Source organism: Pseudomonas sp. FW300-N2A2, from assembly GCF_017351735.1.
GTDB lineage: Bacteria > Pseudomonadota > Gammaproteobacteria > Pseudomonadales > Pseudomonadaceae > Aquipseudomonas > Aquipseudomonas migulae.
The window spans coordinates 1-55431 of the sequence record NZ_JACNDU010000021.1; the positions used below are offsets into that span (position 1 = coordinate 1).

A 55431-nucleotide genomic window follows, 5' to 3' on the forward strand; every position below is an offset into this window, starting at 1 on the left:
CCCTCGAAAACCGCATTGCAACTTCAGACCGCCATCGCTGGCAAGCCAGCTCCTACAAGACCGCGGCGTGCAGGCAGTAATGATCGCTCCCAAAACACGCACAACCCTGTAGGAGCCGGCTTGCTGGCGATGGGGCCCTCGAAATCGGCATTGCAATCTCAGACCGCTATCACTGGTAAACGGAACGCTGTCCGGTCGCTCATACAAGGGATCTGGTCCTGAATCAGGCGTTGAACGGGTTGTATGAGCGGATTGAGGAGGAGATATTGCACAGCCTATCTTCCGACGTTCGAGGTAATCAGATTGCTAACCGGCCTCAACCACCTGACCCTCGCCGTCACCGACCTGAACCGCAGCGTGGCGTTCTATCACGACCTCTTGCAACTTCAGCTAAGCGCCACATGGGACTCCGGCGCCTATCTCTCGCTACCCGGCCTGTGGTTGTGCCTTTCCCTCGATCCCCTGCGCAACACTGAACCCGCCACCGACTACACCCATTACGCCTTCAGCATCAGCGCATCCGGCTTCCTGCCATTCGTTGAGCGCCTTCGTGCCGCCAACGTCCGCGAATGGCGCGATAACCGCAGCGAAGGTGCGTCCTTCTACTTCCTAGACCCCGACAGCCACAAGCTCGAAGCCCATGTCGGCGACCTGGCGTCGCGATTGGCAGCCTGTCGTCAGCGGCCGTACGCAGGAATGAAGTTCTTCGACGATCAGTCAGTCGATTCCTCGGGACCTGATATAGACTTGCGCCCATTCACCGGATAGTACAAAAGGATTTCCCGATGACCCCATCGCTGTTAATGGCCGTTCTCGCCTCGGGCTTTATCTACGGCATCACGCCCGGGCCCGGCGTTTTGGCGGTGTTCGGTATTGGTGCAGCGCGTGGGCGAAGGGCAGGGGCAGGGTTTTTGTGCGGGCATTTGCTCGGGGACGTGGTTTGGTGCAGCACCGCGCTGATCGCGATTGTCGGTGCGCGGGAAATCGGCAGCACCGCGTTTGACGTGTTGGGCGTGCTCAGCGGGCTCTATCTGTTCTGGCTCGGTTTGCGCGCGGTGCGGGCCAAACGCAGCAGCGCCGAAGCGCCGCAAGGCCCGGCGCGGCAGCCGTTCTGGCACGGCATTCTGTTCGGTCTGACCAATCCCAAAGCCTATCCGGTCGCGGTGGCGACTTTTACGGCGTTGCTGTCCAGCCGTGCGGAACTGCTGCATTGGTCGATGTTGCCCTGGCTGATCGTTCTGAGCTTCGTTGGCGGTTTGATCGCCTACGCTATCCTCATTGGCATCGTCGGTGCACGGCAGGTGCGCAGCCTGTATCAACGGCATGAACTGGCGATCACCCGGTTGTGCGGGGTGATGTTTATCGGTTTCGCCATCAACGCCCTGGTGCATGCCTTGCCGGGGCTGATGCCGAACAAGGCTTGAAACTGATCGCAGGGACGCGTCAGCGGCATCATCACTGGTCAGGGATGGTTCTTTATTGCTGCATTGTTCGGACATGCTCTCTGCACCATGGCAACCAGAAATTCCGCGCCGTCGGCGAGTTACATCGATCTACTGCTGGACGCCGTTTGCGCGGTCGATAAACAGGGTCGCTTTGTTTTTGTCAGCGCGGCCTGCGAGCGCATTTTCGGCTACACGCCTGACGAGTTGGTCGGCCAGCCGATGATCGAACTGGTGCATCCCGCCGACCGCCAGCGCACCCTCGACGCCGCGCGGGAGATCATGGGCGGCGACCCCAAACTCAACTTCGAAAACCGCTACGTGCGCAAGGATGGCCGGGTGGTGCATATCCTGTGGTCCGCACGCTGGTCGGAAGTCGATCAACTGCGCATCGCCGTGGCCCGTGACATCACCGAACGCAAGCAGGCCGAGTCCCGACAAGCGGCGCTGTACGCGATCTCCGAAGCGGCCCACGCGGCGGAGGATTTGTTGGCGTTGTTCAAACGCATCCACCTGATCATCGGTGAATGGCTGCCGGCGCTGAACTTCTCCGTGGCGCTGTATGACGAGCATTGCGCGCAGCTCAATTTCCCTTACCACGTCGACGACAACGAGCAGCAACCCGAACAGCCTGGAACGGTGACCGGACGCTTGTGTGCCGAAGTTATCCGCAGCGGTCAACCGATCCTGCTGACCCCGAATCAGGAAAACACCCCCGCAGGATTCGAGGCGCTGGTCACGGGCCAGCATTCGCCATGCTGGCTGGGCGTGCCGTTGAACTCCCAGAAAGGCACCATCGGCGCGCTGATCGTCAAAAGTGTGGCGGGCGGCGAGCGCTACACCGAGCAAGACAAGGAACTGTTGCAGTACGTGTGTGCCCAGGTCGCCACCGCCATCGAGCGCAAGCAGTTGCACGCCCGGCTGCAGCGCATGGCCCAATACGATCAACTGACCCAACTGCCCAATCGCGAGTTGCTCCGGGACCGGCTGAAAGCCTCACTGGCACTGGCCAAGTCGGAAAGCGGGCGCATGGCGCTGTTGTACGTCGACCTCGACCGCTTCAAGGAAGTCAACGACACCCACGGCCATGCAGTCGGCGACATGCTGCTGCAAGCGGTCGCCAATCGTCTGAAAGGCTGCGTGCGGGAAACCGACACCGTGGCGCGCATCGGCGGCGATGAGTTCGTGGTGCTGCTGCACACCATTCAGGCCTCGGAAGATGCCGACAGCGTGGCGGGCAAAATCCGTCATATCCTGGCGCAACCGCTGCGGCTGGATGGGCACAGCCTGAACATTCAATTGAGCATCGGCGTCGCGCATTTTCCCGAGCATGGCACGGAAGAAAAGCAATTGTTCCGCCATGCCGACGAGGCGATGTACACAGCCAAACGCCAGCATCACCTGCGACTCGGGGCCTGAAAACCACGGCACCGTTCGTCGCGTCGATCCCGTTTTTTTTTAAACCTTTGCGGTGATGGAAATTCAGATCCTATGCGGGCTCCTGCTCGCTGCGATCATCACCAAGAGGTAGAGAATCATGCCTAACTCAAGAAACTCGAACTCGGGAAGTTTCGCCAACGATCGAACGAAGGCGTCTGAAGCCGGTCGCAAAGGTGGGAAAACGACCACCACGACTGTCGATAAAGAACCTTTGAAACCTGACATGGGCCGCAAAGGTGGCCAGAAATCCAAGTAGTGGTGAAAGTGGTTTTGATTGAGAGGCGGGAGCGAAAGCTCCCGTTTGAATTTATAGAGAGGAGGGCGCGACCATGAGCCAGATGGCCACCCGATTATGCAGCACCGGATTTGCCACGTTACTGGGCCTGTGTGCCAGCAGTGCCTTTGCCCAGTCACCCACCGAATTCATCAACGATGCCTCGGCCAAAGGCATGGCCGACATCGAAGCCAGTCGCCTGGCGCACCAGAAATCCGAATCCAAAGAGATCAAGGACTTCACCATCATCGTCATCAACGACCGCACCACTGCGAACCAGCACCTGGCGAAAATCGCCAGGCAACTGGATCTGCCGGTAGCGCCACGGGAAGAGGTGGTCGACAAGGCCAAAGCCTTGATGCCGCAAGTGCAGGAGCGCGATTCTTTTGATCAGGCATACGCCGCGAGCCAGGTGAAAACCACGCAGGAAGCCATCGAACAACTGGAGCAGGAGGCGCAGACCACCGACGTACCGGAAATCAAAGCCTTCGCTGAAGAAACCCTGCCCAAACTGCAGAACCACCTGCAAATGGCCAGGGCGCTGCAAGCAGATTGCTGACGCGCTTTCTGTAGGAGCCGGCTTGCTGGCGATCCGGACAACGCGGTGTGGCTGATTAACCGCGGTGATGCCATCGCCAGCAAGCCGGCTCCTACAGATCAGGGCACCCTTATTTCAACCGCCCAACTGAAATACCCCAATGCCTCGCAGTTTTTATCAACCAGCATGAAATGCAGCTCACACGCCTCAACTCCGGCGGCGAGTCGGGTGCATGCCCAATAATGATCATCGGCTTGGTGAGTACCCGGTTCAGTCGGGTTTTCAGTGTCGGGTGCCGGCACTGTCAGGTCGCCCCGCACCACCAGTTCCGGCGTCGATAATACGCCGGCATCACCCACAGACATCTCGTAAAACACTACGCTGTGCTCAGCGAGCAAGCTGACGGTTCTTCCACGGATATGGAAAGTCGCATCGCTGCCAGCGGTCAACGTGATCAGGCTGTCATTTGTTGTACTTTGTGATGCTGGTGATCCGTTGATGCTGAAGACGAATCCATCGGAAATGGGTGTCGGATTTTCCGCCTCAAGACTCGGGTTCGGGTAGCGCAAAAGCAGTGATTCGGCATCGACGATCAGCAACACATTGTTGGCAGTCGCGACGCTTGAGGAAGGAGATTTGATCGGTTCGGAAGTCATCATGGATTCCTTTCATGATGGTGACACTTGACGGCAGCCGCTTCGGTTTATGCAAGGCATTCCGTTCCTGTCGAGGCGGCAACGCAGTCAGCAAAAGCCCCTCGTTGCCAAGGGGCCTGACGCTCGTCAGTTGCGGATGGTGATGAACGGGTCCCACGAACAGCAGCCGACGATCTTGCACTCGCGATCCACGATCAGGAAGTGGAAGTGATAGGTCACGCTGCCGCTGGACAGGGTTTCCGAAGACCAGTAATGGTTATCGACTTTCTGGCAGCTGGGCACTGATGGATTGCTGGTGTTGGGCACGGCTACGCAGGCAGTAGCCTTGCGTGGCGTGGGTGTGGAGATCAAGTCAAGGCCGACATTGCCGATGAATTTATAGAAAATCACCGCGGTCTCGAAGCTCTGCGACAGGCTGGTTTCACGCCAGCGAATCAGGTCGCCCACCTGGGCTTTCAAGTTGAGTTCGCCACCGGCCTGGCCGCTCACCACGTTGTTCTGGTTGGTCACCATGTACACGTGATTGACGTCGATCAGTGTCGGCGCAGCAGGGTTTTTGCTGATGTTCGGGTAGTTTTTCAGAATGGTTTCGGTGTCGATGGAAACCAGTACATCCGTGACTCGAGACATAGTGAAACTCCTTGTTCATAGTGAATGCCTGGCATCTTTCCAGGCTCAACAACGCTTGCTTGCCTTGCGGTCGTTGCGCAAACACTACGGACGGAACCCACCTGTCACGGGCATGAGCTGGCCTTGCTCCTTGAGTACAAACCAACGGGTTCGGGTTCCTTCCGACGGGCCGCGATTGGACTATAGAAGTGAAATTCAGGCTGTCAAAACTGCTTTGCTGATAGCTCGACGAACGGTCGATCTGGTTATGAATTCTGATCATTTGGCGATAAGAAACGACCTGCATATCCTTCGAACATCCAAAAGTCGGATAGGGAGGGGGGCGTGGGGCGAGGTATCGTAGCGAACCGGTTGTCGGCCAAGGCCCGGACAACGATTCGACAGGAGAACGCAATGAGTTGGTCCGCCAAGCAATACGTCGCTTTTGAAGATGAACGCACGCGCCCGGCCCGGGATCTGCTCGCGGCGATCCCGCCCGTTGAAGCACGCTCGGCCATCGACATCGGTTGCGGCCCCGGCAACTCGACCGAGCTGTTGCTGGAACGCTTCACCAGCGCCACGGTGCGCGGCGTCGACAGTTCGACCGACATGATCGAAGCCGCCCGCAAGCGCTTGCCGCAGGTGCAGTTCGACACCGTGGATATCGGCACCTGGAACGAGAGCGGTCCGTTCGACGTGATCTTCGCCAACGCGGTGTTGCAGTGGCTGCCCGATCACGCGAATTTGCTGCCGGCTCTGGTGAGCAAGCTTTCTCCCGGTGGCAGCCTGGCGATTCAGATGCCCGACAACCTCAACGAACCGTCCCATCGCCTGATGCGCGAAGTCGCTGCCGATGGCCCGTGGGCCAGCAAATTGGCGGACGCCGCCGGGCAACGCACGGAAATGGCCAGTGCCAGCGACTATTACTCGATGCTGCGACCGCACTGCGCGCGCGTCGATGTGTGGCGCACCACCTACCATCATCCGCTGGCGGGCGGTGCGTCGGGCGTGGTCGAGTGGTTCAAGGGCAGCGGCTTGCGGCCGTTTCTCGAACCGCTGGATGACGCGGAAAAGGCGCAATACCTCAAGCAATATCACACCGCTATCGAACAGGCGTACCCGACGCTGAGCGATGGTTCGGTGCTGCTGCCATTCCCGCGATTGTTCATCGTCGCCACCCGCTAAGTGCGGAAAAGGGACGGATAACGCTGAACGTCATCTGTCCCTTCGCTTGGTGCTCAAGTAATCGAAAAGAAACGACGCAAAGCCGAATAACCCGATCATTGAAATGATCATGAGCCCCAACTCTGAATTGTCCATGCTGATCTCTGCGTGAAAGGTGAGAGGGCAGGGTAGGTGGTTTTTTGTCGGGTTTGAGGGGGCGCTACGGCTTCTTTACTGACTGGTGGGGATCTATACGGAAACTATACGTGGGGCGGTTAAATGCGGAGAGCGCCTCGAAAGACGCCCTCAAATCACGGCACTACTTTTCCGTATCCATACGTCGCGCAATGACATCCATCACATCGCAGCCATCGCGTAGCGGTATGGAGCAGAGCAGTGCGAAGACGCTGAGAATCACCGAGTCGGTGATGATTTCACCACGCATCGCGAGGTTTTCCAGGACCTGCGTTACCGCGCCGATTCTGTAGCGGGCGGAGCTGAGTAGGGAATGCAGTGGTTGGGTGGTGTTGACGTAGAACGTGGGGAGGTCGTCGGCGTTGCTGGTTAAAGCCATGTAGTCATTCATGAGTGGTTACCTTGAAGTGAAGTTATGTCTCCTACCACTCGTTGTCGCCAAACAAAGGGTGGCAGCTGTACGCGGGTTGGCGAACCGGACAAGGCACAAACCGGCAGACCCGAAGGTCTCCCACGCACAGCCACCAAAAAACAGATAGCCGCGTGCGTTCAGAAAAGCTCCGAGCGGGCTCGGAGGTTTCTGTACCTTGCTATCGAGTCGCCAAACCCGATACGCCATTTGGGCGCGTTCGGACTATAGGTCTCATGACAAAGGCACAGCAATGGACAAGTCTACGGACAATTCCCAGAGTCGTGTAGGACCTTGCCTATTCAGCTATTGGCCACTTTAGGGCCATCAGTAAGGGGCAATCGCAATCAACGTTTCACTATATCCCGCCCACAAAAAAACCGGCCACTTGGGGCCGGTTGAGCATGTTTGAAACAAGATCTTCAGCTCTGCTGCAATACCTTGAGAGCTGCCGAAGCCAGAAAACCTGAGCGGCTTTTCTCTTCCGGATGATGCAGTACGTATTCGTCGATGCGGTTGAGAAGGTAGCCCGGCAGGGTAATGTTCAGCTTCTGGGCTTTGCCCAAGTACTTGGTAACATCGATATCCACCACCGCCCATGTACAACCAGCGTACTGAGGATTGGCCGCGTGCAGAGTGACTTTGTTCGCGGGTGGAATCGGTGAACCGTCCTCGGCAAGAATTTCGAAATGGCCCTCAATGGCTTCGCGAGCCATGGCCATCGCATCATCAAGATCCTCACCCGCAGAGAAACACCCCGGAATATCCGGTACCTCCACGCCCCAAGCGTGTTCGTCATCGCCCATTGAAATCGCAATTGGGTAAAGCATGTTCATTGTCCTCCAGGGACGCCGCGCATTGAGATCGTCAGAGCAGCGCCTGTTGCAAAATACTGATTGCCGTTTTTTTGAGCAGGTCCTTTTTCGGATGAGGAACTGTCACCAGCCCCGGTTTGGTCGGGTGCTTGAAGTGATGATGGCTACCCCTGATTCGAACCAGATACCAGCCATCCGCAACGATTTGGCTTATCAAAAATCGGCTATTCACATCACCTCCGTGTGGTGTGCTTAGGTGGTTACTATACCTACTGAATTTTTATGATCAACACTATAACCACTGAGCCTTCTCGGGCATCGATGGACAGGTGGTAAGAAACGAGTCTAGGAGGGCGCGAGGATAGGGGGTGGAGATGGCCTTAAATGAGGCATTTTCTATATTGCGGGGTTTTGCCAGCCCAACCGAAGCGCTTGCGTAGCTCAATCTCCAAGCATAAAAAACCGGCTATCAAAGCCGGTTTTTGAAACAGGGCAGACGCCACTCTTTCCGTCCGCCCCTTTCGCGCATTTGAGAACCGAAAATCCCTTAGCCGCTAATCAATCAACTGATCAACCAAAACCGCGTTGCTGTAGATCAGGCAGCCATCACTCGCTCGATGTCCCACCAGATGAAACTGACCGCGCTCGTTGTGGATATAGACGCGCATCTGGCAGTCGGACAAAGGCCCGTAGCCCCCTGGCAAGATCAACTCCAGTGTGCTCATGTCGACGTCAACCATGGCTTCCTTTTCATGGGTCTCCTGCAAGCGTTCTTCAGCCTCCTCCAGGCCCCGGTGGAGGGGGCCATCGACGTAAAAATGGATTTCACCTATGGGGGTCGATTTTTGTGCGCCGTTGAATTTGCACCAGCCTTCGATCGTCAAGGCACTCATGACGAAATCTCCGTTGTGGACGGCTGGACGTTGTAGCTCTTAGCCGTCATGGGTCTGACCGCTATACCCGACAAGGACCGTCTTCAGTGGCATTTTCAGCCGATCCCTGCCTGCGTAACACAGATACTAATTATAGCTGGCCACCGCGTTTCGCTTACTCGATGTCTCTGCGCGCCTGATTAGTCTGAAGGGGTGTTACTGAATAGAGACAGTTAGATATAGCGAATGGATTTTAAGTAATCAGCTTGATGCCCAGGTTGGAATATCCAGGTGCGCGGGCCTTGTAGCAACAGCGTCTGTAGCGCCCATGAACTATACTTCCAGCGAACTTTGCCACGACGAAAGGTGGTATTGGATCAGCCTGTTTTGGCGTCGGATGAGTCGTGATTAGACGCTGCTGTTCTGTGGGGATGCTTATGCATGCCAATGAGTGACAGGAATAGGAAGAAGGCAAAATGGCAATGGCAATTATTCTTGTCCTGATCGTTATTGCATCCGTGCTCTTCCATTTATTAGCGCCCTGGCATGCGGCACCACCCGCTTCCAATTGGGGGTCAATAGACACCACGCTGTTCATCACGCTGGTCATCAGCGGGATATTTTTCATCGCCATCACCGTGTTCATGGCGGTGGCCGTCATGCGTTTCCGTCACAAGGAAGGCGTCAGGGCCGCCTACCAGCCAGAAAATAAACGCTTGGAATTCTGGTTGATTGTCGTGACGTCGATCGGGATTGCCGGGATGTTGGCGCCAGGTCTTGTTGTTTATAACGATTTCATCCGGGTGCCCAAAAATGCGTATGAACTTGAGGTGGTCGCCCAGCAATGGCAATGGGCTTTTCGTTTTCCGGGCCAGGACGGGAAGTTGGGGAAGTCGGATATCAAGCTTGTTGATTCGGTCAATCCACTCGGTCTTGATCCCAAGGACCCTGTGGGACAGGATGATGTAATAGTCAGAAGTAATGAAGTTCGTCTTCCGGTCGATCAACCGGTGAAAGTCTTGTTGCGCTCCAAAGATGTTCTGCACAATTTTTATATACCGCAGATTCGCAGCAAGATGGACATGGTGCCGGGAATGGTGTCGTACTTCTGGTTTACGCCAACTGTCATGGGTAAGTATGAAGTGCTGTGTGCCGAGTATTGCGGCGTCGGTCATTACAATATGCGCGGCAATATGATCGTGGTCGACCAGGCCGCCTTCGCGCAATGGCTGGGCAGCCAGCCGACCTTTGCGCAGACATTGACCACGGCCGCCAGGCCCGGTCGGGACAGCGTGCTGGAAAAAGGCCGCCAACTGGTCGAGCAATACGGCTGCCATGCCTGCCATAGCCAGGATGGCAGTGCCAGTCTCGGCCCGGGATGGAAGGGCTTGTACGGCCGCACCGAACAACTCGCCGATGGCAGCAGCGTGCAGGTCGATGAGGCTTACCTCAAAGAGTCGATCCTCGATCCGAAGGCCCGCCTGGTGCAAGGCTACCCGCCGGTGATGGTGGCCTATACTCTCAAGGATGATGAATTGGCTGCTCTCATCGCCCTGATCAAATCGCTGGGTGCCGGGCAGCCAGCCGAAGAACCGTCTACCGGCGACGTGTCGGGCTCAGGTGACGATCTGGTGGCACAGGGACAGCGGCTGGCGCAGTCGCTCGGTTGTCTGGCCTGTCACAGTGTCGATGGCAGCAAGGGTATCGGCCCCGGTTGGCAGGGCCTGTATGGCAAGGCAGAAACCCTTGCCGACGGTACGAGCATCAAGGTCGATGAGGGCTATTTGAAAGAGTCGGTTCTCAATCCCGCTGCCAAAATCGTCAAGGGCTACGCAGCTGTCATGCCGCCCTTCACGCCGAGCGACAAGGAGCTGAACGCCCTGATCGCTTTTATCAAATCCAAAGCGAATGCTGACGCTGAATCGAGCAAGGCTGAGCCAGGGAAGTCGCCGTAAAGCCGCCAGAAACACACTGAAACTTCGGCCGGAGGATGACGTGATGGCCTATGCGGAGCAAGCCGAAACAGAGGCACTGCACGAGCCGAAAAGTTTCCTGACCAAATACATCTGGAGTCAGGACCACAAGGTCATTGCCGTTCAATATTCCTTGACGGCGCTGTTCGTGGGTCTTATCGCCGTGGTGCTGTCTGGCTTGATGCGCATGCAGATTGGCTTCCCCGGCAGTTTGGCGTTCATGGACGCCAGTGCTTATTATCAGGCGATGACCATGCACGGCATGATCATGGTTATTTATTTGCTGACGGCCTTGTTTCTGGGGGGCTTCGGCAACTATCTGATCCCGCTGATGGTGGGCGCCCGCGACATGGTCTTCCCCTACGTCAACATGCTCAGCTACTGGTTTTACCTGCTGGCAGTCGTAGTGTTGCTCTCTAGTTTCTTTGTCCCGGGCGGCCCCACCGGTTCGGGCTGGACGCTCTATCCGCCACAGTCCATTACTCAGGGGACACCGGGAGTCGAGTGGGGCATCGTCCTGATGCTCGTCTCTCTGGCGATTTTTATTGTTGCCGCCACCATGGGCGGGTTGAACTACGTCACCACGGTGTTGCAGGCGCGCACCCACGGCATGACGTTGTTCCGCATGCCGCTCTCGGTGTGGGGAATCTTCATGGCCTCGATCATGGCCTTGCTGGCGTTCCCGGCGTTGTTTGTCAGCGCCGTCATGATGCTGTTCGACAAACTGTTGGGCACCAGTTTCTTTATGCCGGCGATCATCTCGCTGGGGCAGCAACTCGATCATCAAGGGGGCAGCCCCATCTTGTTCCAGCACCTGTTCTGGTTCTTCGGCCACCCGGAGGTCTACATCGTTGCGCTCCCGGCGTTTGGCCTGGTCTCGGACCTGATCAGCACCCATGCGCGGAAAAACATCTTCGGTTACCGAATGATGGTGTGGGCCATTATCGCGATTGGCGTGCTTAGTTTTGTGGTCTGGGCGCACCATATGTATGTCAGCGGAATGAACCCGTACTTTGGCTTTTTCTTCGCTGTCACCACCTTGATCATCGCGGTGCCGACTGCATTGAAGGTCTACAACTGGGTGCTGACCCTGTGGCACGGCGACATTCATCTGACCGTGCCGATGCTGTTTGCCCTGGCCTTTATCGTCACCTTCCTGGTCGGTGGCCTGACCGGGTTGTTTCTCGGCAATGTGATCGTGGACATTCCGCTCTCGGACACCTATTTCGTCGTCGCCCATTTCCATATGGTCATGGGCGTCGCGCCGGTACTGGTGGTGTTTGGCGGCATTTATCACTGGTTCCCGAAAGTCACCGGGCGCCTGTTGAATGACACGCTGGGCAAGTTGCATTTCTGGATTACTTTCCTGGGCACCTACGCCATCTTCTTCCCCATGCACTACCTGGGTTTCCAGGGCATGCCGCGCCGTTATTACGCTTATGACAACTACGCGTTCATCCCGCAGTCGGCGCAAGAGTTGAATGCTTTCATTACGGTGGTGGCCTTGACCGTCGGCGTTTCCCAGTTGCTGTTTGTGCTCAACCTGGCCTGGAGCACTTTCAAGGGCAAGCCCGCCGGCGGCAACCCGTGGGGCGCAGCCAGCCTGGAATGGCAAACGCCGAACACTCCGCCGATACACGGTAACTGGGGCGCGAAGCTGCCGGTCGTGCATCGTTGGGCCTATGACTACAGCGTACCGGGGATCGAACAGGATTTCGTGCCGCAAACAGTCTCCGCCGAGGAGCTGGAACAGATGCGGCAGCTCAGTGCCGGACCTCGGGCAGCGGACGTTAAAACATGAACAGACTGCTGTTGAAAAACGCCGATGGCGCGGACCCCAACGGCAGCTGGAGTCGTGATCCCGAAGGGATTCAGTCTGCTGAAGGTGCCAATCGAAACCAGACCGCAAAAATGGGCCTGCGCCTGTTTCTGGTCGTGGTGAGTTCGTTGTTCTTTCTCTTTCTGCTGGCCTTTATCGCCCGTTCACAAATGTCCGACTGGCTACCGCTGACAGAGCCCTTGGCGCCGTTAGCCAATCCATGGCAACTCTGGGTGAATTCGGCATTTCTGGTGTTGAGTTGCATCGCGTTGCAGTGGGCGCGCATGGCCGCTCGCCAGGCCCGGCTGAACGCAACGGTCATTGGCTTTGTAGTGGGAGGCGTATTTGCAATTGCGTTTCTGGCGGGGCAGTTCTGGGTCTGGCAGCAGTTTGTCGCCTGGGGCTATTTTGTCGCCAGCAACCCGGCCAATAGCTTCTTCTACCTGTTGACCGGTGTGCACGGGCTCCACCTGCTGGGCGGGTTGTTTGCCTGGGGCAGGACCGTCGCCAGGTTCCTGAGTCGCGTGCCGTTGCCGCAACTCAGCGCCAGCGTAGAACTCTGTGCCATCTACTGGCATTACTTATTGGGTCTGTGGATTGTGTTATTCGCTTTGCTGACCAGCACGCCACAGACTTATGAAGCCATCGCCAGACTCTGCGGCTTGAGGTGATCAGCCATGGCATCGCATCCACAAGCTCCAGGCGAAAGTTCATCCAATCCCCTCGGCTCGCCGTCTGCACCAGGATGGCAAGGCATCGCCAATGACTGGGCCTCGGACAAGGAGGCTTTCAAGCAGGTGCCTTGGGGCAAGGCGATGATGTGGATATTCCTGCTCAGCGACACGTTTATATTCACCTGTTTCTTGACCGGCTACATGTCGGTTCGCATGACCATCACCACGGCCTGGCCAAACCCCAGTGAAGTGTTCGCCTTGACCATCGCCGGTCGAGAAATCCCGCTGATTCTGATCGCCATCATGACGTTTGTGCTGATCAGCAGCAGCGGCACCATGGCCATGGCCGTGAACTATGCCTATCGCCGTGATCGCGCGAAAACCACCGCCCTGATGTTGGCGACCGCTGCCTTGGGCGTGACCTTCGTCGGCATGCAGGCATTTGAATGGAGCAAGCTCATTGCAGAAGGGGTACGTCCCTGGGGGAACCCCATGGGAGCGGCGCAATTTGGCGCCAGCTTTTTCATGATTACCGGTTTTCACGGGCTGCATGTGTCCATCGGCGCCCTCTACCTCAGCATTGTGGCGAGGAAAGTATTGCGGGGAGATTATGAGCGCTCCGGAAACTATCAAAACGTCGAGATAGCCGGGCTGTACTGGCACTTCGTGGATTTGGTGTGGGTGTTTATTTTTGCGTTTTTCTACTTATGGTAAGTCCGGGACGCTGTTCATGAAGGGGAGAGCAGGATCCGCAGAGGAGCACTGATGATGGCGCATGCTCAAGGTCAGCAACATCCGATCAGCCTGTACCTGAAAATCTGGGGGCTGTTATTCGTCCTCAGTACCCTGTCGTACCTGGTCGATTACTTTCACTTCCACGGCTACCTTCGCTGGGCCCTGATCATCACCTTCATGTTGCTGAAGGCCGGTCTGATCGTCTCCATCTTCATGCACATGGCCTGGGAACGATTGGCCATGGTCTACGCCATCCTGGTGCCACCGTTGTGTTTGCTGGTGCTTGTCGGACTGATGGCCACCGAGGCGGATTATGTGTTTCTCAGCCGGGTGATTTTCTTCGGTCAATAGCAAACGCCCCGGACGACCTTGAGCCTCCGGGGACTGATCGGCAACCAATGCCGTTATATCGTTCGTTTGAACTGATGCCACCTGTGCAGCCAGGCGACTGTCCAGTGAGGGGCTGCCGTGCCCGTACCGGCGATCTTCAGCAGTGGATGGTGTCCGATAACCCCGTCCAATACCGGCTCCTGGTTCGGCTCGACGTCCACAAAGAAAATGTGTTTTCCCTCTTCTACTACCTGTTTAAAACTGCGGAAGTGAGCGTTTGGCACCTGAATACCAAAAAAACCGCCTTCCCAGATGCAGAAGCCGAATATAACAACGGCGAGAAAGATAAAAGGCATCCAGCCTGCGACGGATTCGGTCCAGCCCAGCCAGTAGGCGCCGCCAAGGACCAACGCGGCGAGTGGCAAACCGATCACCGCACCGATTTCGCCAGAGTGAACGACATCCTGCTCCATCAACGAGTTGATCTCGTGCAGGTGATGTTGTTCAACATCAGCCACATGTTCGCTGAGCACATGGATTTGTTCGGAGTTGATGCCGTTGGCTTCCAGTTCATTTTCAACGGCTTCAAGGTCGTCGAGATTGTCACTGATGTAATAGTGTCGATTCATGCCACACCTCCCATCCCGCGCTTGCCGTAGACCTCCTTTGTCTTGCAGCTGTTTGCCGGAATTTGCAGTCGGTATCAGTACCCGTGGGCAACGCTTCTCACTTCGTTCAAGCCATGAAAAGTATAGCACTGCATGGCGTGCGGGCAGGGTAGGGGCATGGGGTCGCCTGGCCTTGCGGCAGTCTCGCGGGACTCCAGATTCCGGGCACAAAAAAACCGGTCACTTGGACCGGTTTTTTTTGTTTCTGCATCCCCCGTCAAAACCATCCTGACGTGAGACATAAATTCGATTTGAGCGGGTGAAGGGAATCGAACCCTCGTTATCAGCTAGGGAAGCTGGTGCAGGTGGGCTACTGGAATTGATTAAATTTCATGAGCTCCTTCCAAATGTAACCGTAGCTGTAGCGTAGCCATGTAACTTTTAACAGGTCGAAGCTACGTCGCAGCCAACTGTTTTCTCGCGCTTTGAGTTCTTTGGCTATTTCATCTAGTAACCATTCATCCTGAAAACCAGTCCAAACAGGAGGGACGGGCGTTTCAAGGTTGCTGAAACACACAGGCGCGACCTCTGAGTACAAGATGTCTTCAACGACCTTTGGGTCATAGCCCCGGATTCGTTCTGCAATAGAGGCGTAGTCGACAGTGCTGTCTACAAAAGCCTCTGCCAGCGCGATCTGGATGCTGGCTCGTTCCGCGGGGGTCAGAATATGTCCCAATGGGCCAGCTCCTCTAGCTCTGCGTCGAACGTATCAGCCGCGACCCCGCCTGCAATGCCACCAGCAATGCTACCGATGAGAACAACGGCTATGGCGCAAGCCGGAGCTCCAGGACCACAAAGTGCGGATATGCCCAAACCCGCCAGAAATCCACCCGCCGCACCACCACCCAGGATCGTGGCTTGACGAGCCGTTTCCTTGGCCTTGTCGTCTGCGTTCAGTATTTGGTAAGTGGCCAGCACCGCTGTCATGATGATGCCAACCTTGCCCATAACAGACATGATTTTGGTGCCAGAGGTGAACTTGGCATTGGCACTTCCGGACCGCTCCAGCGCTTTGTACAGGACTTCTTTTTGTTGGGCCTTTGAAAGTTGTTCGTAATTTTTGTTGAACTGGGTTTGAGATTTTTCGTTCAGGATTTCGCTGTGTGTTTTCCCGGTTTTCTTCTTTTTTTGCACGATGGCCAGGCCCTGCGCAGAGGTCAGCTTGCGGTGTTCGAGCATGATTTTGTTGCGCATCTCATTGCTGAACTTTGTCGCGTCCTCAACGCTTATGTTGCCGGCCCGCACCTCGGCGAATATCTGCTGTGACATTCGTCGAATATTGCCCTCGTAGCTTGCGCGGACGCGTTCGTCCTTTATGGCATCGATGGAAAAACGACTGGCCGCCCCCTCCATGCCTGCAACCGCCATCTCAAGGGGGGATCGGTCGAGCGTATGTTCACTTTTTACAACATAACTTCCGGTTACCAGGTTCGGTTCCGTCACGAGAATATCCTTATCCCAAAATATCGTTCAGCAGTCCGTCGATACCTGCGGTTGTGCAGGTGTTCTCGTGTTGGGCAAATACCAAGGTATGGCATGCCTTTCCGGTGGGGTTGGAAAATTTGACCGAGTTGTTTGCGTCAAAGACGCCGGGCATGGAAGACCCATCGTCAAAGTGAGCCGTGCAAGCAAATCCTTTGTAGCTTTCTTCTGCGGAAATCTTAAAACCGATCCAGTTCCCGTGAATGACCATGGGCGTAGGCGGAGTAAAGGGGGCAGGGGTGTGGGAGCTTCCGATGATGACCGTACCCGAACCGCCGATTACGACGTCGCCATGGGTTCCGACAGTGCCGACCAATGCGGCGTTTTTGCCGTTGATAAACACTGTGCCGGACACTTCCGAGGCTAACGCACTACCGCAAGTACACGTGTCCCCTTTGCGAGCGGCTGCAAGGCCGTCGAAGAACACATCAGGAGAGCCGGAGGCGATAGCTTTGGAGCCGTGCCCAGGTATGGGGCAACTGGTTGGGTCGGTGATTCGTGCAGCTGGCTTTGCCATGCTTGACTCCCTGTCAACGAATTTAACGAGGGCGACTGTATCAGACTTGTGCTGGAAAATAGCCCGCGCGGATGTTCGCGGGGTCATGCCTGGGCATGGGATGGGAGATGATGAACCAGAGTTATATGACTAAGCCTGATCAGCTGTGGGTGGCATGCGAATAGTGGTGTGTTGGCCAGTTGCCAGCGTGCAGGAGGGGCGCAATAGGTCTAAGTCGACTAAGCACTGGTATCTGTTTTTAGTTTGTTCGTGTTCTGAAAAAACAGAAACAGATACCTTGTTGACGCGGGGTAGGCTGGAGGCCTTGAAAATAGTGGAGCGGGTGAAGGGAATCGAACCCTCGTTATCAGCTTGGGAAGCTGGAGTAATGCCATTATACGACACCCGCTCAGAGCGGCTGACTTTGTACCAGATGTGCGCATGAAAATGAAGTTTTTCTTTGCGCGTGAGGGCTTTGGCACAGGTGAAACAAGACATCGGACCGGGTGGCGGTCGTTCGCGGGCAAGCCTCGCTCCTACAGATTGGCGTTAACGCTATAGGGCGAAGCTTGCTCGCGATGACGCTGTTTCAGATGGACAATGCATGGTGGTCCTGGACGTAGTGGTAACGCGGTCGGCTTGCCTGTTGCTCAGGTTTCAGGAAACCCAGCAACGCATTGCGACTGTCTCGGCAGGCGGCTTTGTGTTCCATGTCGAGAAAGTGGCCCGTCGCATCCAGCGTCGTGAACGTGGCGTGTTGCACGTGGTTGGCGAACAATCGCGCGCCATCGGCGGCGGTGTATTCGTCCCATTCGCCGTTCATGAACAGCACCGGCACGTTGATTTTCTCTGCCGCCTTGAAGAAGCACTGGCGGTCGCTGTGCAGCAGGTCGCTGATGTGGAAGTGCATCTGCCCGTATTCATGATCGGCCAGGCTGCTGACGTGACGGTAGTTGAAGCGCTTGAACAGGGTCGGCAGGTGTTTGCCGATGGTGCTGTTCACCAGGTTGCCGACCCGGTCGCCGTCACGGCTGCCGAGGTAGTCGACGCCGCGCTCGAGGTAGTCGAGCATGTGCGCGTTGATCTCCGGGGAGAACGAGCTGATCACGGCTTTTTCGATCCGTCGCGGTTGTTGGGCGAGGGCGACCAGGGTCGCGGCGCCACCCCAGGAAAACGACAGCACGTGTTCGGCGGCGAAGTGGTCGATCAGCTCCAGGAGGATCTGCCCTTCGACTTCCTTGGTCAGCAATTTCTCATGCAGGTTGTGGGCTTTTGACTTGCCCGCGTAGGGCTGGTCGTAGCAGACCACATTGAACTGCGGGTGGAGGTTTTTCACGGTTTGTGCAAACGACGCAGTCGTGGCCATCGAGCCGTTGACCAAGATAATGGTCTTCTCTGCGGCGTCTGCGCGATAGAACTCCGTGTAAACCCGATACTGACCTTGTATATCCAGCACAGCGATTTCTGGCCTCATGTCATAAGACTCCTGGCAAGCGGGTATGCGCGCAAATGAGATTGCACGAGCTTTGTGACAGGTAGGCATATGCCTGGAATTTGAAGGCCCATGTCGATCCATTGCAGTCCGGTCGACGGGTGTTGTTATTGGCGGGCAGTCTGTCGGTCTGAGGCGGAACCTTGAGGTTCTCTAACCGACAAAAAGTTTCTTAGACGTATGTTGTGACTCGTCAGTCACATTTCGGCTGACGACCTGATTCAAGCAGGGGAGTTGGCATCGCGCAAGTGCCATTCGTAAATTGTTCGACAACTTCTGCTGAGCGGTAGGCTGCTTAGATCAATCCGATCTCTTCATCGCTCAAAGGGCGGTATTCGCCCGGTTTCAACGTGCTGTCGAGCACCAGCGGCCCCATGCGTTCGCGGTGCAGGCGCAGCACTTTGTTGTCGAAGTGGCCGAACATCCGCTTCACCTGGTGATAACGACCTTCGACGATGCTCAGCCGCGCAGACTTCGGCCCGAGCAGCGCCAGCTCGGCCGGCAGCGTGGTGAGGTCTTCGAAGGCGAAGTACAGGCCATCGCTGAATTTCAAAGCATATTCCGGGCCGATGTCTTGCTCGGTCTCGACGTAGTAGACCTTGGGCAATTTGGTCTGCGGCTGGGTCAGGCGTCGTGACCAGCTGCCGTCGTTGGTGATCAGCATCAGGCCGGTGGTGTTGAAGTCCAGGCGGCCGGCGATGTGCAGGTCTTCCTTGTCCGGCTCGTCGAACAGATCGAGCACCGTCGGGTGCTCCGGATCGCGGGTGGCGCTGACGCAACCGGGGGGCTTGTGCAGCATGAAGTAGCGGGCGGGTTTGCCGAGTTGCAGCACTTCTTGATCGACTTCGACGCGGCTGAACTCCAGCACCTCGGTGTGAGGGTCGCTGACGATTTTTCCGTCAACCCGCACGCGCTTTTCCACCAGCAACAGGCGAACCTGCTTACGGTTGAAGCGGGGCAGGTTGCTGAGGAAACGGTCAACACGCATGAAGTGAGATCGGCAGGAAACGGGCCGCGCATCTTACGTGATCGGCCACAAGGATGCTTACAACTGCGCCTCGACCTGCGCGCAGCGCGGGCACAGGCAGGATTTGTCGCGCAGTTCGGGCGGCAGTGCTTCGAGCACCGCCGGGTCGATGCTGACGCCGTAGCACCAGCAGGCCCGATCGGCGGTTCGCGGGTCGGCCAGGGTGCAGTCGTTGGAGGCGCCGCAGGCCGGGCAGAATTCAGGCTTGTTCATGTAGGACTATGCATAACTGGTGTGAGGCATTTCCGCGCAGGTACGGTTACGGCCGGATTGCTTGGCCCGATACATCGCATGATCGGCGCGGGAGAGCAGGGTGTGCAAGGTGTCATCCGGTTGCAGCGTGGTCAAGCCAATGCTGACCGTCAGATGCAAGGTGTGACCGTTGTAGGCATAAAGCTGTTCTTCGACATGCTGACGAATTTTCTCGGCAATCATCAGACCGGTCTCACCGTCCGTGTCCTTGAGCAGCACGATGAATTCCTCGCCGCCCCAACGGCAGACGATGTCGGAATGGCGCAGGCAACTTTCCAGATCCCTTGCGAAGCCGATCAGCACCTGATCGCCGGCGAGGTGACCGTAGGTGTCGTTCAAGGCCTTGAAGTGGTCCAGATCCAGCAGCAGCGCAGTCAGCGGTTTCGGTTCGCGTTGGGCTTCATGCATGGCTTGTGCGGCCAGCAGATCGAAGCCGCGACGGTTCGGCAGTTCGGTCAGGCTGTCGAGGGTCGCCTGCGCCTGGATCTTGCCCTGATAACGCTTGATCACCCGGTTGAGCAGGGCCAGCACAGTAAGGGTCACGAGCAGGCAAATCAGCAGGTTGAGGTACAGCGACTGGCGGATTTCGCTGAGGGCGCCGTCTTCGCGTTTGTCGACGAACAGGTACCAGTTCAGTTCCGGAATGAAGCGCACGTTGAGGAAATGGCCCTGGCCCTGGACGGAATATTCGTAGCTGCCGCTGTGGGGCTTGGGCAGCTGGTTGACTAGGCCTTTCATGCTTTCCAGGTCGTTGAGTTTCTGGCCGATATGCGCGCCCTGCGGGCCACCCTCGGCACCGGTAAGCACCAATCGGCCGAAGCTGTCGACGAAATACACGCTGCGTTGATAGCGCTGTTGATACTTGTCGATCAGCTTGATCACCGCATCGACGGTCAGACCAACGCCTGCCGCGCCGATGAAACGGTTGTTGTAGTCGTAGACCTTGTAGTTGATGAAGAACGTCAGATTGTCCTTGTTGGCCAGGTCCGGGTCGACGTTGATCTCGTAAGGGGCAGCCATGTCACGCACACGGAAATACCAGGCATCGCGCGGCTCAGTGACCTTGACCTGCTTGAGCACGCCTTTGGCGTGGTAGTAGGTGAGCGTGCCGTTGGAGACGAAAAATGCGGTGTAGGCGCCGTAGTGGGTCATGACCTCGTTGAGGTAGCGGGTCATCTGGTCGGGGTCGTGTTCGCCGTTGACCACCCAATCACGCATGAAGGTGTCGCGGGACATCATCGAGGAAATCAGGATCGGTCTGACGAGGTCTTTCTGGATTTCCGAGTAGACCGTGTCCGAAGTCAGCGGCAGCTCGGTGTTGACGATGTTGTCGCGGATCGAGGCGCGCGAGGCGTAGTAGCTGAGAAATGACGTGGCGAGAAAACCTGCGCCCAGCAGCGCGATCAGCGTGAGGACCAGCGAACGTTGCGAATACAGCGGCGAGTGAAGCAGCATGGCGATTCCGTTGGCAGTGGCCCGTTGGGGAGCATTCTAGTGGCACTGCGGGGAAATAACTGCGGGATTTGCAGGGGGAATCGGCGAGGATCAGGTCTTGTGGTGCCTGTGCTGACGTCTTCGCGGGCAAGCCTCGCTCCTACAGGGGATTGCGTAAACCTGTAGGAGCGAGGCTTGCCCGCGAATCGAAAGATCACCTCAAATCTGTCAGGTACGCACGCCATCCCCCCAAATGACTGATATCCACCGCACCCTCCAGCCCATACGCCTCACAGATAAACCCACTCTCCCAACGCCCATCCGCCAGTTGCACCTTGCCCAACCCCAGCGGCGCCGGAATCCCGGTCAGGAACGACCCCAACTCACAGCTCGGCAACTCCCAGACCTCCACCGCAATCGCTACGCCGCCATCCTTCACCCGCACCATCCCCGGACGAAACGGCGGGCCACCGGCCAATGCATACAGTTGATAGTCCGGCGAGCTGAAGGTCGTCTCGACCAACGTCGCACCGCGCCGCTTCAACTGCCAGTTCAGCGCCAGCCCATCGAGATGCGCGCCACACACCACCAGCCTTGCACGATCGTTACGCGCGATCGTTACGGGCGCAGGAGAATGACGCTGAAACGCATCCGCCACACTCAACAAATACTGATCGGTAAACGCCCGGCCAAACACCGTCACGCCCCACGGCAAACCATTGCCCATGAACCCGCTCGGCACCGCGACGGCGGCGTAGTCCAGCAGGTTCATGAAGTTGGTGTAGTAACCCAGTTCCGAATTGCGCAGCACTGGCTCAGCCTCAAGCTCTGCCAGTGTGACGGGGCGGCCGATGGTCGGCGTGACCACGCAATCGAGTCCTTCCAGCGCTTTGTCGCACAGCGCTTTCAAGGCTTGCAGCCGATATTGGGCGCGGAAGGTTTGCACACCGTTCACCGCCGGTGCCTTGGCCAGCACCGCACGAATCACCGGCAACACCGCTTGAGGATTTTGCTCCATCAACTCGCCGGCGACGCTGTAGCGCTCCGCCACCCACGGGCCTTCATACAGCAGGCGCGCCGCTTCAAGGAAAGGCGACAAATCCAGTTCCACGGCTTCACCGCCCAACGCCTTGAGCCGGTCGATGGCATCACCGAACAACAGCGGACCTTCAGGGCAACCGAAGAACTCCAGGTCCTGCGCACGCGGTACGCCGAAGCGGAAAGGGCGCGGTGTGCCGAACGCCGAGCCGTCATTCCACAGCGGATTACGGCGACTGTATTCGTCCCGTGGATCGAGATGCGCGGTGAGCGCCAGCAACTGACTGGCTTCCCGAGCCGTCGCGGTAAAGGTCGTGACGCAATCGAGCGTACGACACGCCGGCACCACGCCCGCCGTGGAGATCAACCCTTTGGTGGCTTTCATCCCCACCAGATTGTTTAACCCCGCCGGCACTCGCCCCGAGCCCGCCGTGTCCGTGCCCAACGAAAAACTCGCCACGCCCAGCGCCACCGCCAGCGAGGAACCGGCGCTGGAGCCGCCCGACGGATACTCCGGCAACACGCTGTTCGGGCACGCGCCATACGGCGAGCGGCTGCCATTGAGGCCGGTGGCGAACTGGTCGAGGTTGGTCTTGCCCAGCGGAATCGCGCCCAGCGCCAGCAATTGCTCGACGATGGTCGCCGACTGCTGCGGCACATAGGCAAATGCCGGGCACGCTGCCGTGGTCGGAATGCCCGCCAGATCGATGTTGTCCTTGATCGCGAACGGCACGCCGTACAGCGGCAGGCTGTCGACATCGCGGCCGTCGAGCGCGGCGAGGTACGGCTCCAGTTCTTCAATGCTGAGCAAATGAATGAACAGGTGATAGTCCGGGTTCAGGGCGGCGGCTTTATCGCGCAGGGCCAGCAGCAGCTGTCGCGGTGTGATGCTGGCGTCGCGATAAGCGCTGCGCAGGGTGTCGAGTTGCAGATTGATGGTCATGAAGTGAGTCCTTTGCAAAATGGGTTCAGTCGAGTTCCAGCACCACGACGCGCTGTCCGGCGCGCACGGCCGAACCCGGTTGCACGCGGATTTCGCGCACCACGCCGGCCATCGGTGCGAGCAGCGGGATTTCCATCTTCATCGACTCCAGAATCACCAGCACATCGCCGGCAGCGACGCGGCTGCCGGTCTCCACCTGGACCTGCCAGAGGTTGCCGGCGATGTGGCTGTCGACGCTCATTTCGCCACTGGCCAACGGTGCGTCTTCGGTCGTTTCCGGGGCCGCTTCCTCACTGTCGAAGTGGGCCTGGCCGCTGGCGATCCAGCGCTCGCGCTCGGCGTTGAACGCGCCTTTCTGTTGATCCCGAAAAGCTGCAATGCTCGAGGCTTCTTTGCTCAGGAACGCCTGGTAATCCGCGAGGTTCAACTGGCTGTGTTCGATGTTCAAATCGAAGCGCCCGAGGGGGAAATCCCGGCGGATGCGCAGCAGTTCATCGGCGCTCACCGGGTAGAAACGGATCTGGTCGAAGAAGCGCAGCAACCACGGTTTGCCATCGAACGCGGCGACTTCGCGGTAGCGGTTCCACATCTGCAACGTGCGACCGACGAACTGATAACCGCCGGGGCCTTCCATGCCGTACACGCACATGTACGCGCCGCCGATGCCCACCGAGTTTTCCGCAGTCCAGGTGCGGGCCGGGTTGTATTTGGTGGTCACCAGGCGATGGCGCGGGTCGAGCGGGGTGGCGACCGGCGCGCCGAGGTAGACGTCGCCCAAACCCATTACCAGATAGCTGGCGTCGAACACCGTGCGCTGTACTTCATCGAGGTTCGGCAGGTCGTTGATGCGGCGGATGAACTCCAGATTGCTCGGGCACCACGGTGCGTCCTTGCGCACGGTGGTCATGTATTTCTCGATCGCCAATTGGCAGGCCGGATCGTCCCAGGACAGCGGCAGATGCACGATGCGCGAAGGCACTTGCAGGTCCTTGGCGGCGCACACCGCGTCCCATTCACCGGCGACGATACCGAGCAGATCGGCCAGCGGCAGTTGCTCGGGTTGGTAGTGCACTTGCAGCGAGCGGATGCCCGGTGTCAGGTCGATCACGCCGTGCAGGTGTTTGCTTTCCAGGGCTTGCATGAGGGCGTGGGCGCGGAAGCGCAGGACGAGGTCCAGTTCTGGTGCGCCGATCTCAAGTAGCAGGTGCGTATCCCCGGACAACCTCGCCACCAAGCGCGTATCGTCCTGACCCAAATCCAAAATCACAGGCGACACGATTCCCTGTGGGAGTGAGCCTGCTCGCGATAGCGGTGTGTCAGTTGCATCAATGTCGGCTGTACTGCCGCCATCGCGAGCAGGCTCACTCCTACAGGGGGTATTCCATTTCAAGGCTAGGGTGCGGGCGGTTTTGATATCGACTGGCTGGAACTGCACTTTGTCCCCGGCCTTGAGCTGGCCGAGTTGCCAAAGATCCGCCTCGATCACCGTCACCGGGCACACAAACCCGCCGAGGCTCGGGCCGTCCGGCCCCAGAATCACCGGCATGTCCCCGGTGAAATCCACGGCGCCAATCGCATACGGATTGTCGTGGATATTCGACGGGTGCAGCCCCGCCTCACCGCCGTCAGCCCGCACCCATTCCGGCTTCGGCCCGATCAGGCGCACGCCGGTGCGGCTTGAGTTGAAATGCACTTCCCATTGAGTATCGAAAAACGTGCCGATGTAATTTTCGGTGAAATATTCCGGTGCGCCATGCGGGCCGTAGATCACCCGGATCTGCCGCACGGCAGGCAATTCAGCGATTGCAGGCAGTTGCTCGCCGACGCTGTGATCGGTCAACGCCGGCACATGCAACACATCGCCGGCCCGTAATGCGCGACCACCATGGCCGCCAAACTGTCCAAGGGTGAAGGTGCTTTTGCTGCCCAGATAATCCGGCACCTGCAGCCCGCCGCGCACACACAGATAGCTGCGGGCGCCTGCGCCGGCAATCGTGCCGAGACTCAACGTAGTGCCTGCCGGAATCAACAGCGCCGTGTTCATCGCCACGGTTTCGCCGTTCAACGTCAGCGGAATCACTGCTCCGGTGACCGCCACCACCGCGTCGCAATTGAAGCGCAGCAATGGCCCGCTCATGGTGATTTCCAGCGCGGCGGCGCCTTCGTCGTTACCCAGCAAAAGGTTGCCCAATCGCAATGCACGACTGTCCATCGGCCCTGACGGCGGCACGCCCACGGCCCAATAACCGAGTCGCCCCGGATAGTCTTGAACGCTGGTTTGAGTGCCGGCGCTGAGCACTTCAAAAGTGTTGGCCTGATACACCAGGCCTTCGAGGCAACGGGTCCACGGTTGGCCGCTGGTGAACGGTTCATCGAGCAAAATCTGCCGCAGGTAATCGCGGTTGGTCTCCACGCCGTAGAGCTGGCTCTCGCCCAATGCTTGATGCAAATCCGCACGCGCTTCTTCGCGGGTCGGCGCCCAGCAGATGACCTTGGCGATCATCGGGTCGAAGTACGGCGGTATCTCGCAACCGGCCTCGACCCAGGTGTCGATGCGCAGCTGTTTGCCGTCGGCGGTGGGGAAGTTCACAGCCGTCAGCAAACCTGGGCTCGGCTGAAAATCGCGCCCCGGATCTTCGGCATACAGCCGCGCCTGAATCGCATGGCCCTCGGCTTTCAAACCTTGGCTCAACACGCTCAGCGGCGGCAAATCACCCGCCGCCAGTTCCACCATCCAGCGCACCAGGTCCACGCCCCACACCTGTTCGGTGACGCCGTGCTCCACCTGCAAACGGGTGTTCACTTCCAGAAAGTAGAAGCGCTGGTCTGCGCTGTCGAACACAAATTCCACGGTGCCGGCGCTGCGGTAGTTCACCGCTTTTGCCAGTTTGATCGCCGCCGCGCACAGCTCATCGGCCATGCCGTCAGGCAGGTTCGGCGCCGGGGTCTCTTCAAGGACTTTCTGGTTGCGCCGTTGTACCGAACAGTCGCGCACGCCGAGGGCGATCACTTCACCGCGACCGTCGCCGAACACTTGAACTTCCAGGTGTCGGGCGCGTTGGATGTACTTCTCGATGAACACGCCGGCATCGCTGAAATTGTTTTGGCCGAGGCGTTTTACGGCTTCGAAGGATTCGCTCAACTCGCCAGCACTGCGACACACGCGCATGCCGATGCCGCCACCGCCGGCAGTGCTTTTGAGCATCACCGGATAGCCGACCTGATCGCCGGCGATCAATGCCGCGTCGAGGCTGTCGAGCAGCTCGGTGCCTTCGAGCATCGGCACGCCGTGTTGCTTGGCCAGGGCGCGTGCGGTGTGTTTGAGGCCGAACACGCGCAACTGTTCTGGCGTCGGGCCGATGAATGCGATATCGGCCGCTTCGCAGGCTTCGGCGAACGCGGCGTTTTCCGAGAGGAAACCGTAGCCAGGATGGATCGCCGTGGCGCCAGTGGCTTTGGCGATGGCGAGGATTTTATCCACCGCCAGATAGGTGCCGGCGGCCGCGCCTTCACCGAGGCTGTGGGCTTCATCGGCATGCAGGATGTGCAGGCTCGCGGCATCGGCTTCGGAGTAAACGGCGACGCCTTTGACTTGCAGTTCACGCAAGGTGCGCAGGACGCGGCAGGCAATGGCGCCACGGTTGGCAATCAGGACTTTTTCGAACATGGCATAACCCCTGGAGGGGATGCGGGCCGTCCCGCAGTTTTTCGTTGGGCGCCGGGGTCGTCCCCGGCGGAAAAATCATTTACCTCAAACCACCACCGGACCCTTGTGGGAGTGAGACCGGCTTGCCGGCGATAGCGGTGTATCAGACACATCAATGCCCACTGGCACACCGCAATCGCGAGCAGGCTCGCTCCCACAGGGTTTAGTGGTGGTCTGGAGATTTCAGGCACTGCCCGGAACGGGCCTGGCACAGGGCAAACAACCAGCGACGCAGACGGTTCAGTTTCAGTTCCATACCAGCAGCTCCGCAGGCGTAGGGTTGTAGGCATTGCACGGATTATTCAGTTGCGGACAATTGGAAATCAGCACGATCACGTCCATCTCCGCTCGCAAATCCACGTACTTGCCCGGCGCCGAAATACCGTCCTCAAACGTCAGCCCGCCATCCGCCGTGACCGGCACGTTCATGAAGAAGTTGATGTTCGGCCCGATGTCGCCCTTGCCCAGTCGCCCGTCGTGGACGCAGGCGCGCAGGTAGTTGTCGCGGCAGCTGTGCATGTAGCGTTTTTCCAGGGCGTAGCGCACGGTGTTGCTCTCTTGCGCGCAGGCACCGCCCAGGGTGTCGTGGCGTCCGCAGGTGTCGGCGACGATGGTCAGCATCGGTTTGCCGAGGTTGGAATAGAGCACGCTGCCGGTGCTCAGGTAGACGCTGTTCTGCCGGCGCAAGGTGCGTTGCACGTCGTAGCGTTCTTTCGGGTTGGCGACGCTGTAGAACAGCGTATCAACCGCCTGATTGCCTTCCAGGTCGAGGATGCGCAGGGTCTGGCCCGCCTTGACCTCCATCAGCCACGGTTCGCCGGCGGGAATGGTGGCGCGGTAGACCGCTGTTTCTGGATGCTTTTGAGCGGTAGCGATTGCGAGTGACATGGCAGCGATCCTCAGGCGAACAGGCGGTCGGTGTTGATGAAGCCGCGCTCGTTTTCCGGGCGCGAGGTGCGGCAGTGTTCGGCGACGCTGGCGTCGGCGTTCATCCAGCTCAGCTTCAACGGTTTTGGTGCGTATTCCGGCGACGGGTCCATCGGGTGTTGCAGGGCGGTGAGCACCACCAGCGTGTCCATCGGCGCGTACAACTCGATGTAGTCGCCGGCCTTGGAGTTGCCTTCGACGAAGTGGAAACGCCCGGCCTCATCTACGTTCACGCGGCTGAACAGGTTGAGGGTCATCAGCAGGTCCGACAGGCCCAAACCCCATTTGCCGAGTTCCACCAACAGGTTGTCGGTGCCGTTGCGGAAGAAGCCGTTGCGCAGTTCCTGATAGCGGCCCGCGCCGTATTTTTCCGCGACTTCTTCAGCGCACAGCACGCCGCCGAGGCTGTCGCTCCAGCCGCAGGTGTCGGCGGTGATTGCCGCCAGCACGCGGCCCATGTCCGAGTACAAACAATGGCCCGTGGTGAGCTTGGCGGTGTGTTGGCATTTGAGGCTGTCGGGCAGGTTAAGGCGTTCGGTTTTTTCACTGGCATTGAGCAGCGTCAGGCTGACGTTGGCGCCGCCGCGCAGATCGGTCAGGCGCAGCAATTGGCCGCGCTTCAATACGAAGGAGCGATGACCGCCGCCGGGGAGCATTTCCTCGGCGAAGGGCGGGAACAGTTGAGTCGAATCAGTCATGTGCAAAATCCTCTTAAGCGGTGCGAAGCGCGCCTGCCAGTGTTTCCGGCAAGGCATCGACGGCGGCGCGCGTGGCGCGGCGGTCGCTGTTCAAAGGGATGTCGTAAGTGATGCGCGCGCCATAGGCGCCGGGGGCGTGCGGGTCGACGCGAACCTTGTCGAATACGAGCAATCGCGTGCCGAGGCTGAAACCTTCGGACAGGTCGTGGGTGACCATGAACACCGTCAGTTGCGTCTCGCGCCACAGCTCCAGCAGCAAGGCGTGCATGTCTTTGCGGATGCCCGGATCGAGCGCGCCGAACGGTTCGTCGAGCAGCAACACGCGGGGTTTCATGATCAGCGCCTGGGCGATGGCCAACCGTTGCTGCATGCCGCCGGAGAGCTGCGCCGGGTACTTGTCCAGCGAGTGGCCGAGGCCAACCTTTTGCAGCAGCACCGAGGCCTGTTCGCGGGCGTCTTTTTTGGCGCTGCCGAACAGGCGCCCAAGCAGCGGTGAGCGCGGCAGTTCGAGGCCGAGGGCGACGTTGTCCAGCACCGTCAGGTGCGGGAATACCGAGTAGCGCTGGAACACCACGCCACGGCTCGAATCCGGTTCGCCGGCCAGCAGTTGACCGTCCAGCAGAATCTCGCCGCGACTGGCGCGTTCCTGGCCGAGCAACAGGCGCAGGAAGGTCGATTTGCCGCAGCCCGACGCGCCGACCAAGGTGCAGAACTCACCCTCGTTGACGTTCAGGTTCAAGCCTTCGAGCACCACTTGATCGGCGTATTGCTGCCAGACGTTTTTTACCGTGATGAAGCTCATGCGCGGGCTCCTTCATACCAAGGGAACGCACGTTGAGTCAGGCGCTTGAGGCCCCAATCCATCAGCCAGGCGAGCAGGGTGATCCACACCACGTACGGCAGGATCACGTCCATCGCCAAGTAACGTCGCACCAGGAAAATCCGATAGCCGAGGCCGTCGGTGGAGGCGATGGCTTCGGCGGCGATCAAGAACAACCACGCCGAACCCAGCATCAGCCGCAACGAGATCAGCAGGCGCGGCAGCAATTGCGGGAGCACCACGCGCAGCATCAGCGTCCAGGTCGATGCACCGAGGGTCTGGGCCTTGATCAGCAACTCGACCGGTATTTCCCGGGCGCGCTGTTCCAGATCCCGCGCCAGGCACGGGGTGATGCCGATGACGATCAGCATCACTTTCGATAACTCCCCCAGTCCAAAGACGATGAACAGAATCGGCAGGATCGCCAGCGGCGGCACCATCGACAGCACCGTCAGCAACGGCGACAACGGCGCGCCGAACAGCGGCAGCGTGCCGGCGGCGATGCCCAGGCACAGCCCGGCCAACGCGCTGATGCCGAGGCCGATGGCCAAGCGACGCAGGCTGGACGCGGTGTCTTGCCACAGCACGTATTCGCCGGTGCGACTGTCGGCGGTGAACGCCAGGCGCTTCACCGCGTCGGTCATTTGCACGGCGCTCGGCAACAGCTTGTCGTTAGGGTTGTCCAGCAGCCGTTCGGCCGAGCCCATGAAGTAGGCGAACAGCACCAGGGCGAACGGCAGGATCACCAACAACAGGCGACTCGGGCGATCCGGGTGGCGATTGATCAGGCGCATGGCCAGGTCCTCTTGTTACAGCTTGGCGTCGGCAGCCATCTGCACGTAACTCGGATCGAAGCGAAGCTTGAGGTTGCTCTTGTCGCCGCTGGTCACGCCGTTGGCGAAGGCCATGCCGACTGCGCTGGTGTCCTTGGCGCCTTCACCGAGCAAGCCGTGCTGGAAGGAAAACTCCGCGACCTTGCGCATGGTTTCCGGCAGTTGCTTGCTGGTAGAGAACGCCAGGGCTTCTTGCGGTGTGGCGAACAATTTGGTGGTGTCGAGTTGCGCCTGGAAACCCGCGAGGTCAGTGCCCGAGGCCTTGGCCATGTGTTCGAGCGCAGCCTTGCTGGCGGCGTTTTTCGCGTTCATCAACTCGACCACTTCGAACCAGGCGCCGGTCAGTGCCTTGCCCAGAGCGGGGTTGTCTTTGAGGGTGGCGCTGTTGACCACCATCATGTCCATGATCTCGCCGGGGATCTGGCTGGAATTGAACACTTCGGTCACGCCCGGCTTGGCCTTGATGTCCGAGAGCATCGGGTTCCAGGTGGTGACGGCGTTGACCTGCTCCGTGTTGAAAGCGGCGGAGATGTCGGCGTCGGAGGTGTTGACCACTTTCAGGTCTTTCTCGGTGAGGTCCACCGAATCCAGGGCTCGGGCCAGCAGGTAATGGGACACCGACAGCTCGACCAGATTGACGTCCATGCCCTTGAGGTCGGCGACTTTCTTGCCGTCGCCCTTGAGCACGATGCCATCGTTGCCGTTGGAAAAGTCGCTGACGATCAGCGCGGTGCTGTCGACGCCGCCGGCGGCCGGAATGGTCAGCGCGTCCATGTTGGTCATGGTGCAGCCGTCGAACTGGCCGGCGGTGTATTGGTTGATGGATTCGACGTAGTCGTTGAGCTGCACCACATCAATCTTGATGCCGTACTTCTTCGCCCATTTGTCGACGATGCCTTGGCTGCCGGCGTATTCCCAGGGCATCCAGCCGGCGTAAATGGTCCAGCAGACGCTGAAGTGGTCTTTTGGCGCGGCCTGGGACGAGACGCTCACGATGGCTGCGAAGGCAGCGGCGAGGAGGGCGGGTAAACGAAGTCGGGACATGGTGGTTCTCCAGTTGATCAAGGGCGGGCAGGAGTCAACGCGGCACCGCGAACGGTGGCTTGTCTCCCGGGCTTTTGTCCCGCCGTGTAACCTCAACTGGAGGTCGCCAACTCTCGGACCAGTCACTCGCCTTAGCGAGCCGGAACCCTAGTCAGCCATTGCAAATTGTGGTGCCGCGAACCTGTGATGACTCCTGCACGGGTTTGCTAAAGCGAGAGCCGTGCCAAGTCGCCCGAAGCGCTCTGGGCCGGGGGATTGCCATTTTTCGGGAGGCCGCAAGGGCCGTTCGCTGCTTTGTGATGGTGCGCCCGTGCACTGAGATGCAGCGTGGCTGGCCGCTGATCCGAAGGTCAGACGTCGTCCGGCACTCGCCAACGCATTGCCAGTCAAAACAGGTGTCAGCCGGCTGTATCGGCTGTGGTCTTTCAGGAGGCCGCCATGTTTCGTCGACTGTTACTGGGCGTTGTGCTCGGTGTCGGGTTGTCCGGCTGCTACTACTACGCCGGCACCTACGACGTGTATTCCACGCCTTATTACTATCCCGGCTATGCGCCGTATTCCTACTATTACGGCCCGCGTTATTACTATGGTCCGCGCTTTTACGGTGGTTATCGCTACTACTATTGGGGCGGGCATCACCCTCGTTATTACGGCGGTGGATACCATGGGCGGCACCATTAATCAGCGGGTGAATAGATGAAAAACCTTTCATCGGCTAGATGTTTCAACTTGTTTCAAGGGCGCACCGGATGTCGAAAACGATGTCTGATCTTTCGACAGTCACCGAATAATTGACTGTCGCTCGCCAGCGTCGCTGGTGTGGCTCACTCGCGGTCCAGGAGGCCGCCATGCTCTGTCGAAAACAGCTCCGCCCAATTCTTCTGATGGCTGTATTAGGATTGTCACTTGGCGCGTGCGTGCCCTATGCCGATGGAGGAGGCAGCTACTACAGTTCCGAGGTTTACACGTCCCCCGCGCCGTACTACTCAGATGGCGGCGGTTACTACTCCAGTGGCGGTTACTACACCTCGCCGCGCCGGTATTACTCACCACCGGCCCGCTATTACCAGCCAACGCCGCGGTACTACCACCAGCCGCGGGTGTATCAACCGGCACCGCGTTATTACCAGCCTTCGCCACGAAGCGATTACCGGGCGCACCAGGGGCGCGGTTGGGACGGCAATGGCCGGGGCGGTTGGGATGGCCGTAACCGTGGCAATTGGAACAATGATTACCGTGGTGGCGGACGCAATCACGGTGGACGAGGTGACCACTACGGTCGCGGCGATCACTCTGGCCGAGGCAGCCACCGATAACATGAGTTGAATGCAATACCTGTGGGAGCGAGCCTGCTCGCGATGGCGGATTGTCAGTCACATCATTGATGAATGACAAACCGCCATCGCGAGCAGGCTCGCTCCCACATTTCGTTTTGTGACCTTACAAATCCGCCAGCGGATGCCGACCTTCCCAGACCTTGCGAAAATGCGCCTCCACCACCGCATCCGGCACGTGATTGATATCAGGCCAATGCCAATGCGGTTTCTGGTCTTTGTCGATCAACCGCGCACGCACGCCTTCGCTGAACTCTGGATGCCGGCAGCAGTTGAGGCTCAAGGTGTATTCCATCTGGAAAACCTGAGCCAGCGACATATGCCGGGCGCGGGATATCTGTTGCCAGACCAGATGAGCGGTCAGCGGCGAACCTTCACTCAGGGTCCGCGCCGCGCGGCTAAGTACCAGGTCCGTGCTATCACGCTGTTGGCTGATGGCTTTCCAGGCGCAACGTACATCACTGACATCCAGCAATTCGTCGATCTGCTGGCGGCGCGGCAGCCACTGGGCTTCGGGTATTCGCGCCAGCGCTTCCTGCTGCAAGGCCTTGAGCAGACTGTTGAGCTGCATCGGCGTCTGTTCCTGCCAGTTCAATTGCAGCAAGCCTTCGATCAGCTCTTCTTGCTGTTCATCGAGCAGGAAGCGGTCGGCCAGGCCCAGATCGATCGCATCGCGACCGTTCATGTGCGCGCCGGTCAGGCCGAGGAACAAACCGAGCTTGCCGGGCAGGCGCGACAGAAACCAACTGGCACCGACATCCGGATACAAACCAATGCTGATTTCCGGCATCGCCAAACGGCTGCTCGGCGTGACAATACGGATGTTCGCGCCCTGCAGCAGGCCCATGCCGCCGCCGAGTACATAACCGTGACCCCAGCAGATCAGCGGTTTCGGGTAGGTGTGCAGGCTGAAGTCCAGCCGGTATTCCGCCGCGAAGAAAGTTGCGGCCAGCGGGGGCACTACGCCGGGGTGCGCGCGACACGCTTCCACCAGGCTGCGCACTTCGCCACCGGCGCAAAAGGCCTTGGCGCCATGACCGCGCAATAGCACGCAGACGATTTGCGGATCCTTGGCCCAGGCGTCCAGTTGATCGCGCAGGGCGTTGATCATCGGCAAGGACAGGGCGTTCAGGGATTTTTCGGCATCCAGGCTGGCAACGCCGATGCGGGCGCCGTCGGTGCCGGTGAGTTCTTCGAAGTGCAGATTCATCGTGACCTCGATCGGGAATTTGAGCGTTCAGTATGATCGCAATGCAGGAAAGTGCCGGATCTGCGTCAGATCAATTGACAAGCGTGATGGGCTTTCCTAGGGTTCGCCCCATTGTTTTTGCCGGATGTAACCATGACTGCTGACGACCGTATCAAACTCGAACCGAGCTGGAAGGAGGCACTGCGTGCCGAATTCGACCAGCCCTACATGGCAGAGTTGCGCGATTTCCTGCAACAGGAGCGTGCGGCCGGCAAGGAGATTTATCCGCCGGGCCCGATGATTTTCAACGCGCTCAACTCGACGCCGCTGGACAAGGTCAAGGTCGTCATTCTCGGTCAGGATCCGTATCACGGGCCAGGCCAGGCCCATGGCTTGTGCTTCTCGGTGCAACCGGGCGTGCCGGCGCCGCCGTCGCTGGTGAACATCTATAAGGAGTTGAAACGCGACCTGAACATCGACATTCCCAATCACGGCTATCTGCAGAGCTGGGCCGATCAGGGCGTGTTGATGCTCAATACCACCATGACCGTCGAGCGCGCCAATGCCAATGCGCACAAGGACAAGGGCTGGCAGTTCTTTACCGACCGGATCATTGAAGTGGTCAGCCAGCAGCAACCGCATCTGGTGTTCATGCTGTGGGGCGCCCATGCCCAGAGCAAGCAGAAGCTGATCGACGCGACCAAGCATCTGGTGCTGACGTCGGTGCACCCGTCACCGCTGTCCGCTTATCGCGGGTTTCTCGGGTGCGGGCACTTCAGCCGGACCAACAAGTTTCTTGAGCAGAATGGCGAGACGCCGATTGATTGGCGGTTGCCGCCGGTTTGATGTGGTGACCGGGCGGGCCTCATCGCGAGCAGGCTCACTCCCACATTGGATCTCCAGTGAACACAAATTTTGTGATCGGCCGAGATCCAGTGTGGGAGTGAGCCTGCTCGCGATGGGGGCGACTCGGTCTATCAGACCGAATCCGGATTCCGGTTCCAATACTTGAACAACGGCTCCGCCAGAAACAACACAAACAACAACCGCATCACCTGCATCGCCGTCACCAGCGGCACCGACAATTGCAGGGTCTCCGCCGTCAGGCTCATCTCCGCAATCCCGCCGGGCATCATGCCCAGGGTCAGCGAACGCAAATCCAGATGTGTCAGCGCACTCAATCCCAAGGCTGCCGCCGTGGCGATCAACATGGTCAACACCGTACCAATCAACGTCCGCCCCATAAACGAAGGCGCACGCCGGAAAAACTGCCGATTGAAGTGGCAGCCCAAGCCACTGCCGATCAGCCATTGGCCAATCTGGCTACCGCCGTTGGGCAAACCAATGTGCAGATCCCAACCAATGCTCACCGCCGCACTCACCAGCAACGGCCCGAACAGCCACGGGTTGGGTTGACGCAAACGCTCCCAAATCCACGCCGCCAAGGCGCCCGCCGGAAATAGAAAGGCCAGCCACCACCAGTTGACGGCCGTCGGATGAAAAACCGGTGCGCCGTCGCCCAGCAAATACTTGAACGCCGCCGGTACGCAAAGCACCACCACCAGCACCCGCAGGCTTTGCCCGGCCGCTACGCGACTGAGCACCGCGCCATTGCGTGCGCCGAGGTTGACCATCTCCCCGGAGCCGCCGGGCATGCTGGAAAAGAATGCGGTGGCGCGATCCTCACCGGTACGGCGCATCAACCAGACCCCGACCACGGCGGACAGGCTGGTGATCAACGCACCGAAGAAGATCAGGCCAAAGTGGCTCAACACCTGCTCCATCACCACCGGGGTGAAGTGAAGGCCGATGCCGATGCCGACGACCCACTGGCCGACCTTGCGGCCGCCAGGGATTTCGGCCAATTGCCAGGGCGTCAGGCAACGCACGAGGATGATCGCCAGCAACGAGCCGACCATCCATGGCAGTGGCCAGCCGATCTGGCTGGCCAGGTAACCGCCCAGCGCGCCGACCAGCGGCGTACCCCACCAGGCGTTGAAGGGTGCTCGATCAGACATCGGCGACCGCGCGACGAGCGACCGAACGTTTGCGCCAGATCCGCAGGATCGGCACCAGCAACATCACCACGATCAACGCCCAGACACCCAGCGTGATCCCGCTCGACCAGAGAATCTCCAGCGAACCGTTGGAAATCGACAGTGCGCGGCGCAGATTCTGTTCCATCAAACCTCCGAGAATGAAGCCCAGCAAAACCGGCGACAACGGGAAATCCAGCTTGCGCAGAATGTAGCCGAAGATGCCGATGCCGATCATCAGGAACAGGTCGAAGGTGGTGGCATGCACCGCGAACACGCCGATGGCGGTGATGATTGCGATCATCGGCACCAGCGCCCAGTTCGGTACGGCGAGGATGCGGGTGAAGATGCGGATCATTGGAATGTTGAGGATCACCAGCATGATGTTGGCAATGAACAACGACGCGATCAGGCCCCAGACGATGTCCGGTTGCTGTTGGAACAGCAGTGGGCCCGGCGTGATGTTGTACAGCGACAACGCACCGATCATCACCGCCGTCGTGCCCGAACCGGGAACGCCCAGGGTCAGCATCGGCACCAGCGCACCGCAGGCTTCAGCACCGATGGCGGTTTCCGGAGCGGCCAGACCGCGCTTGTCGCCCTGTCCGAATTTGCCGCTTGGGCCGGCGATACGTTTCTCGGTCATGTAGGCCACGGCGCTGGCAAGTGTTGCACCGGCGCCAGGCAAAACGCCCATGATGAAACCCAGCACACCGCACCGCATGTTCACCCAGAACACCGACGCAGCTTCCTTGAAGTTGAACATCATGCGGCCGGTGGCTTTGAACGCTTCCTGGCCGCGGTGGGTTTTTTCCAGCAGCAACAGGATTTCGCTGATGGAGAACAGGCCCAGCACCAACACCACGAACTGAATGCCGTCGGTGAGGTGGATGTTGTCGCCGGTGAAGCGGTAGACACCGCTGTTGGCGTCGATGCCGACGGTCGACAGGAACAGGCCGATCAGCGCCGCGATAAAGGTCTTCAGCGGTCGATCACCGGCCATGCCGCCGAGGCAGACAATCGCGAACACCATCAGGACGAAATATTCCGCCGGACCGAAGGCAATCGCCCATTTCGCTAGGATCGGCGCGAACACCACCATCCCGCACGTGGCAATAAAGGCGCCGATGAACGAGCTCCACGCCGACAGCGACAGCGCGACACCGGCCATGCCTTGACGGGCCATCGGGTAGCCGTCGAGGGTGGTCATGACGGTGGACGCTTCGCCCGGAATGTTCAGCAGGATCGAACTGATCCGGCCGCCGTACTCGCAACCCAGGTAAACCGCAGCCAGCAGGATCAGCGCCGACTCTGGTGGCAGCCCGAGGGCGAATGCAATCGGGATCAGCAACGCCACGCCGTTGATCGGACCGAGGCCGGGCAGCAGGCCGACGACGGTGCCGATCAGCGTGCCGCTGAGTGCGGTGACCAGGTTGTAAGGGGTCAGTGCGACGCCGAAGCCGTGACTCAAATAACCAAGCGTATCCATTTCAGTTCTCCAGAACGTCGAGCAGGCCCAGAGGCAGCGGCACGTCCATCACTTTGTCGAACAGCAGGTACAGACCGATGCTCATCAGGCTGATGATCACTGCGCTTGGCAACCAGCGTCCGCCGTACAGGCGCGCCATCGGAATGCCGATCAAAATGCTGCTGAGGATGAAGCCCAGTGGTTCGAACAGGCCGGCGAACACCAGCAGCAGCACCACGCAGCGGCCGATCTTGTGGAGGGTTTCACGATCCAGCGGCGGGTCTTCTTCGGAGTGTTTGATCGGGGACGGGCGAAACACCATGTAGATCAGGCCCATTCCCATCAGCCCCAGCATCAGCAAGGGGAAGGCGCGAGGGCCGATCGGTTCGTAGGAAAAAGGCGCCTGGTAGGGCCAGGCCATCAGCACCAGGCTGGCGCAGGCCAGCAGCAGCACCGATGCGAAAATGCGTTGTACGAGCATGGGGAACTCCTGTGCCGCGCCCCCGCAGTGCGGGGCCGCAGCCGCTAGACAGAGGCGATCACTGAATCAGGCCGAACTCTTTGGCCAGCACTTTGTAGTCCGCGACCTGCTTCTTCACGTAGGTGTCCAGTTCCGGGCCGGTCATGGCGAACGGAAAGAGTTCACGCTGATCGCGCAGCTTGGCGAAATCATCGGAAGCCAGCAGTTTGTCGAAGGAGTCTTTCCACCAGGCGTAGTCTTCATCGCTGACTTTTGGCCCGAGGTAGAAACCGCGAACCACTGGCCAGACGATGTCGTAGCCTTGCTCTTTGGCGGTCGGAATGTCTTTCATTTCCGGCTCGTCCAGGCGCTTATCGGAGAACACCGCCAGCAGGCGCATGTCGCCGCTCTGGATGTGCGGCATGGAGTCGGAGATGTCGGTGCTGCCGACCTGGATGTGGCCGCCGAGCAGGGCGGTGGCGATTTCGCCGCCACCTTCGAGGGCGACGTAACGCAGATCGCGCGGGTTGATCCCGGCGGCCTTGGCGATCAACGCGGTTTGCATCCAGTCCTGGCTGCCGACGGTGCCGCCGGAACCGATCACCACTTTGCTTGGATCTTTCTTCAGCGCCTGAACGAGATCGTCGAGGGTCTTGTAAGGCGAATCGCTTTTCACCGCGATGGCGCCGTAGCTGGTGCCGACCGCTGCCAGCCAGCGCACGTTGGTTTCATCGAAGCGACCGAACTTGCCCTGGGCCAGGTTCAGCAACGAGCCGCTGGACCACGCCACGAGCGTGCCGGCGTCGGCCGGACGCTGAGCGACCACCGCGTTGTACGCCACTGCGCCGACACCGCCGGGCATGTAGGTCACGCGCATCGGTTTGCTCAGCAGTTTCTCGTTCATCAGCGCGCTTTGCGCCAGTTTGCAGGTCAGGTCGAAACCGCCGCCGGGCGAGGCCGGGGCGATGCATTCCGGGCGCTTGGGCTCGGCCATCAGTTGGCCGGCAAACAGCATGCAGCTGGCGGCGAGGGCGAAACGGCGCAGTGATCGATTCATTGTTGTCTCCACGGGAGTTGTTGTTTTTGGGGATGTTTCAGGTGCGGCAGTTTCGCGTCGCGCAGCCGTTGATGGCGCTGACTAACGTAAACGACGGGAATTGAAAAAAGAGATGAGGCGGGCAAACCTGGGGCTGTGTGGACAGCATGGCGAAGTACCTCGTTATTGTTCTTATTGGCGAAAACGCATCGAGGCGTTTTTCGGGAGCTACATTTCAAAGCACGATCGATGGCTTTCAGTCGAAACCATCCGTGGGCCGACTCTAACGGTCGAACCTTTCACTAACCTTTCAGCGGACTTTCACGGTTTTCGGGCTTCACAGCGGCGGATGCGGCTGTAAACTCCGCGCCAAAGAATGGCGTCGAACATCCCTGAATGAGGTAAAGATCCATGCGTGTTCTGCTCGTCGAAGACCATCTGCAACTCGCCGACAGTGTCGCCCAGGCGCTCAAGAGCACCGGGTTGACCGTGGATGTGCTGCACGACGGCGTGGCCGCCGACCTGGCGCTGAGCAGCGAGGAATACGCCATGGCGATCCTCGATGTCGGCCTGCCGCGCATGGATGGCTTCGAGGTGCTGGCGCGCTTGCGGGCCCGGGGCAAGAACCTGCCGGTGCTGATGCTGACCGCTCGCAGCGACGTCAAGGATCGCGTGCATGGCTTGAACCTCGGCGCTGACGATTACCTGGCCAAACCGTTCGAACTGACCGAGCTCGAAGCCCGGGTCAAAGCCTTGCTGCGTCGCAGTGTGCTCGGCGGCGAGCGTCAGCAGACCTGCGGCGTGCTGGCTTACGATCTGGACACCCGACGCTTCACCCTCGGCGACGAATTGCTGACCCTGACCTCCCGCGAACAAGCGGTGCTCGAAGCGCTGATTGCGCGTCCCGGTCGGGTGATGAGCAAGGAGCAACTGGCTGCTCAAGTGTTTGGTCTCGACGAAGAGGCCAGCCCCGACGCCATCGAAATCTACGTCCACCGCTTGCGCAAGAAACTCGACGGCCAACCGGTCGCCATCGTGACGTTCCGCGGTCTTGGCTACTTGCTGGAAAGCCGCGATGCATAAGCCCAGCAGCCTGCGCTGGCGGTTGCTGTGGAACCTCGCGCTGTTGCTGGTGGTGTTGATGCTGGCCAGTGGATTGAGCGCGTACTGGAATGGTCGCGAAGCTGCCGACACCGCGTATGACCGGACCTTGCTGGCCTCGGCGCGAACCATCGCCGCCGGGGTGTCCCAGCGTGACGGAACACTCAGTGCCGATGTGCCTTACGTGGCGCTGGATACGTTTGCCTATGACAGTGCCGGGCGAATTTTTTACCTGGTCAACGACATTCACCAGAACCTGATTTCCGGTTACGAAAACCTTCCCGCTCCACCACCGGGAACGCCGCGCACCGATGACTATCCGGCGCTTGCCCGTTTCTACAACGCGACGTATCGAGGGCAGAACGTGCGGGTGGTCAGCCTGCTCAAGCCCGTGAGCGAACCGAACATGAACGGCATGGCCGAAATTCGCGTGGCGGAAACCGACGAGGCGCGCGTCAGCATGGCCCGTAGCCTAGCGGCAGACACGTTGTTGCGGCTGGGTATGCTGGCGGTCGGCGCGTTGCTGATGGTGTGGTTTGCGGTGAGTGCCGCGTTGCGCCCATTGGAACGCTTGCGCACGGCGGTGGAAGAGCGCCAGTCCGATGACTTGCGGCCGCTGCCGCTGGTGGAGGTGCAGCGAGAATTGTGGCCGTTGGTGCGTGCGCTCAATCACTTTACCGAGCGCCTGCGCGGGCAGTTCGAACGTCAGGCGCAGTTCATTGCCGATGCTGCGCACGAACTGCGCACGCCACTGGCGGCGCTCAAGGCGCGACTTGAACTCGGCCTGCGTTCGGGCGAACCTGAAACCTGGCGCAATACGCTGGAAACGGCAGCGCAAGGCACGGATCGTTTGACCCATCTGGCCAACCAATTGCTGTCGCTGGCGCGTGTCGAAAACGGTGCCCGGGCGATTGCCGAGGGCGGTGCACAATTACTCGATCTGAGTCAGCTGGCCCGGGAGCTGGGCATGGCGATGGCGCCGCTGGCCCATGCCCGCGGCGTGGCGCTGGCGCTGGAGGCCGACGAACCGGTGTGGCTGCGCGGTGAGCCGACGCTGCTGAACGAGCTGTTGAGCAATCTGGTGGACAACGCGCTGGCCCATACGCCGCCTGGCGGCAATGTGATCCTGCGGGTCTCGGCGCCGGCGGTGCTGGAGGTCGAGGATGATGGGCCGGGGATTCCGCTGGAAGAGCGTGATCGGGTGTTCGAGCGCTTCTATCGGCGCAACCAGCAGGTGGCCGGGTCGGGGTTGGGGTTGGCGATTGTTGGCGAGATCTGCCGCGCGCATCTGGCGCAGATCAGTCTGCACGATGGCGAGCAGGCGGGGTTGAAGGTGCGAGTGAGTTTTATCGCGGGAGAATAATGGTGGCATCTTCGCGGGCAAGCCTCGCTCCTACAAAAGCACCGTAATACCTGTAGGAGCGAGGCTTGCCCGCGAAGCTCTTAATAAAACATCGACCGCGATTCTTCCAGATCCCTGCACATCGACTCATTCTCCGGGTCGATTCCCAGCTTCTTGAAGGCCGGCACGCCGAGCGGGTCGATACGGGCGATGGGGTGGTCGGTGTCCTTGTGGCAATACAAACTGGCCACTTGCACCAGATCCACATAGTCGACGCGCTCGGACTCGCGCTTGAAGTCCAGATACAGCCCCGGCACTTGTACCAGCATTTCCGGAAACTCCCAGACCCTGAGCAGTTTGTCGCCGAGCAGCGGGTGAATGTGGTCGATCACATGGTTCAGGCTGACCGGGTCCGACAGCAGCTCGTAGTGGTCTTCGGCGTAGGTCAGGATCGGCAGTACACCAATCTGATGCACCAGTCCGCCCAGCGCCGCCTGATCGGGCTTGAGCTGCGTGTAACTGCGGCACAGCGCGTAGCTGACCCCGGCGATTTCCAGGCTTTTGCGCCAGACATCGCGCATCTTTTTCTCCACCACGTCAGAGCGCGCATGGAAAATCTGCTCCATGACCAGACCGATGGCCAGGTTGCTGCTGTAATTGACGCCCAGGCGCGTGATTGCCGTGTGCAAGTCAGTGACTTCCTGGGTCGCGCGCAGCAGCGGGCTATTGACCACTTTGATCAGGCGTGCCGACAGCGCCGTATCACGGCCAATCACTTTACTCAGGGTGCTGACACTTATTTCCGGGTCTTCAGCGGCCTTGCGAATCTGCAGGGCCACTTCCGGCAACGTTGGCAGAACCAGGTCATCGTTATCGATGGCCTCAACCAAATCCTGTTGGACCTTATCCGCCAAATCGCTCATTTCTTTTCTCTAGGGTGTTGCAACAAGTACTGCTGTTAACGCTGGATTTCGCGATCGCGATCCAGTTCATAAGGCAAGTCAAGCAGATGCAGGGCCGGCCCTTCGATCGCGCCGAGATGGACGTCGCCACCTTCCGCCGCTTCGGCTTGCAAGACGGCCAGGAGTTCAATGTTTTGTCCGGCGTGCGCGGCAATCACCACTTCGCCGATGGAACTGCCGTGTGTCGGGGAAAACAAGGGTGTGCCGGGTTCAGGTAATGCACTGGCGTCCAGCTTCAGACGATACAAGCGGCGCTTGAGTTTGCCCAGGTACTGCATCCGCGCAACGATTTCCTGGCCGGTGTAGCAACCTTTCTTGAAGCTCACACCGCCGACGGCCTGCAGATTGAGCATCTGCGGAATGAACAATTCGCGCGTGCCCGGCATCACCTGGCCGATCCCTGCGCGGACCTGACCCAGCAGCCATTGATTGAGATCGCCCTCGGTCAGCAAAGCAGATAACCGGCCCTTGATGACGTCGGCCTGATCGGCGGCAACCCAGAGTTCGGCGCGGTCCGGTGAAACGCGGATGGCTATCAATCCGTCATTGCGCGCCACGCTGTCGGTGTCCGCCGGCAGTTCGAGGCCCAGGGCGATCAGGGCGGCATCGCCATGGTCAACGCCGAAGCGGACCCAGGCAGCGCTTTCATCGGTCAATTTCGATTTGGAGAACACCGCGTACTTCTTCAAGTCCGCCAGTTGCGGCTCCAGCAGCTCGGTGGCCATGGCCATGAGCACGCCATCACCTTGCAGCAGAATGCGGAAGCTCGATTGCATCCGGCCTTTCTGGGTGCAGCGCGCACCGAGGCTGGCCTGGGTGTCGCTCAGGTAATTGAGGTTGCAGGTCAGTTGGCCTTGCAGAAATTTGCTGGCATCCGCGCCGCGGACCGCGAGAACGCCTTCGTGAGACAGGGTGCAGAAAAAAGCAGAATCGGCCATGGGAGATCGCAGGGTAAAAGAGTCTGGGGGACATCATAAGGGGGCGCCCATGAAATGGGTAGTTCACAAAAGGTCGACAGTGCCCGACCAAAGCCGACTGTTCGATGGTGTCCGGGGCTGTATACTTGCCGCCTATTTGAGGAGCGCTCCATGGTCGAAGATGTTGAACTGAATCGCCTCTACTGGCACAGCCGCCGCGGCATGCTTGAACTTGACGTGTTGCTGGTGCCGTTCGTGAAAGAGGTCTACCCGCACCTCAATGATGTCGACCGCGATTGCTACCGCAAGCTACTCGAATGCGAAGATCAGGACATGTTCGGCTGGTTCATGGAACGCGCCGAGTCGGAAGATCCGGAGCTGCAGCGCATGGTTCGCATGATCCTGGATCGTGTCCAGCCCAAGTAATGCGTTCGAATGCCGCTGGCATGCCTCACGGCAGTTGCTGGCGGCGTATCTGTTGGCCCAGCTGTTCGCGCTGGGTGCATTGTTTCTGCTTGCCATACCGGTCTGGGTCAGCTTGCTCGGCGCTGTTTGCTGCCTGGCTCATGGCGTTTGGGCATTGCCACGCCAGATTTTGCTGACACACCCACAGGCGTTTCGCGGCTTGCGTCGCGATGCGGATGGCTGGCAGTTGTGGAATCAGGTGGCGGGTTGGCAGGCGGTTCAGCTACGGCCGGACAGCCTCGCGCTGCCGCTGGTCGTCGTCCTGCGTTTTCGCCTGCAGGGCGAGCGGCGGGTCCGGGCGATCTGTGTGCCCCGGGATTCGCAGGCGGCGGATGTGCACCGACGCCTGCGGGTTCGGCTCACGTTCAGTCGGCGTAGGTGGGCGGTACCAGAATAGTGTCCAGCGCCTCCGGCAGCAGGTTCGGGTAGTCGAGGGTGTAATGCAGGCCGCGACTTTCCTTGCGTTCCATGGCTGACTGAATCATCAGTTCCGCCACTTGGGCCAGGTTACGCAGCTCGATCAAGTCCCGGCTGACCTTGTAGTTACTGTAGAACTCGTCGATTTCGTCCAGCAACAGCCGCACGCGGTGCTGCGCACGTTGCAGGCGCTTGTTGGTGCGCACAATGCCGACGTAGTCCCACATGAATCGCCGCAGTTCATCCCAGTTGTGCGCAATGATCACGTCTTCATCCGAGTCGGTGACCTGGCTGGCATCCCAGACGGGCAGGGCGACCGGAATCGAAACCTGCGGCAGTTGCTCAAGAATGTCTTCTGCCGCCGAGCGTGCGTAAACGAAACATTCCAGCAGCGAGTTGCTGGCCATGCGGTTGGCGCCGTGCAGGCCAGTGAAACTGGTTTCGCCAATTGCATACAGCCCCGGCACGTCGGTGCGGCCCTGCTGATCGACCATCACGCCGCCGCAGGTGTAGTGCGCTGCGGGAACCACCGGAATCGGTTGCTTGGTGATGTCGATGGAAAACTCCAGGCAGCGCTCGTACACCGTCGGGAAGTGCGTCTTGATGAACGCTTCCGGCTTGTGACTGATGTCCAGATAAACGCAATCGACACCCAGGCGCTTCATCTCATGGTCGATGGCCCGGGCGACGATGTCCCGTGGCGCCAGTTCGGCGCGCGGGTCGAAACGCTGCATGAAGCGTTCGCCATTGGGCAGCTTCAGGTGCGCACCTTCGCCGCGCAGGGCTTCGGTGATCAGGAAACTCTTGGCTTGCGGGTGATACAGGCACGTCGGGTGAAACTGGTTGAACTCCAGGTTCGCCACCCGGCAGCCCGAACGCCAGGCCATGGCGATGCCATCACCGCAGGCGCCGTCGGGGTTGCTGGTATAGAGGTAGACCTTGGCTGCACCGCCGGACGCGAGGATCACGAAGCGTGCGCCGTAGGTGTCGACTTCCCCGGTGCCGCGGTTGAGCACGTAGGCGCCGAGGCAGCGGTCGCCTTCAAGGCCCAGGCGCTTCTCGGTGATCAGATCGACGGCGACCCGCTGTTCCAGCAACTCGATGTTGGGCCGCTGTCTGGCTTTGTCGAGCAGGGTTCTGAAAATCGCTGCGCCGGTGGCATCGGCGGCGTGAATGATGCGCCGATGGCTGTGACCGCCTTCGCGGGTCAGGTGAAACTCGAAACCGCCATCTTCGGTGCCGGATTGTTCATCGCGGGTGAACGGCACGCCTTGATCGATCAGCCATTGAATGGCCTCTTTGCTGTGCTCGACGGTGAAGCGCACGGCGTCTTCGTGGCACAGGCCACCGCCGGCATTCAGGGTGTCATCGACGTGGGATTCAACGGTATCGGTGTCATCCAGCACGGCAGCGACACCGCCCTGGGCCCAGAAGGTCGAGCCATTGGCGAGGTCGCCTTTGCTCAGTACGGCAATGCGCAAATGATCGGGCAAGGTCAGCGCAAGGCTCAAACCGGCAGCACCGCTGCCAATCACCAGAACATCGTGTTGAAACTGTTGGCTCATTTCAGGATTCCGCTCAAAGCGACCCGGGTCGGGGTTGGCGCATGACTCCCGCAACGGCGAGTCAAGGCGGCCACACAGCGCACTAGTATATAGAGGGGGGGAGCGGCACAATAGCCGAGGTCACATGGCATTGTGAAACTACTGTGACGGAAAAGACTTGACGCTTCGTCGGATGATTTTTCGACCGGTTCGGCGACAAGAAGACTGTATCGTCGATTTAACAGTCTTTTTCCATTCACGGTTGCACAATGTCGGTCTTGCGCAGCTATAAATATTTGGAACTTTTGCCAAAGGCCCAAGATCAATAGACCGTTGCCTGAATCAAGGGACAGTGTCGGCTTCAATGCAGGATTGCGGTTTGATCCTTGCCGGCGAATCCGATGACAAGATTATTCGCGCAGCCGGGTTATGCCGAGCTGCGCTTTTCGTGCGTGCCAAATCAGAGCCCGCAGGAAACTTGCTTGGAGGGGGAGAACTTTTGCGAAAAGCCCGAGTCTATGTTTGCAAGTCTGGTCGTTTAGTTATGCAAGCTTCCTCCGAGCTTATCGAGGAGAGTTCATGCTAACCCAGGAAGAGGATCAGCAGCTGGTCGAACGCGTTCAGCGCGGCGACAAGCGAGCTTTCGATCTGCTAGTGCTGAAATATCAGCACAAAATTCTCGGGTTGATCGTGCGTTTCGTGCACGACACCCATGAAGCCCAGGATGTGGCACAAGAAGCCTTTATCAAGGCGTACCGTGCGCTTGGAAATTTTCGCGGGGACAGCGCGTTTTACACGTGGCTTTACCGCATCGCCATCAACACGGCGAAAAACTATCTGGTTTCACGCGGCCGTCGGCCGCCGGATAGCGATGTCAGTTCCGAAGATGCAGAGTTCTACGATGGCGATCATGGCCTCAAGGATCTCGAGTCGCCTGAGCGCGCATTGCTGCGGGATGAGATCGAAGGCACCGTCCATCGAACCATTCAGCAACTGCCGGAAGATTTGCGTACGGCTTTAACTTTACGTGAGTTTGATGGTCTGAGTTACGAGGACATTGCGGCAGTCATGCAGTGTCCGGTGGGTACCGTGCGCTCCCGGATTTTCCGCGCTCGGGAGGCCATCGATAAAGCCCTGCAGCCGTTGTTGCAGGAAAACTGAGACAGCGGCGACAGCCAAGAGAGGAACGCCATGAGTCGTGAAGCCCTGCAGGAATCGCTGTCCGCAGTGATGGATAACGAAGCGGACGAACTGGAATTGCGTCGGGTATTGAATGCCTTTGACGATGTTGAAACCCGTGAAACATGGGCTCGTTATCAAATCGCTCGGGCAGTGATGCACAAGGATCTGCTGCTTCCACGTCTGGACATTGCAGCGGCCGTTTCTGCTGCGCTGGCTGATGAAGCCGTACCGGCGAAAGTCTCCCGTGGTCCATGGCGCAGCCTGGGTCGCCTCGCTGTAGCCGCTTCGGTTACCGTCGCCGTGTTGGCAGGTGTTCGTCTGTACAACCAGGACGAGATCGCGGGTGTCGAGCTGGCTCAGCACTCCACTCAACCGGGTCTGGCCGTTCCTCAGGTCAAGGGTCCAGCTGTTTTGGCAGGCTATAATGAGAGCTCGGAAGCCACTGGTCCTATGGCCAACGGCGTATTGCAAGCTCAGCCGGGCTGGCACGATCAGCGTTTGCCAGGCTACTTGCGCCAACATGCTCAACAGGCTGCACTGAAAGGTACTGAGAGCGCTCTGCCTTACGCTCGTGCAGCGAGCCTGGAAAACCGTTAAGGAGGATCATGCGCGCCATACCTCTACTTTCGCTTCTGCTTAGTGGCTGGTTCATTGTTCCAGCCCATGCCGATGAGGCACAAGACTGGTTGACCCGTCTTGGCCAGGCCGAGCAGCAGCAAAGCTTTCACGGTACTTTTGTCTACGAGCGAAACGGTAGTTTTTCTACCCACAACATCTGGCACCGCGTCCAGGATGGCAAGGTCCATGAGCGTTTACTCCAGCTCGACGGCCAGGCTCAGGAAGTTGTGCGCATTGATGGGCGTACTCAATGCGTCAGCGGCATTCTGATTGCAGGGCTTGGGGATTCCCCCAACTCCGCTGCTCGTACACTCGATCCACAGAAGCTCAAGAATTGGTACGACCTTGCCGTCATCGGCAAGTCGCGTGTGGCCGGCCGTGCGGCAGTCATCGTTACCCTGACGCCTCGCGATCAACATCGCTACGGTTTTGAATTGCATCTGGATAAAGAAACCGGCCTGCCGCTCAAATCATTGCTTCTGAATGAGAAAGGGCAGTTGCTGGAGCGGTTCCAGTTCACGCAGCTGGATACCTCCGATTTGCCCTCCGACGACGATTTGCAGGCAGGCCCGGATTGCAAAGCCATCACCCTCGACAGCGACAAGGCTTCAGCCGTCAAGGCTGCCCAAACCTGGCATTCGGACTGGTTGCCTGCCGGCTTTGAGCTGACCAGCAGCACTTCACGCAAGGATCCCGCGACCAAAACCCAGGTCAGCAGCCTGATGTATGACGATGGTCTCGCACGTTTTTCGGTGTTCCTTGAGCCGCTCAATGGTGCCCCCGTCACCGATACCCGTACTCAGTTGGGCCCGACCGTCGCTGTATCCCGGCGCTTGACCACCCCGCAAGGCGAGATGATGGTCACCGTCGTCGGTGAAATCCCGGTAGGTACCGCTGAACGGATTGCGCTGTCCATGCGCTCCGATGCCACTGCAACCCAGTAGTGAGCTGAAACCGAAATGTTTGGTGAGCATTTCAATTTGCAAATATCCCCGAAATTTTTTATAGGTCAGAGCCCCTCGGCTCTGGCCTTGTTTGTTGTTCCCGGAACAAAAATACCGGCGTATCGTTCCCGGTGTTCCTTGCTCCATATCGCTTAACCATGCTCGTCGTAACGGGAGCCGTATGTCGATACCACGCTTGAAGTCTTACCTCTCCATATTTGCCACCGTGCTGGTGCTCGGTCAGGCGGTCGCTGTACAAGCGGCCGAGTTGCCTGACTTCACGCAGCTGGTCGAGCAGGCCTCGCCCGCGGTGGTAAACATCAGTACCACGCAGAAACTGCCGGACCGCAAAGTGTCGAGCCAGCAGATGCCAGACCTTGAAGGCTTGCCGCCGATGTTGCGCGAGTTCTTCGAGCGCGGCATGCCGCCACAACCGCGTACGCCGCGCGGTGATCGTCAGCGCGAAGCCCAGTCGTTGGGGTCGGGTTTCATCATCTCGTCTGACGGCTACATCCTGACCAACAACCACGTGATCGCCGATGCCGACGAAATTCTCGTCCGTCTCGCTGACCGTAGTGAGCTGAAAGCCAAACTGGTCGGCACCGATCCACGCTCCGACGTGGCGCTGCTGAAAATCGAAGGCAAGGATCTGCCGGTCCTGAAGCTGGGTAAATCCCAGGACCTGAAGGCTGGTCAGTGGGTCGTGGCCATCGGCTCGCCATTCGGTTTCGACCACACTGTGACCCAAGGCATCGTCAGTGCCATCGGTCGCAGCCTGCCGAACGAAAACTATGTGCCGTTCATCCAGACCGACGTGCCGATCAACCCGGGTAACTCTGGTGGTCCGCTGTTCAACCTGGCGGGCGAAGTGGTGGGGATCAACTCTCAGATCTACACCCGTTCCGGTGGTTTCATGGGCGTGTCGTTCGCAATCCCGATCGATGTGGCCATGGACGTTTCCAACCAGCTGAAAAGCGGCGGCAAGGTCAGCCGTGGATGGTTGGGGGTCGTTATTCAGGAAGTGAGCAAGGATCTGGCCGAGTCGTTCGGTCTTGATAAACCGGCCGGTGCACTGGTGGCGCAGATCCAGGATGACGGTCCGGCGGCCAAGGGTGGCCTGCAAGTGGGTGACGTGATCCTGAGCATGAACGGTCAACCGATCGTCATGTCTGCCGATCTGCCGCATCTGGTCGGCGCGCTGAAGGCTGGCGCCAAGGCAAACCTTGAAGTGATTCGTGAAGGTAAGCGCCAGAATGTCGAGCTGACCGTCGGCGCTATCCCTGAAGAGGGCAAAGAGCTGGATGCCCTGCCGAAATCGGCCACCGAGCGCAGCAGCAATCGCCTGGGTGTTTCCGTGGTCGAGCTGACCGACGAACAGAAGAAAACCTACGACCTCAAAGGTGGCGTGGTGATCAAGGAAGTTCAGGACGGTCCTGCATCCCTGATCGGCTTGCAGCCAGGCGACGTCATCACTCACCTGAACAATCAGGCGATTGGTTCCGCCAAGGAGTTCACCGATATCGCCAAGGCGCTGCCGAAGAACCGCTCGGTGTCGATGCGGGTTCTGCGTCAGAATCGCGCCAGCTTCATCACCTTCAAACTGGCTGAATAAACCGGTTGTCGGCTGAATAAAAAACCGCCTCGAAAGAGGCGGTTTTTTTATGCCTGGTGAAAAGTGTCAGCCCATCATGTCCTTGATCATGCGCTCCTGCTCCATCAGCTCCCGTTGGCGGGCGTCGATACGCGATGACAACGGGAAGTTGGTCCCGGCCTTGCGCTTGGCGAAGTCCAGTTGCTGAATGGCCTGGCGGTAGTCGCCAACCAGCGCAAAGTACTCGGCGCGCGCCTGATGCAAGCCGATGATGTTGCCTGAAAGGCCACGGGTTTCCGCCACCATGTACCAGACATCCGGATCATCGGGACGGCTTTTGAGCAGGTTCTCCAGCGCTTTTTCCGCTTCGGGCGCCCGGTTTTGCTTGAGCAGCAAATCGACGCGCACCTGATTCAGTGGATAGTTGCCCGGATACTGAGTCAGCATCCGGTCCACCCGGGTTTGGGCGTCCGGCAGGCGATTGTTGGTGATGTCCAGATCGATCTGCGCCAGGTTGTAGATGATCTCGTTTGGCGACTTGGCCAGCAGCAACTTGAGATTTTCCCGTGCTTCGTTCAGTTGGCCGCCCTTTATCTGGGCGATCGCCAGGCCATAACGCGCAACGTCGTTTTTCGGGTTTTCATCCAGCTGTGCGCGGAAGCGCTTGGCGCCCAGGCCTGGGGTTTCTTCGTAGATCAGCTGGACTCGCGCACGAATCAGTTGATAACGCATGCTGTCTTCAATGCCGCCGGGTTTGGCCTGCTCGGCGCGGTTGCGGGTGTCGGCGATACGCGATTCGGTCACCGGGTGAGTCAGCAAGAACTCCGGTGGCTTGGCGTCGAAGCGGTATTGGCGCGCCAACCGCTCGAACATGGTTGGCATCGAGCGTGGGTCGTAACCGGCTTTTTCCAGGTTGAGGATGCCGATGCGGTCGGCCTCTTGCTCGTTCTGGCGCGAGAAGCGTCGTTGTTCCTGAATCGCTGCCGCCTGCGTGCCCGCAATGGCCGCGATCCCGGCATCGCCGGCACCGGCAGCGGCAATCACGATCCCGGCCAGCAGTGCGGCCATCATCGGCACCTGCATGCGTTGTTGCGCTTCGACGCCACGGGCAAAGTGGCGCTGCGACAAGTGAGCCAGTTCGTGAGCGAGTACCGAGGCATATTCGCCTTCGGTCTGGGCATTAAGGAACAAGCCACCGTTGACCCCGACAATCCCGCCCGGCGCCGCAAAAGCGTTGAGCTGCGGGCTGTTGATCAGGATGAACTCCAGACGCCGGTCATTGACCTGGCTGGTCTCAACCAACCGGTAGACGCTGGACTCGACATAGTCCTTGAGCTGCGGGTCATTGAGCTGGTCAACCTGACTGCGCAGCAGCGCCAGCCAGGCGCGGCCCAGCTGATATTCCTGTTGTGGCGAGACGATTGCAGAACTGGCGTCACCGAGTGACGGCAGGTCGTCGGCGAAGCCCGGTGAGGCGAGCAGGCAAGCGAGCGTCAGCAGGGTAGGGCGCAAAAAAGTCATGCACAAAGCCTTAGTCGACAAAGACCTTACTGTAGCCGGACAGTACGCTTCGGACCAGATATTCTAAGCCGCTCGACCACCTGACCCGGAGTAACGCAATGACCGACGCTGTAGCCCATGACGCCGAACTGGACGCCAGCGGCCTGAATTGTCCGTTGCCGCTGCTCAAGGCCAAGATGGAACTCAACAAGATGGCCAGCGGCGCGGTACTCAAGGTGATCGCCACCGATGCGGGTTCGCAGCGCGACTTCCGCACCTTTGCCCGTTTGGCCGGTCATACGCTGCTTCGTGAAGAAGATGAAGCGGGCGTTTACCGCTATTGGCTGAAAAAAGCCTGAAAATTGCTGCGTTCGTTTCTAAGGATTATTGATGTTCAAAGTGTTACGCGACTGGATTCAGCGCTATTTCTCCGATGAAGAAGCGGTGGTGCTGGCGGTCCTGCTGTTTCTGGCGTTTACCGCCGTGCTCACCTTGGGCGGCATGCTTGCGCCGGTGCTCGCCGGGATGGTGCTGGCGTATCTGATGCAGGGATTGGTGGTGACACTTGAGCGCCTGCGGGTGCCGGGCGGGGTGGCCGTCGGAGCGGTCTTTGCCTTGTTCATGGGCGTTTTGCTGGTGTTCATTATTGTCGTGGTGCCGTTGCTCTGGCACCAGTTGATCACCTTGTTCAACGAGTTGCCCGGCATGCTCGCCAAGTGGCAATCACTGTTGTTGCTGCTGCCCGAGCGATATCCGCATCTGGTGTCCGACGAGCAGGTTTTGCAAGCCATCGAGGCGGCACGCGGCGAGATCGGCAAGTTCGGCCAATGGGCGCTGACGTTCTCGCTGTCGAGCCTGCCACTGTTGGTCAACATCATGATTTACCTGGTGCTGGTGCCAATCCTGGTGTTCTTCTTTCTCAAGGACCGGGAAATGATCGGCCAGTGGGTTCGCGGTTATCTGCCTCGTGAGCGCGCGCTGATCACCCGTGTTGCCCACGAAATGAACCGGCAGATCGCCAACTACATTCGCGGCAAGGTCATTGAGATTTTCATCTGTGGTGGCGTGACCTACATCGCGTTTGTCGTGCTGGGGCTCAACTACGCGGCACTGTTGGCGTTGCTGGTAGGCGTGTCGGTGGTGGTGCCCTATGTCGGGGCCGTGGTGGTGACCGTGCCGGTGCTGCTGATTGCGTTGTTCCAGTGGGGCTGGAGCGATCAGTTCATCTATTTGATGGCGGTCTACGGAATTATTCAGACGCTGGATGGCAATGTGCTGGTGCCGCTGCTGTTCTCGGAAGCGGTCAACCTGCATCCGGTGGCGATCATCTGCGCGGTGTTGTTGTTTGGCGGGTTATGGGGATTCTGGGGGGTGTTTTTTGCGATTCCGCTGGCGACGCTGTTCAAGGCGGTGCTCGACGCTTGGCCGCGTAAGGAGCCTGTTGTAGCACCTCTGCTTTAACGTTCAGGCTTAATGGCCCCTTCGCGGGCAAGCCTCGCTCCTACAGGTTTTGAGTCGCACCCAAGCCCCCTGTAGGAGCGAGGCTTGCCCGCGAAGGCGCCAGAACAGGCGCCATCAAAATCAGGCTTTGTTCAATGCCTGTGCGGCAGCCAAAACAGCATCCACATGTCCCGGCACCTTAACGCCGCGCCATTCCTGACGCAGCACACCGTTCTTGTCGATCAAAAACGTGCTGCGATCAACACCCATGTATTCCTTGCCATAAAGCTTCTTCAGCTTGATCACATCAAACAGCTGGCACAGCGCCTCTTCCTTGTCGCTGATCAGCTCGAAGGTGAACGCTTGCTTGGCCTTGAAGTTCTCGTGAGATTTCAGGCTGTCGCGGGACACGCCGAAGACTTCGGTGTTCGCCGCTTTAAAGGCATCGAGCTGATCGCGAAAGCCCTGGCCCTGGGTCGTGCAGCCCGGCGTGCTGTCCTTCGGATAGAAGTAGATCACCACTTGCTTGCCTTTAAGGCTCGCGAGGCTGACGGTCTGTCCGCTGGTGGCGGGTGCTTCGAAGTCGGCAACCGGTTGGTCGATGGCAACGGCCATGAGAGCTTCCTTACATTGGGTTTTGTGGGCGCCACGGTTCGATCAGGGCATCCAGGTTCAGCGCGTCGGCGAAATCCAGGAACTGGTCGCGCAACCAGCTGATCTGTACGCCAGCCGGCAAGGTCACGGTGAACGTGGCGTTGAGCATGGTCCCGCCGGTTTGCGGCGCCTGATAGGTGTCGCAGGTCAGGTTTTCCAGCTCGACGTTGTGGTCCATGAAGAACTGGCACAGTTCGTTGATGATGTCCGAGCGGTAAGCCGAGCTGACATAGGCAACGTACGGCAGGGCCTGGGGACGGTTCTCCAGCGCCGCGCTGCGCACCACGTTGACCGTGAAAGCGTGCTTCTTGGCGAGGCTCGGCAGGCTGCCTTCCAGGCGCGCCAGGGCGTCCCAGCTACCGGAGATCTCGAGGATCAACGCACTGCACTCGCCGTGACGGGTCAGGCGAGAGGTGACCACGGCGCAGCGGTTTTCATGGCTGGCGCGGCACAGGACGTTAGTCAGCTCCATGGGGTTGGCGCCGAGGGCACTGATGACAAGGAATTGTTCGCGAACTGTGGGGGTGGACATGCAGCATTCCTAAAGCGATGAGCGGTCGATACTTCTACGGGCTTTTATTGCCGGGGGCGAGCCTGCGGATGCGAATTCAGAAAACCCGAGCCGGAAGGTTGCAACGTGCTCCATTAAGGCAAGAGCGAAGGGTGGCAACGCTGGATCGGGGCTTGTGATGCCGAAAATGGAGGCTGAAACCCGGCGTACGAGCTTGTCAGTACCGATCAAAGTCTGAAGGGTAGCGAAAAGCAGCGCCAAGGGGAATGGCAGCAGCGCAGTACTTCGCTTGTACAAGCATCTTGGCGCCAGTACCATTACGGCTCTCTTTTTCCGGCAGGAGCGGTTGCATGATTGCGGGCAGTATGGTGGCACTGGTCACACCCATGGATGCACAGGGTCGTCTCGACTGGGACAGCCTGAGCAAACTGGTGGACTTTCACCTGCAAAACGGCACCCACGCCATCGTGGCGGTCGGCACGACAGGTGAATCGGCCACGCTAGACGTGAACGAACACATCGAAGTGATTCGTTACGTGGTCAAGCAGGTTGCAGGGCGCATTCCGGTGATCGCCGGTACCGGCGCCAACTCGACCCGCGAAGCCATCGAGCTGACCACCAATGCTAAGACCGCCGGCGCCGATGCTTGCCTGCTGGTGACGCCGTACTACAACAAGCCGACCCAGGAAGGCTTGTACCAGCACTTCAAGGCCATCGCCGAAGCCGTCGACATTCCGCAAATCCTGTACAACGTACCGGGCCGTACGGCGTGTGACATGCTGACCGAAACCGTGATCCGCCTGTCGACCGTGAAAAACATCATCGGTATCAAGGAAGCCACTGGCGACCTGGCCCGTGCCAAAGCGATCATCGACGGCGTCAGCGAAGACTTCGTGGTGCTTTCCGGCGACGACGCGACAGCGGTCGAGCTGATCCTGCTCGGCGGTAAAGGCAACATTTCGGTGACCGCCAACGTTGCCCCGCGCGACATGGCCGACCTGTGCAACGCTGCTCTGAAAGGCGATGCCGTCACGGCCCGCGCGATTCACGAAAAGCTGATGCCGCTCAATAAAACCCTGTTTATCGAATCCAACCCTATCCCCGTGAAATGGGCGCTGCATGAAATGGGCTTGATGCCGGACGGTATCCGTCTGCCGCTCACCTGGCTCAGCGCTGCCTGTCACGAACCGCTGCGGCAGGCCATGCGCCAGTCCGGCGTACTGGTTTAATTGAGGAAGCACTACGCATGAAGCGATTGGCCGGACTTTCCGCACTTGCCTTGATTATCTCCAGCACCAGTGGCTGTGGATGGGTCTGGGGCCCGGAAGGTTATTTCCGTGACCGTGGTAGCGATTACCTGGAAGCGCAACAGACTGCACCTATGCAATTGCCAACGGACGTCAGCACTGCCAAGCGTCTGGATCCGCTGCTGCCGATCCCGCGCAACGTGGCCGATGACACCGTCAAGGGCGAATACATCGTGCCGCGTCCGCAGCCGCTGTCCGCTGCTGCCGATGCCAGTGCCTACTCGCTGCAGAAGAGCGGTGATTCGAGATCGATCCTGGCCCAAAACCCGCCAGCCGAAGTCTGGCCAGTGGCTGTGCAGTTCTTCCAGGACAACGGTTTCCGTCTGGATGAACAGCGCCCGCAAACCGGCGAATTCACCACCACCTGGCAGCATTCCGACGAACTGTCCGCTGCGATGGCCAAGCGCCTGAGCGCAGCCGGTGTCGGCGCCGACAGCGAAACCCGCGTGCGGGTCCGTATCGAGCCAGGCGTGCAGCGCAACACCAGTGAAGTCTATGTGGTCAGCGCCGAGCGTCCTGCCGGCAGCACCGCCGATGTGGCCTTCACCAACCGTTCGGTCAACACGGGCCTGGACGCGGCGCTGGTCGACGACATGCTGGCAAGCATG

58 protein-coding genes, 1 tRNA gene and 1 riboswitch (1 of these 60 only partly in view) are annotated in these 55431 nt (G+C 59.2%); of the genes, 26 read left to right on the plus strand and 33 right to left on the minus strand.

Going from position 1 to position 55431, the window contains the following annotated elements:
* Positions 1-303 precede the first annotated feature (303 nt).
* The 5 genes from fos (at position 304) to J4E42_RS21470 (ending at position 3715) form a co-directional block, all read left to right on the plus strand.
* Positions 304-768 (plus strand): fosfomycin resistance glutathione transferase, encoded by a 465-nt coding sequence (gene fos, locus J4E42_RS21450; protein WP_207286100.1) that lies wholly within the window; start codon positions 304-306, stop codon positions 766-768.
* Between the two features lie 17 nt (positions 769-785).
* Positions 786-1424 (plus strand): LysE family translocator, encoded by a 639-nt coding sequence (locus J4E42_RS21455; RefSeq protein WP_008036165.1) that lies wholly within the window; start codon positions 786-788, stop codon positions 1422-1424.
* Between the two features lie 87 nt (positions 1425-1511).
* On the plus strand, positions 1512-2861 hold the full coding sequence (locus tag J4E42_RS21460) for a bifunctional diguanylate cyclase/phosphodiesterase (RefSeq protein WP_207286101.1): 1350 nt from the start codon (positions 1512-1514) through the stop codon (positions 2859-2861).
* Between the two features lie 118 nt (positions 2862-2979).
* The gene (locus J4E42_RS21465) at positions 2980-3138 is read left to right on the plus strand and encodes a KGG domain-containing protein (RefSeq protein WP_008025734.1); all 159 of its coding nucleotides are present in this window, start codon (positions 2980-2982) and stop codon (positions 3136-3138) included.
* Between the two features lie 73 nt (positions 3139-3211).
* Positions 3212-3715, plus strand: coding sequence for a DUF4142 domain-containing protein (locus J4E42_RS21470; protein WP_207286102.1), 504 nt, complete (start codon positions 3212-3214; stop codon positions 3713-3715).
* 98 nt (positions 3716-3813) lie between these two features.
* Here the strand turns inward: J4E42_RS21470 and J4E42_RS21475 are convergent, their stop codons facing one another.
* Together J4E42_RS21475 and J4E42_RS21480 are read right to left on the minus strand one after the other, a co-directional pair.
* Positions 3814-4350, minus strand: coding sequence for an AidA/PixA family protein (locus J4E42_RS21475; RefSeq protein WP_207286130.1), 537 nt, complete (start codon positions 4348-4350; stop codon positions 3814-3816).
* A 126-nt stretch (positions 4351-4476) separates the two neighbouring features.
* On the minus strand, positions 4477-4980 hold the full coding sequence (locus tag J4E42_RS21480; RefSeq protein ID WP_008036175.1) for an inclusion body family protein: 504 nt from the start codon (positions 4978-4980) through the stop codon (positions 4477-4479).
* Positions 4981-5373: 393 nt separating this feature from the next.
* Here J4E42_RS21480 and tam point away from each other — a divergent pair, with 393 nt between their 5' ends.
* Positions 5374-6144, plus strand: coding sequence for a trans-aconitate 2-methyltransferase (gene tam / locus J4E42_RS21485; RefSeq protein WP_207286103.1), 771 nt, complete (start codon positions 5374-5376; stop codon positions 6142-6144).
* A gap of 298 nt (positions 6145-6442) precedes the next feature.
* Here the strand turns inward: tam and J4E42_RS21490 are convergent, their stop codons facing one another.
* The 4 genes from J4E42_RS21490 to J4E42_RS21505 form a co-directional block, all read right to left on the minus strand.
* On the minus strand, positions 6443-6709 hold the full coding sequence (locus tag J4E42_RS21490; protein ID WP_207286104.1) for a short-chain dehydrogenase: 267 nt from the start codon (positions 6707-6709) through the stop codon (positions 6443-6445).
* Between the two features lie 440 nt (positions 6710-7149).
* The gene (locus tag J4E42_RS21495; RefSeq protein ID WP_008036180.1) at positions 7150-7557 is read right to left on the minus strand and encodes a type II toxin-antitoxin system HicB family antitoxin; all 408 of its coding nucleotides are present in this window, start codon (positions 7555-7557) and stop codon (positions 7150-7152) included.
* Between the two features lie 37 nt (positions 7558-7594).
* On the minus strand, positions 7595-7774 hold the full coding sequence (locus tag J4E42_RS21500) for a type II toxin-antitoxin system HicA family toxin (RefSeq protein WP_007984690.1): 180 nt from the start codon (positions 7772-7774) through the stop codon (positions 7595-7597).
* Between the two features lie 322 nt (positions 7775-8096).
* Complete coding sequence (locus J4E42_RS21505) at positions 8097-8435, minus strand: hypothetical protein (protein WP_008036183.1); 339 nt, start codon at positions 8433-8435, stop codon at positions 8097-8099.
* A 455-nt stretch (positions 8436-8890) separates the two neighbouring features.
* On the opposite strand from J4E42_RS21505, the gene J4E42_RS21510 reads away from it, so the two are divergent.
* Genes J4E42_RS21510 through J4E42_RS21530 form a run of 5 tightly spaced genes read left to right on the plus strand, consistent with a single transcriptional unit; the run spans position 8891 to position 13966 of the window.
* Positions 8891-10369, plus strand: coding sequence for a cytochrome c oxidase subunit II (locus J4E42_RS21510; RefSeq protein ID WP_207286105.1), 1479 nt, complete (start codon positions 8891-8893; stop codon positions 10367-10369).
* 43 nt (positions 10370-10412) lie between these two features.
* Complete coding sequence (ctaD, locus tag J4E42_RS21515; protein ID WP_207286131.1) at positions 10413-12188, plus strand: cytochrome c oxidase subunit I; 1776 nt, start codon at positions 10413-10415, stop codon at positions 12186-12188.
* Complete coding sequence (locus tag J4E42_RS21520; protein WP_207286106.1) at positions 12185-12877, plus strand: cytochrome c oxidase subunit 3; 693 nt, start codon at positions 12185-12187, stop codon at positions 12875-12877. Before ctaD ends, J4E42_RS21520 begins: the two co-directional genes overlap by 4 nt.
* A gap of 6 nt (positions 12878-12883) precedes the next feature.
* Complete coding sequence (locus J4E42_RS21525; RefSeq protein WP_207286107.1) at positions 12884-13594, plus strand: heme-copper oxidase subunit III family protein; 711 nt, start codon at positions 12884-12886, stop codon at positions 13592-13594.
* A 54-nt stretch (positions 13595-13648) separates the two neighbouring features.
* Positions 13649-13966: a cytochrome C oxidase subunit IV family protein gene (locus tag J4E42_RS21530; protein WP_007988247.1), complete on the plus strand. Its 318-nt coding sequence runs from the start codon at positions 13649-13651 to the stop codon at positions 13964-13966.
* A 53-nt stretch (positions 13967-14019) separates the two neighbouring features.
* Here the strand turns inward: J4E42_RS21530 and J4E42_RS21535 are convergent, their stop codons facing one another.
* From J4E42_RS21535 to J4E42_RS21610, 16 genes are all read right to left on the minus strand, one after another.
* Positions 14020-14574 (minus strand): hypothetical protein, encoded by a 555-nt coding sequence (locus tag J4E42_RS21535; RefSeq protein ID WP_008036193.1) that lies wholly within the window; start codon positions 14572-14574, stop codon positions 14020-14022.
* Positions 14575-14923: 349 nt separating this feature from the next.
* Positions 14924-15289, minus strand: a complete 366-nt coding sequence (locus J4E42_RS21540) for a hypothetical protein (protein ID WP_008036195.1) — start codon at positions 15287-15289, stop codon at positions 14924-14926.
* Positions 15274-16056, minus strand: coding sequence for a hypothetical protein (locus J4E42_RS21545; protein WP_008036197.1), 783 nt, complete (start codon positions 16054-16056; stop codon positions 15274-15276). The genes J4E42_RS21540 and J4E42_RS21545 overlap by 16 nt, the downstream gene beginning before the upstream one ends.
* A gap of 10 nt (positions 16057-16066) precedes the next feature.
* A complete protein-coding gene (locus J4E42_RS21550) occupies positions 16067-16612 on the minus strand; it encodes a PAAR domain-containing protein (protein ID WP_207286108.1) in 546 nt (181 codons plus the stop codon).
* A gap of 314 nt (positions 16613-16926) precedes the next feature.
* Positions 16927-17000 (minus strand) — tRNA-Gly (locus tag J4E42_RS21555).
* Positions 17001-17180: 180 nt separating this feature from the next.
* The gene (locus J4E42_RS21560) at positions 17181-18065 is read right to left on the minus strand and encodes an alpha/beta fold hydrolase (RefSeq protein WP_192419443.1); all 885 of its coding nucleotides are present in this window, start codon (positions 18063-18065) and stop codon (positions 17181-17183) included.
* A 313-nt stretch (positions 18066-18378) separates the two neighbouring features.
* The gene (locus J4E42_RS21565; RefSeq protein WP_207286109.1) at positions 18379-19071 is read right to left on the minus strand and encodes a pseudouridine synthase; all 693 of its coding nucleotides are present in this window, start codon (positions 19069-19071) and stop codon (positions 18379-18381) included.
* 57 nt (positions 19072-19128) lie between these two features.
* Entirely contained in the window at positions 19129-19323 is a 195-nt protein-coding gene (locus J4E42_RS21570) for a cysteine-rich CWC family protein (protein WP_008025763.1), read from the minus strand.
* Between the two features lie 6 nt (positions 19324-19329).
* Positions 19330-20817: a sensor domain-containing diguanylate cyclase gene (locus tag J4E42_RS21575; RefSeq protein WP_008036200.1), complete on the minus strand. Its 1488-nt coding sequence runs from the start codon at positions 20815-20817 to the stop codon at positions 19330-19332.
* Positions 20818-21010: 193 nt separating this feature from the next.
* Positions 21011-22777, minus strand: a complete 1767-nt coding sequence (atzF, locus tag J4E42_RS21580; RefSeq protein WP_207286110.1) for an allophanate hydrolase — start codon at positions 22775-22777, stop codon at positions 21011-21013.
* Positions 22778-22802: 25 nt separating this feature from the next.
* Entirely contained in the window at positions 22803-26444 is a 3642-nt protein-coding gene (gene uca, locus J4E42_RS21585) for an urea carboxylase (protein WP_207286111.1), read from the minus strand.
* Between the two features lie 285 nt (positions 26445-26729).
* Positions 26730-27371: an urea amidolyase associated protein UAAP2 gene (locus J4E42_RS21590; RefSeq protein ID WP_017336948.1), complete on the minus strand. Its 642-nt coding sequence runs from the start codon at positions 27369-27371 to the stop codon at positions 26730-26732.
* Positions 27372-27382: 11 nt separating this feature from the next.
* Positions 27383-28108, minus strand: coding sequence for an urea amidolyase associated protein UAAP1 (locus J4E42_RS21595; RefSeq protein WP_207286112.1), 726 nt, complete (start codon positions 28106-28108; stop codon positions 27383-27385).
* Between the two features lie 13 nt (positions 28109-28121).
* On the minus strand, positions 28122-28910 hold the full coding sequence (locus J4E42_RS21600) for an ABC transporter ATP-binding protein (RefSeq protein WP_192228687.1): 789 nt from the start codon (positions 28908-28910) through the stop codon (positions 28122-28124).
* On the minus strand, positions 28907-29722 hold the full coding sequence (locus J4E42_RS21605; protein WP_008025776.1) for an ABC transporter permease: 816 nt from the start codon (positions 29720-29722) through the stop codon (positions 28907-28909). The genes J4E42_RS21600 and J4E42_RS21605 overlap by 4 nt, the downstream gene beginning before the upstream one ends.
* Before the next feature lie 15 nt (positions 29723-29737).
* A complete protein-coding gene (locus J4E42_RS21610) occupies positions 29738-30805 on the minus strand; it encodes a putative urea ABC transporter substrate-binding protein (protein WP_008025779.1) in 1068 nt (355 codons plus the stop codon).
* Between the two features lie 61 nt (positions 30806-30866).
* Positions 30867-30967: riboswitch (guanidine-I (ykkC/yxkD leader) on the minus strand.
* A gap of 276 nt (positions 30968-31243) precedes the next feature.
* Between J4E42_RS21610 and J4E42_RS21615 the strand changes: the two genes are divergently transcribed.
* A complete protein-coding gene (locus J4E42_RS21615; protein WP_008025780.1) occupies positions 31244-31486 on the plus strand; it encodes a hypothetical protein in 243 nt (80 codons plus the stop codon).
* A 167-nt stretch (positions 31487-31653) separates the two neighbouring features.
* Positions 31654-32121: a hypothetical protein gene (locus tag J4E42_RS21620; RefSeq protein WP_008036217.1), complete on the plus strand. Its 468-nt coding sequence runs from the start codon at positions 31654-31656 to the stop codon at positions 32119-32121.
* 124 nt (positions 32122-32245) lie between these two features.
* Here the strand turns inward: J4E42_RS21620 and J4E42_RS21625 are convergent, their stop codons facing one another.
* Entirely contained in the window at positions 32246-33349 is a 1104-nt protein-coding gene (locus J4E42_RS21625; protein WP_207286113.1) for an enoyl-CoA hydratase/isomerase family protein, read from the minus strand.
* Positions 33350-33481: 132 nt separating this feature from the next.
* Here J4E42_RS21625 and ung point away from each other — a divergent pair, with 132 nt between their 5' ends.
* Positions 33482-34174, plus strand: a complete 693-nt coding sequence (gene ung, locus J4E42_RS21630) for a uracil-DNA glycosylase (RefSeq protein ID WP_008025785.1) — start codon at positions 33482-33484, stop codon at positions 34172-34174.
* Positions 34175-34305: 131 nt separating this feature from the next.
* On the opposite strand, the gene J4E42_RS21635 is transcribed toward ung, so the two are convergent.
* The 4 genes from J4E42_RS21635 to J4E42_RS21650 are packed head-to-tail and all read right to left on the minus strand — an operon-like array spanning position 34306 to position 38349.
* Positions 34306-35346 (minus strand): AbrB family transcriptional regulator, encoded by a 1041-nt coding sequence (locus J4E42_RS21635; RefSeq protein ID WP_207286114.1) that lies wholly within the window; start codon positions 35344-35346, stop codon positions 34306-34308.
* Positions 35339-36853 (minus strand): tripartite tricarboxylate transporter permease, encoded by a 1515-nt coding sequence (locus J4E42_RS21640; protein WP_008034898.1) that lies wholly within the window; start codon positions 36851-36853, stop codon positions 35339-35341. The genes J4E42_RS21635 and J4E42_RS21640 overlap by 8 nt, the downstream gene beginning before the upstream one ends.
* Before the next feature lies 1 nt (position 36854).
* Positions 36855-37313 carry a tripartite tricarboxylate transporter TctB family protein gene (locus J4E42_RS21645; protein WP_008034905.1) on the minus strand — a complete coding sequence of 153 codons (459 nt, stop codon included), beginning with the start codon at positions 37311-37313 and terminating at the stop codon, positions 36855-36857.
* A 58-nt stretch (positions 37314-37371) separates the two neighbouring features.
* Positions 37372-38349: a tripartite tricarboxylate transporter substrate binding protein gene (locus J4E42_RS21650; RefSeq protein ID WP_008036010.1), complete on the minus strand. Its 978-nt coding sequence runs from the start codon at positions 38347-38349 to the stop codon at positions 37372-37374.
* 390 nt (positions 38350-38739) lie between these two features.
* Between J4E42_RS21650 and J4E42_RS21655 the strand changes: the two genes are divergently transcribed.
* Positions 38740-39411, plus strand: coding sequence for a response regulator (locus tag J4E42_RS21655; RefSeq protein WP_008034908.1), 672 nt, complete (start codon positions 38740-38742; stop codon positions 39409-39411).
* Complete coding sequence (locus J4E42_RS21660) at positions 39404-40792, plus strand: sensor histidine kinase (RefSeq protein WP_008036011.1); 1389 nt, start codon at positions 39404-39406, stop codon at positions 40790-40792. The genes J4E42_RS21655 and J4E42_RS21660 overlap by 8 nt, the downstream gene beginning before the upstream one ends.
* An 80-nt stretch (positions 40793-40872) precedes the next feature.
* Here the strand turns inward: J4E42_RS21660 and J4E42_RS21665 are convergent, their stop codons facing one another.
* Positions 40873-41694 (minus strand): HDOD domain-containing protein, encoded by an 822-nt coding sequence (locus J4E42_RS21665; RefSeq protein WP_008034910.1) that lies wholly within the window; start codon positions 41692-41694, stop codon positions 40873-40875.
* A 35-nt stretch (positions 41695-41729) separates the two neighbouring features.
* Positions 41730-42671 carry a folate-binding protein YgfZ gene (locus tag J4E42_RS21670; protein ID WP_192228692.1) on the minus strand — a complete coding sequence of 314 codons (942 nt, stop codon included), beginning with the start codon at positions 42669-42671 and terminating at the stop codon, positions 41730-41732.
* Between the two features lie 150 nt (positions 42672-42821).
* Between J4E42_RS21670 and J4E42_RS21675 the strand changes: the two genes are divergently transcribed.
* Both J4E42_RS21675 and J4E42_RS21680 read left to right on the plus strand, forming a co-directional pair.
* Positions 42822-43076, plus strand: a complete 255-nt coding sequence (locus J4E42_RS21675; RefSeq protein WP_007944081.1) for a succinate dehydrogenase assembly factor 2 — start codon at positions 42822-42824, stop codon at positions 43074-43076.
* Positions 43060-43512: a protein YgfX gene (locus J4E42_RS21680; RefSeq protein ID WP_207286115.1), complete on the plus strand. Its 453-nt coding sequence runs from the start codon at positions 43060-43062 to the stop codon at positions 43510-43512. Before J4E42_RS21675 ends, J4E42_RS21680 begins: the two co-directional genes overlap by 17 nt.
* Here J4E42_RS21680 and nadB read toward each other — a convergent pair.
* Positions 43481-45097: an L-aspartate oxidase gene (gene nadB / locus J4E42_RS21685; RefSeq protein ID WP_008034915.1), complete on the minus strand. Its 1617-nt coding sequence runs from the start codon at positions 45095-45097 to the stop codon at positions 43481-43483. The genes J4E42_RS21680 and nadB overlap by 32 nt on opposite strands.
* A gap of 558 nt (positions 45098-45655) precedes the next feature.
* On the opposite strand from nadB, the gene rpoE reads away from it, so the two are divergent.
* The 4 genes from rpoE to J4E42_RS21705 all read left to right on the plus strand — a co-directional run bounded on the left by rpoE (position 45656) and on the right by J4E42_RS21705 (position 49432).
* Positions 45656-46237 (plus strand): RNA polymerase sigma factor RpoE, encoded by a 582-nt coding sequence (rpoE, locus tag J4E42_RS21690; protein ID WP_007944079.1) that lies wholly within the window; start codon positions 45656-45658, stop codon positions 46235-46237.
* Between the two features lie 30 nt (positions 46238-46267).
* A complete protein-coding gene (locus J4E42_RS21695; protein WP_008034916.1) occupies positions 46268-46855 on the plus strand; it encodes a sigma-E factor negative regulatory protein in 588 nt (195 codons plus the stop codon).
* A gap of 8 nt (positions 46856-46863) precedes the next feature.
* Entirely contained in the window at positions 46864-47820 is a 957-nt protein-coding gene (locus J4E42_RS21700; protein ID WP_207286116.1) for a MucB/RseB C-terminal domain-containing protein, read from the plus strand.
* A gap of 181 nt (positions 47821-48001) precedes the next feature.
* Positions 48002-49432: a DegQ family serine endoprotease gene (locus J4E42_RS21705; protein WP_008034918.1), complete on the plus strand. Its 1431-nt coding sequence runs from the start codon at positions 48002-48004 to the stop codon at positions 49430-49432.
* Between the two features lie 66 nt (positions 49433-49498).
* Here J4E42_RS21705 and J4E42_RS21710 read toward each other — a convergent pair whose 3' ends face one another.
* Complete coding sequence (locus tag J4E42_RS21710; protein ID WP_008034920.1) at positions 49499-50932, minus strand: M48 family metalloprotease; 1434 nt, start codon at positions 50930-50932, stop codon at positions 49499-49501.
* A gap of 98 nt (positions 50933-51030) precedes the next feature.
* On the opposite strand from J4E42_RS21710, the gene J4E42_RS21715 reads away from it, so the two are divergent.
* Together J4E42_RS21715 and J4E42_RS21720 are read left to right on the plus strand one after the other, a co-directional pair.
* On the plus strand, positions 51031-51270 hold the full coding sequence (locus J4E42_RS21715; RefSeq protein WP_008034921.1) for a sulfurtransferase TusA family protein: 240 nt from the start codon (positions 51031-51033) through the stop codon (positions 51268-51270).
* 31 nt (positions 51271-51301) lie between these two features.
* Positions 51302-52372, plus strand: a complete 1071-nt coding sequence (locus J4E42_RS21720; protein WP_008034923.1) for an AI-2E family transporter — start codon at positions 51302-51304, stop codon at positions 52370-52372.
* A 120-nt stretch (positions 52373-52492) separates the two neighbouring features.
* Here J4E42_RS21720 and J4E42_RS21725 read toward each other — a convergent pair whose 3' ends face one another.
* Together J4E42_RS21725 and J4E42_RS21730 are read right to left on the minus strand one after the other, a co-directional pair.
* Positions 52493-52966 (minus strand): peroxiredoxin, encoded by a 474-nt coding sequence (locus J4E42_RS21725; RefSeq protein WP_008034924.1) that lies wholly within the window; start codon positions 52964-52966, stop codon positions 52493-52495.
* A 10-nt stretch (positions 52967-52976) separates the two neighbouring features.
* Complete coding sequence (locus tag J4E42_RS21730) at positions 52977-53537, minus strand: glycine cleavage system protein R (protein ID WP_008034925.1); 561 nt, start codon at positions 53535-53537, stop codon at positions 52977-52979.
* Between the two features lie 329 nt (positions 53538-53866).
* On the opposite strand from J4E42_RS21730, the gene dapA reads away from it, so the two are divergent.
* Positions 53867-54745, plus strand: a complete 879-nt coding sequence (gene dapA / locus J4E42_RS21735) for a 4-hydroxy-tetrahydrodipicolinate synthase (protein ID WP_008034926.1) — start codon at positions 53867-53869, stop codon at positions 54743-54745.
* Positions 54746-54762: 17 nt separating this feature from the next.
* Positions 54763-55431, plus strand: the 5' portion of a protein-coding gene (gene bamC / locus J4E42_RS21740) for an outer membrane protein assembly factor BamC (RefSeq protein WP_008034927.1). The gene runs 447 nt beyond the window's last position; 669 of the gene's 1116 nt are visible here — the first part of the coding sequence; the start codon lies at positions 54763-54765; the stop codon falls past the right edge of the window.

Coding starts and splice junctions, on each gene's coding strand:
- dapA (WP_008034926.1), top strand. CDS start 53,867: ATGATTGCGGGCAGTATGGTGGCACTGGTCACACCCATGGATGCACAG.
- J4E42_RS21525 (WP_207286107.1), top strand. CDS start 12,884: ATGGCATCGCATCCACAAGCTCCAGGCGAAAGTTCATCCAATCCCCTC.
- J4E42_RS21720 (WP_008034923.1), top strand. CDS start 51,302: ATGTTCAAAGTGTTACGCGACTGGATTCAGCGCTATTTCTCCGATGAA.
- J4E42_RS21615 (WP_008025780.1), top strand. CDS start 31,244: ATGTTTCGTCGACTGTTACTGGGCGTTGTGCTCGGTGTCGGGTTGTCC.
- J4E42_RS21595 (WP_207286112.1), bottom strand. CDS start 28,108: ATGACTGATTCGACTCAACTGTTCCCGCCCTTCGCCGAGGAAATGCTC.
- J4E42_RS21655 (WP_008034908.1), top strand. CDS start 38,740: ATGCGTGTTCTGCTCGTCGAAGACCATCTGCAACTCGCCGACAGTGTC.
- J4E42_RS21465 (WP_008025734.1), top strand. CDS start 2,980: ATGCCTAACTCAAGAAACTCGAACTCGGGAAGTTTCGCCAACGATCGA.
- J4E42_RS21715 (WP_008034921.1), top strand. CDS start 51,031: ATGACCGACGCTGTAGCCCATGACGCCGAACTGGACGCCAGCGGCCTG.
- J4E42_RS21600 (WP_192228687.1), bottom strand. CDS start 28,910: ATGAGCTTCATCACGGTAAAAAACGTCTGGCAGCAATACGCCGATCAA.
- J4E42_RS21510 (WP_207286105.1), top strand. CDS start 8,891: ATGGCAATGGCAATTATTCTTGTCCTGATCGTTATTGCATCCGTGCTC.
- J4E42_RS21650 (WP_008036010.1), bottom strand. CDS start 38,349: ATGAATCGATCACTGCGCCGTTTCGCCCTCGCCGCCAGCTGCATGCTG.
- tam (WP_207286103.1), top strand. CDS start 5,374: ATGAGTTGGTCCGCCAAGCAATACGTCGCTTTTGAAGATGAACGCACG.
- J4E42_RS21565 (WP_207286109.1), bottom strand. CDS start 19,071: ATGCGTGTTGACCGTTTCCTCAGCAACCTGCCCCGCTTCAACCGTAAG.
- J4E42_RS21505 (WP_008036183.1), bottom strand. CDS start 8,435: ATGAGTGCCTTGACGATCGAAGGCTGGTGCAAATTCAACGGCGCACAA.
- J4E42_RS21700 (WP_207286116.1), top strand. CDS start 46,864: ATGCGCGCCATACCTCTACTTTCGCTTCTGCTTAGTGGCTGGTTCATT.
- J4E42_RS21725 (WP_008034924.1), bottom strand. CDS start 52,966: ATGGCCGTTGCCATCGACCAACCGGTTGCCGACTTCGAAGCACCCGCC.
- J4E42_RS21635 (WP_207286114.1), bottom strand. CDS start 35,346: ATGTCTGATCGAGCACCCTTCAACGCCTGGTGGGGTACGCCGCTGGTC.
- J4E42_RS21665 (WP_008034910.1), bottom strand. CDS start 41,694: ATGAGCGATTTGGCGGATAAGGTCCAACAGGATTTGGTTGAGGCCATC.
- J4E42_RS21670 (WP_192228692.1), bottom strand. CDS start 42,671: ATGGCCGATTCTGCTTTTTTCTGCACCCTGTCTCACGAAGGCGTTCTC.
- J4E42_RS21660 (WP_008036011.1), top strand. CDS start 39,404: ATGCATAAGCCCAGCAGCCTGCGCTGGCGGTTGCTGTGGAACCTCGCG.
- J4E42_RS21470 (WP_207286102.1), top strand. CDS start 3,212: ATGAGCCAGATGGCCACCCGATTATGCAGCACCGGATTTGCCACGTTA.
- J4E42_RS21675 (WP_007944081.1), top strand. CDS start 42,822: ATGGTCGAAGATGTTGAACTGAATCGCCTCTACTGGCACAGCCGCCGC.
- J4E42_RS21480 (WP_008036175.1), bottom strand. CDS start 4,980: ATGTCTCGAGTCACGGATGTACTGGTTTCCATCGACACCGAAACCATT.
- J4E42_RS21475 (WP_207286130.1), bottom strand. CDS start 4,350: ATGACTTCCGAACCGATCAAATCTCCTTCCTCAAGCGTCGCGACTGCC.
- J4E42_RS21640 (WP_008034898.1), bottom strand. CDS start 36,853: ATGGATACGCTTGGTTATTTGAGTCACGGCTTCGGCGTCGCACTGACC.
- J4E42_RS21570 (WP_008025763.1), bottom strand. CDS start 19,323: ATGAACAAGCCTGAATTCTGCCCGGCCTGCGGCGCCTCCAACGACTGC.
- J4E42_RS21575 (WP_008036200.1), bottom strand. CDS start 20,817: ATGCTGCTTCACTCGCCGCTGTATTCGCAACGTTCGCTGGTCCTCACG.
- J4E42_RS21520 (WP_207286106.1), top strand. CDS start 12,185: ATGAACAGACTGCTGTTGAAAAACGCCGATGGCGCGGACCCCAACGGC.
- J4E42_RS21560 (WP_192419443.1), bottom strand. CDS start 18,065: ATGAGGCCAGAAATCGCTGTGCTGGATATACAAGGTCAGTATCGGGTT.
- J4E42_RS21495 (WP_008036180.1), bottom strand. CDS start 7,557: ATGCTTTACCCAATTGCGATTTCAATGGGCGATGACGAACACGCTTGG.
- J4E42_RS21730 (WP_008034925.1), bottom strand. CDS start 53,537: ATGTCCACCCCCACAGTTCGCGAACAATTCCTTGTCATCAGTGCCCTC.
- atzF (WP_207286110.1), bottom strand. CDS start 22,777: ATGACCATCAATCTGCAACTCGACACCCTGCGCAGCGCTTATCGCGAC.
- J4E42_RS21455 (WP_008036165.1), top strand. CDS start 786: ATGACCCCATCGCTGTTAATGGCCGTTCTCGCCTCGGGCTTTATCTAC.
- J4E42_RS21490 (WP_207286104.1), bottom strand. CDS start 6,709: ATGAATGACTACATGGCTTTAACCAGCAACGCCGACGACCTCCCCACG.
- uca (WP_207286111.1), bottom strand. CDS start 26,444: ATGTTCGAAAAAGTCCTGATTGCCAACCGTGGCGCCATTGCCTGCCGC.
- J4E42_RS21550 (WP_207286108.1), bottom strand. CDS start 16,612: ATGGCAAAGCCAGCTGCACGAATCACCGACCCAACCAGTTGCCCCATA.
- ung (WP_008025785.1), top strand. CDS start 33,482: ATGACTGCTGACGACCGTATCAAACTCGAACCGAGCTGGAAGGAGGCA.
- J4E42_RS21705 (WP_008034918.1), top strand. CDS start 48,002: ATGTCGATACCACGCTTGAAGTCTTACCTCTCCATATTTGCCACCGTG.
- J4E42_RS21625 (WP_207286113.1), bottom strand. CDS start 33,349: ATGAATCTGCACTTCGAAGAACTCACCGGCACCGACGGCGCCCGCATC.
- nadB (WP_008034915.1), bottom strand. CDS start 45,097: ATGAGCCAACAGTTTCAACACGATGTTCTGGTGATTGGCAGCGGTGCT.
- ctaD (WP_207286131.1), top strand. CDS start 10,413: ATGGCCTATGCGGAGCAAGCCGAAACAGAGGCACTGCACGAGCCGAAA.
- rpoE (WP_007944079.1), top strand. CDS start 45,656: ATGCTAACCCAGGAAGAGGATCAGCAGCTGGTCGAACGCGTTCAGCGC.
- J4E42_RS21590 (WP_017336948.1), bottom strand. CDS start 27,371: ATGTCACTCGCAATCGCTACCGCTCAAAAGCATCCAGAAACAGCGGTC.
- J4E42_RS21710 (WP_008034920.1), bottom strand. CDS start 50,932: ATGACTTTTTTGCGCCCTACCCTGCTGACGCTCGCTTGCCTGCTCGCC.
- J4E42_RS21530 (WP_007988247.1), top strand. CDS start 13,649: ATGGCGCATGCTCAAGGTCAGCAACATCCGATCAGCCTGTACCTGAAA.
- J4E42_RS21460 (WP_207286101.1), top strand. CDS start 1,512: ATGGCAACCAGAAATTCCGCGCCGTCGGCGAGTTACATCGATCTACTG.
- J4E42_RS21605 (WP_008025776.1), bottom strand. CDS start 29,722: ATGCGCCTGATCAATCGCCACCCGGATCGCCCGAGTCGCCTGTTGTTG.
- J4E42_RS21535 (WP_008036193.1), bottom strand. CDS start 14,574: ATGAATCGACACTATTACATCAGTGACAATCTCGACGACCTTGAAGCC.
- J4E42_RS21645 (WP_008034905.1), bottom strand. CDS start 37,313: ATGCTCGTACAACGCATTTTCGCATCGGTGCTGCTGCTGGCCTGCGCC.
- J4E42_RS21610 (WP_008025779.1), bottom strand. CDS start 30,805: ATGTCCCGACTTCGTTTACCCGCCCTCCTCGCCGCTGCCTTCGCAGCC.
- J4E42_RS21695 (WP_008034916.1), top strand. CDS start 46,268: ATGAGTCGTGAAGCCCTGCAGGAATCGCTGTCCGCAGTGATGGATAAC.
- J4E42_RS21620 (WP_008036217.1), top strand. CDS start 31,654: ATGCTCTGTCGAAAACAGCTCCGCCCAATTCTTCTGATGGCTGTATTA.